Annotated in this window: 50 protein-coding genes, 2 tRNA genes, 1 other RNA gene and 2 pseudogenes (2 of these 55 cut by a window edge); 14 read left to right on the top strand and 41 right to left on the bottom strand. The window is 64.3% G+C overall.

Going from position 1 to position 57,671, the window contains the following annotated elements:
* The 3 genes in view from AR540_RS21275 to AR540_RS21265 are tightly spaced (at most 29 nt apart) and all read left to right on the top strand, a layout consistent with a single transcriptional unit that may run on beyond the window.
* A protein-coding gene (locus AR540_RS21275; RefSeq protein WP_059231879.1) for an urease accessory protein UreF crosses the window boundary here: on the top strand, positions 1-116 show its final stretch. Its footprint begins 556 nt before the window's first position; only the last 116 of its 672 coding nucleotides appear in the window; its start codon lies off the left edge, out of view; the stop codon is at positions 114-116.
* A gap of 11 nt (positions 117-127) precedes the next feature.
* The gene (ureG, locus tag AR540_RS21270) at positions 128-742 is read left to right on the top strand and encodes an urease accessory protein UreG (protein ID WP_059231877.1); all 615 of its coding nucleotides are present in this window, start codon (positions 128-130) and stop codon (positions 740-742) included.
* Positions 743-771: 29 nt separating this feature from the next.
* On the top strand, positions 772-1,344 hold the full coding sequence (locus AR540_RS21265; protein ID WP_059231875.1) for a HupE/UreJ family protein: 573 nt from the start codon (positions 772-774) through the stop codon (positions 1,342-1,344).
* Positions 1,345-1,361: 17 nt separating this feature from the next.
* On the opposite strand, the gene AR540_RS21260 is transcribed toward AR540_RS21265, so the two are convergent.
* A complete protein-coding gene (locus tag AR540_RS21260; RefSeq protein WP_059231873.1) occupies positions 1,362-2,618 on the bottom strand; it encodes a hypothetical protein in 1,257 nt (418 codons plus the stop codon).
* Between the two features lie 10 nt (positions 2,619-2,628).
* Positions 2,629-4,257 carry an ArnT family glycosyltransferase gene (locus tag AR540_RS21255; RefSeq protein WP_059231871.1) on the bottom strand — a complete coding sequence of 543 codons (1,629 nt, stop codon included), beginning with the start codon at positions 4,255-4,257 and terminating at the stop codon, positions 2,629-2,631.
* A 401-nt stretch (positions 4,258-4,658) separates the two neighbouring features.
* On the opposite strand from AR540_RS21255, the gene AR540_RS21250 reads away from it, so the two are divergent.
* The 3 genes from AR540_RS21250 (at position 4,659) to AR540_RS21240 (ending at position 6,750) form a co-directional block, all read left to right on the top strand.
* A complete protein-coding gene (locus tag AR540_RS21250; protein ID WP_059231870.1) occupies positions 4,659-5,186 on the top strand; it encodes a DUF3455 domain-containing protein in 528 nt (175 codons plus the stop codon).
* A 329-nt stretch (positions 5,187-5,515) separates the two neighbouring features.
* Entirely contained in the window at positions 5,516-6,043 is a 528-nt protein-coding gene (locus AR540_RS21245; protein WP_059231868.1) for a sigma-70 family RNA polymerase sigma factor, read from the top strand.
* The gene (locus tag AR540_RS21240; RefSeq protein WP_059231866.1) at positions 6,040-6,750 is read left to right on the top strand and encodes an anti-sigma factor; all 711 of its coding nucleotides are present in this window, start codon (positions 6,040-6,042) and stop codon (positions 6,748-6,750) included. Before AR540_RS21245 ends, AR540_RS21240 begins: the two co-directional genes overlap by 4 nt.
* On the opposite strand, the gene AR540_RS21235 is transcribed toward AR540_RS21240, so the two are convergent.
* The 9 genes from AR540_RS21235 to amaB form a co-directional block, all read right to left on the bottom strand.
* Positions 6,747-7,505, bottom strand: a complete 759-nt coding sequence (locus tag AR540_RS21235) for an SDR family oxidoreductase (RefSeq protein WP_059231864.1) — start codon at positions 7,503-7,505, stop codon at positions 6,747-6,749. The two genes, AR540_RS21240 and AR540_RS21235, sit on opposite strands and share 4 nt — an antisense overlap.
* Positions 7,506-7,755: 250 nt before the next feature.
* Positions 7,756-9,477, bottom strand: a complete 1,722-nt coding sequence (lhpI, locus tag AR540_RS21230) for a cis-3-hydroxy-L-proline dehydratase (RefSeq protein WP_059231862.1) — start codon at positions 9,475-9,477, stop codon at positions 7,756-7,758.
* Positions 9,478-9,479: 2 nt separating this feature from the next.
* On the bottom strand, positions 9,480-10,196 hold the full coding sequence (locus AR540_RS21225; RefSeq protein WP_059231860.1) for an ABC transporter ATP-binding protein: 717 nt from the start codon (positions 10,194-10,196) through the stop codon (positions 9,480-9,482).
* Entirely contained in the window at positions 10,193-11,068 is an 876-nt protein-coding gene (locus AR540_RS21220) for an ABC transporter ATP-binding protein (RefSeq protein ID WP_059231858.1), read from the bottom strand. The genes AR540_RS21225 and AR540_RS21220 overlap by 4 nt, the downstream gene beginning before the upstream one ends.
* Positions 11,065-12,345: a high-affinity branched-chain amino acid ABC transporter permease LivM gene (livM, locus tag AR540_RS21215; RefSeq protein WP_059231856.1), complete on the bottom strand. Its 1,281-nt coding sequence runs from the start codon at positions 12,343-12,345 to the stop codon at positions 11,065-11,067. The genes AR540_RS21220 and livM overlap by 4 nt, the downstream gene beginning before the upstream one ends.
* 3 nt (positions 12,346-12,348) lie before the next feature.
* The gene (locus tag AR540_RS21210) at positions 12,349-13,263 is read right to left on the bottom strand and encodes an ABC transporter permease subunit (RefSeq protein ID WP_059231854.1); all 915 of its coding nucleotides are present in this window, start codon (positions 13,261-13,263) and stop codon (positions 12,349-12,351) included.
* A 96-nt stretch (positions 13,264-13,359) separates the two neighbouring features.
* Entirely contained in the window at positions 13,360-14,481 is a 1,122-nt protein-coding gene (locus tag AR540_RS21205; RefSeq protein WP_059231852.1) for a branched-chain amino acid ABC transporter substrate-binding protein, read from the bottom strand.
* A 474-nt stretch (positions 14,482-14,955) separates the two neighbouring features.
* Positions 14,956-16,233, bottom strand: coding sequence for an L-pipecolate oxidase (gene amaA, locus AR540_RS21200; protein WP_059231850.1), 1,278 nt, complete (start codon positions 16,231-16,233; stop codon positions 14,956-14,958).
* Between the two features lie 25 nt (positions 16,234-16,258).
* The gene (gene amaB / locus AR540_RS21195) at positions 16,259-17,749 is read right to left on the bottom strand and encodes an L-piperidine-6-carboxylate dehydrogenase (RefSeq protein WP_059231848.1); all 1,491 of its coding nucleotides are present in this window, start codon (positions 17,747-17,749) and stop codon (positions 16,259-16,261) included.
* Positions 17,750-17,866: 117 nt separating this feature from the next.
* Between amaB and AR540_RS21190 the strand changes: the two genes are divergently transcribed.
* Positions 17,867-18,751 (top strand): LysR substrate-binding domain-containing protein, encoded by an 885-nt coding sequence (locus AR540_RS21190; protein WP_059231847.1) that lies wholly within the window; start codon positions 17,867-17,869, stop codon positions 18,749-18,751.
* A 160-nt stretch (positions 18,752-18,911) separates the two neighbouring features.
* Here the strand turns inward: AR540_RS21190 and pnp are convergent, their stop codons facing one another.
* The 14 genes from pnp to ftsH form a co-directional block, all read right to left on the bottom strand.
* Complete coding sequence (pnp, locus tag AR540_RS21185) at positions 18,912-21,014, bottom strand: polyribonucleotide nucleotidyltransferase (protein WP_059231845.1); 2,103 nt, start codon at positions 21,012-21,014, stop codon at positions 18,912-18,914.
* A gap of 175 nt (positions 21,015-21,189) precedes the next feature.
* On the bottom strand, positions 21,190-21,459 hold the full coding sequence (gene rpsO / locus AR540_RS21180) for a 30S ribosomal protein S15 (RefSeq protein WP_058764308.1): 270 nt from the start codon (positions 21,457-21,459) through the stop codon (positions 21,190-21,192).
* 93 nt (positions 21,460-21,552) lie between these two features.
* The gene (gene truB / locus AR540_RS21175; RefSeq protein WP_059231843.1) at positions 21,553-22,467 is read right to left on the bottom strand and encodes a tRNA pseudouridine(55) synthase TruB; all 915 of its coding nucleotides are present in this window, start codon (positions 22,465-22,467) and stop codon (positions 21,553-21,555) included.
* A gap of 2 nt (positions 22,468-22,469) precedes the next feature.
* Complete coding sequence (gene rbfA / locus AR540_RS21170) at positions 22,470-22,853, bottom strand: 30S ribosome-binding factor RbfA (RefSeq protein WP_059231841.1); 384 nt, start codon at positions 22,851-22,853, stop codon at positions 22,470-22,472.
* A 132-nt stretch (positions 22,854-22,985) separates the two neighbouring features.
* The gene (infB, locus tag AR540_RS21165) at positions 22,986-25,544 is read right to left on the bottom strand and encodes a translation initiation factor IF-2 (protein ID WP_059231839.1); all 2,559 of its coding nucleotides are present in this window, start codon (positions 25,542-25,544) and stop codon (positions 22,986-22,988) included.
* Positions 25,545-25,570: 26 nt separating this feature from the next.
* Positions 25,571-27,043 carry a transcription termination factor NusA gene (gene nusA / locus AR540_RS21160; RefSeq protein WP_059231838.1) on the bottom strand — a complete coding sequence of 491 codons (1,473 nt, stop codon included), beginning with the start codon at positions 27,041-27,043 and terminating at the stop codon, positions 25,571-25,573.
* Positions 27,044-27,092: 49 nt separating this feature from the next.
* Positions 27,093-27,551, bottom strand: a complete 459-nt coding sequence (rimP, locus tag AR540_RS21155; protein WP_059231836.1) for a ribosome maturation factor RimP — start codon at positions 27,549-27,551, stop codon at positions 27,093-27,095.
* 127 nt (positions 27,552-27,678) lie between these two features.
* Positions 27,679-27,755, bottom strand: a tRNA-Met gene (locus tag AR540_RS21150).
* A gap of 85 nt (positions 27,756-27,840) precedes the next feature.
* A tRNA-Leu gene (locus AR540_RS21145) sits at positions 27,841-27,926 on the bottom strand.
* A gap of 16 nt (positions 27,927-27,942) precedes the next feature.
* Positions 27,943-28,323 (bottom strand): preprotein translocase subunit SecG, encoded by a 381-nt coding sequence (gene secG / locus AR540_RS21140; RefSeq protein WP_059231834.1) that lies wholly within the window; start codon positions 28,321-28,323, stop codon positions 27,943-27,945.
* Complete coding sequence (tpiA, locus tag AR540_RS21135) at positions 28,323-29,081, bottom strand: triose-phosphate isomerase (protein WP_082707078.1); 759 nt, start codon at positions 29,079-29,081, stop codon at positions 28,323-28,325. Before tpiA ends, secG begins: the two co-directional genes overlap by 1 nt.
* A gap of 66 nt (positions 29,082-29,147) precedes the next feature.
* On the bottom strand, positions 29,148-30,485 hold the full coding sequence (gene glmM, locus AR540_RS21130; protein WP_059231830.1) for a phosphoglucosamine mutase: 1,338 nt from the start codon (positions 30,483-30,485) through the stop codon (positions 29,148-29,150).
* On the bottom strand, positions 30,485-31,348 hold the full coding sequence (gene folP / locus AR540_RS21125) for a dihydropteroate synthase (RefSeq protein ID WP_065242558.1): 864 nt from the start codon (positions 31,346-31,348) through the stop codon (positions 30,485-30,487). Before folP ends, glmM begins: the two co-directional genes overlap by 1 nt.
* A 7-nt stretch (positions 31,349-31,355) precedes the next feature.
* A complete protein-coding gene (gene ftsH, locus AR540_RS21120; protein WP_059231827.1) occupies positions 31,356-33,275 on the bottom strand; it encodes an ATP-dependent zinc metalloprotease FtsH in 1,920 nt (639 codons plus the stop codon).
* 662 nt (positions 33,276-33,937) lie between these two features.
* Between ftsH and yhbY the strand changes: the two genes are divergently transcribed.
* On the top strand, positions 33,938-34,249 hold the full coding sequence (gene yhbY / locus AR540_RS21115; RefSeq protein WP_059231826.1) for a ribosome assembly RNA-binding protein YhbY: 312 nt from the start codon (positions 33,938-33,940) through the stop codon (positions 34,247-34,249).
* Here the strand turns inward: yhbY and AR540_RS21110 are convergent.
* From AR540_RS21110 to grpE, 9 genes and pseudogenes are all read right to left on the bottom strand, one after another.
* Positions 34,237-34,689, bottom strand: coding sequence for a hypothetical protein (locus tag AR540_RS21110; protein WP_059231824.1), 453 nt, complete (start codon positions 34,687-34,689; stop codon positions 34,237-34,239). The genes yhbY and AR540_RS21110 overlap by 13 nt on opposite strands.
* Entirely contained in the window at positions 34,667-35,143 is a 477-nt protein-coding gene (gene greA / locus AR540_RS21105; protein WP_059231822.1) for a transcription elongation factor GreA, read from the bottom strand. The genes AR540_RS21110 and greA overlap by 23 nt, the downstream gene beginning before the upstream one ends.
* The gene (carB, locus tag AR540_RS21100; protein WP_059231819.1) at positions 35,140-38,361 is read right to left on the bottom strand and encodes a carbamoyl-phosphate synthase large subunit; all 3,222 of its coding nucleotides are present in this window, start codon (positions 38,359-38,361) and stop codon (positions 35,140-35,142) included. The genes greA and carB overlap by 4 nt, the downstream gene beginning before the upstream one ends.
* Before the next feature lie 21 nt (positions 38,362-38,382).
* Positions 38,383-39,010: pseudogene (gene leuE, locus AR540_RS21095) on the bottom strand (leucine efflux protein LeuE).
* 21 nt (positions 39,011-39,031) lie between these two features.
* Positions 39,032-40,168 (bottom strand): glutamine-hydrolyzing carbamoyl-phosphate synthase small subunit, encoded by a 1,137-nt coding sequence (gene carA, locus AR540_RS21090; protein ID WP_059231817.1) that lies wholly within the window; start codon positions 40,166-40,168, stop codon positions 39,032-39,034.
* A 176-nt stretch (positions 40,169-40,344) separates the two neighbouring features.
* Positions 40,345-41,151 (bottom strand): 4-hydroxy-tetrahydrodipicolinate reductase, encoded by an 807-nt coding sequence (gene dapB / locus AR540_RS21085; RefSeq protein ID WP_059231815.1) that lies wholly within the window; start codon positions 41,149-41,151, stop codon positions 40,345-40,347.
* Positions 41,152-41,204: 53 nt separating this feature from the next.
* On the bottom strand, positions 41,205-42,338 hold the full coding sequence (dnaJ, locus tag AR540_RS21080; RefSeq protein WP_058764348.1) for a molecular chaperone DnaJ: 1,134 nt from the start codon (positions 42,336-42,338) through the stop codon (positions 41,205-41,207).
* A 112-nt stretch (positions 42,339-42,450) separates the two neighbouring features.
* Positions 42,451-44,376 (bottom strand): molecular chaperone DnaK, encoded by a 1,926-nt coding sequence (gene dnaK / locus AR540_RS21075; protein WP_059231813.1) that lies wholly within the window; start codon positions 44,374-44,376, stop codon positions 42,451-42,453.
* A 93-nt stretch (positions 44,377-44,469) separates the two neighbouring features.
* Entirely contained in the window at positions 44,470-45,036 is a 567-nt protein-coding gene (grpE, locus tag AR540_RS21070) for a nucleotide exchange factor GrpE (RefSeq protein WP_059231811.1), read from the bottom strand.
* Positions 45,037-45,201: 165 nt separating this feature from the next.
* Between grpE and recN the strand changes: the two genes are divergently transcribed.
* A complete protein-coding gene (recN, locus tag AR540_RS21065; protein ID WP_059231810.1) occupies positions 45,202-46,869 on the top strand; it encodes a DNA repair protein RecN in 1,668 nt (555 codons plus the stop codon).
* 62 nt (positions 46,870-46,931) lie between these two features.
* Here recN and fur read toward each other — a convergent pair whose 3' ends face one another.
* Positions 46,932-47,336: a ferric iron uptake transcriptional regulator gene (gene fur, locus AR540_RS21060; protein ID WP_007162667.1), complete on the bottom strand. Its 405-nt coding sequence runs from the start codon at positions 47,334-47,336 to the stop codon at positions 46,932-46,934.
* A gap of 94 nt (positions 47,337-47,430) precedes the next feature.
* On the opposite strand from fur, the gene AR540_RS21055 reads away from it, so the two are divergent.
* Positions 47,431-47,970 (top strand): outer membrane protein assembly factor BamE, encoded by a 540-nt coding sequence (locus AR540_RS21055; RefSeq protein ID WP_059231807.1) that lies wholly within the window; start codon positions 47,431-47,433, stop codon positions 47,968-47,970.
* A gap of 8 nt (positions 47,971-47,978) precedes the next feature.
* Here AR540_RS21055 and AR540_RS21050 read toward each other — a convergent pair whose 3' ends face one another.
* Both AR540_RS21050 and AR540_RS21045 read right to left on the bottom strand, forming a co-directional pair.
* Positions 47,979-48,284, bottom strand: coding sequence for an RnfH family protein (locus AR540_RS21050; protein ID WP_059231805.1), 306 nt, complete (start codon positions 48,282-48,284; stop codon positions 47,979-47,981).
* A complete protein-coding gene (locus AR540_RS21045) occupies positions 48,277-48,711 on the bottom strand; it encodes a type II toxin-antitoxin system RatA family toxin (protein WP_059231803.1) in 435 nt (144 codons plus the stop codon). The genes AR540_RS21050 and AR540_RS21045 overlap by 8 nt, the downstream gene beginning before the upstream one ends.
* Positions 48,712-48,883: 172 nt before the next feature.
* Between AR540_RS21045 and smpB the strand changes: the two genes are divergently transcribed.
* Positions 48,884-49,360, top strand: a complete 477-nt coding sequence (gene smpB / locus AR540_RS21040; RefSeq protein WP_007162671.1) for an SsrA-binding protein SmpB — start codon at positions 48,884-48,886, stop codon at positions 49,358-49,360.
* A gap of 82 nt (positions 49,361-49,442) precedes the next feature.
* Positions 49,443-49,795: a transfer-messenger RNA gene (gene ssrA / locus AR540_RS21035) on the top strand.
* Between the two features lie 45 nt (positions 49,796-49,840).
* On the opposite strand, the gene ssb is transcribed toward ssrA, so the two are convergent.
* Positions 49,841-50,392, bottom strand: a complete 552-nt coding sequence (ssb, locus tag AR540_RS21030) for a single-stranded DNA-binding protein (protein ID WP_059231800.1) — start codon at positions 50,390-50,392, stop codon at positions 49,841-49,843.
* 25 nt (positions 50,393-50,417) lie between these two features.
* On the bottom strand, positions 50,418-51,806 hold the full coding sequence (locus AR540_RS21025; protein ID WP_059231798.1) for an MFS transporter: 1,389 nt from the start codon (positions 51,804-51,806) through the stop codon (positions 50,418-50,420).
* 269 nt (positions 51,807-52,075) lie between these two features.
* On the opposite strand from AR540_RS21025, the gene uvrA reads away from it, so the two are divergent.
* On the top strand, positions 52,076-54,910 hold the full coding sequence (gene uvrA, locus AR540_RS21020) for an excinuclease ABC subunit UvrA (protein ID WP_059231796.1): 2,835 nt from the start codon (positions 52,076-52,078) through the stop codon (positions 54,908-54,910).
* 447 nt (positions 54,911-55,357) lie between these two features.
* Here the strand turns inward: uvrA and AR540_RS25045 are convergent.
* Positions 55,358-55,516, bottom strand: a pseudogene (locus AR540_RS25045) (pyridoxal-phosphate dependent enzyme); the annotation flags it as partial.
* 127 nt (positions 55,517-55,643) lie between these two features.
* Between AR540_RS25045 and rpiA the strand changes: the two are divergent.
* Positions 55,644-56,318, top strand: coding sequence for a ribose-5-phosphate isomerase RpiA (gene rpiA / locus AR540_RS21015; RefSeq protein ID WP_059231794.1), 675 nt, complete (start codon positions 55,644-55,646; stop codon positions 56,316-56,318).
* A 235-nt stretch (positions 56,319-56,553) separates the two neighbouring features.
* Here the strand turns inward: rpiA and serA are convergent, their stop codons facing one another.
* A protein-coding gene (gene serA / locus AR540_RS21010) for a phosphoglycerate dehydrogenase (protein WP_059231792.1) crosses the window boundary here: on the bottom strand, positions 56,554-57,671 show its 3' portion. Its footprint extends 112 nt past the window's final position; only the last 1,118 of its 1,230 coding nucleotides appear in the window; the start codon falls outside the window, past its right edge; it ends in the stop codon at positions 56,554-56,556.

Below are 57,671 nucleotides of genomic sequence, written 5' to 3'. Positions count from 1 at the left end.
CCGCCGCCGAGCAGGCCGCTGATCTGCCCGAAGCGGCCTGGGGCGGTGCCCCCTTCGGCCTCGCGCTCACCAGCATGGCCCACGAGCGGCAGTACAGCCGCCTGTTCCGTTCCTAGGAGATCTGCAGATGACTACCCAACCCCTGCGCGTCGGTATCGGCGGTCCGGTCGGCTCCGGCAAGACCGCCCTCACCCTGGCCCTCTGCCGCGCCCTGCGCGAACGCTACAACCTGGCGGTGGTGACCAACGACATCTACACCCGCGAAGATGCCGACTTCCTGGTGCGCAATGAGGCCCTGGCGCCCGAGCGCATCCTCGGCGTGGAGACCGGTGGCTGCCCGCATACCGCCATCCGCGAAGACGCCTCCATCAACCTGGAGGCCGTGGACCAGCTCAACCGGCGCTTTCCCGGCCTGGACCTGATCCTGGTGGAATCCGGTGGCGACAACCTCTCCGCCACCTTCAGCCCGGAGCTGTCCGACCTGACCCTCTATGTCATCGACGTTTCGGCCGGCGACAAGCTGCCGCGCAAGGGTGGCCCCGGCATCTGCAAGTCGGATCTGCTGGTGATCAACAAGGTCGACCTGGCCGAGATGGTCGGCGCCTCCCTGGACGTCATGGATCGCGACACCCGCAAGATGCGCGGCGACAAGCCCTTCGTCTTCAGTAACCAGAAGACCGGCATGGGCCTGGAGGAGATCATCGCCTTCATCGAAAAGCAGGGTCTGCTGACCGCCGCCTGAGTCCGGGATTTCACTCTCAAGGAGCCACCATGAAACACGCCAAGATCCTCGCCACCGCCGCCCTGCTGCTCGCTCCGGCGCTGGCCTTCGCCCACCCCGGTCATGCCGAGAACGGCCTGGCCGCCGGGGTGCTGCATCCGCTGACCGGTCTCGACCATCTGCTGGCCATGCTCGCCGTGGGCCTCTGGGCCGCCCAGCAGCAGGGCAAGGCGCGCCTGGCACTACCCTGCACCTTCGTCGGCACCATGCTGATCGGTGGCCTGCTGGGCTTCACCGGCATGGAGATGCCCTTCCTGGAGACCGGCATCGCCGCCTCGGTGCTGGCCCTGGGGCTACTGGTAGCCCTGGCTGCCCGTCCGCCGGTGGCCGCTGCGGCCGGCCTCACCGCCGCCTTCGCGCTGTTCCACGGCGTGGCCCATGGCCTGGAGCTGCCGGAAATGGGCAATCCCTGGGCCTATGCCGCCGGTTTCGTCGCCGCCACCGCCGCCCTGCATGGCCTGGGCTATGCCATGGTGCGCTACCTGCCCCAGGCGGCAGCGCCGCTGGTACGACTCGCCGGCGTCGCCACGGCCGTGGCCGGGGGCTGGCTGTTAGCCGCCTAAGCCTTTTAAACAGGCTCTCAGGCGATCCCCAGCTGCTGGCGCAACCGCGCCAGCACGCTCTCGTCCGCCACCGTCGGCAACAGCGCGGTATAGCCGCCAAAGCCGGCGAAGCGCGTGGCGAAGTCCATTTCCAAGACGAATCGGTTATCGAACTGCGGCGACGCCAGGGGCGCCAGCACCTCGGCGGAATAGGTGTCGCGCGGGTCGCTGCCCAGGCGCACGGGCAGGTCGCCGCTCTGCTGGCGATAGGCGACCCACGGCGAATAGGTGAAGGCTTCCAGCCGCCCCCGCGCCAGGTCCAGCTCCAGCAGGCGCAGCAGGCCGTTACCGCCGGCGTACTCGGTCTGGTAGTTGATCAGCAGGAGATCCACCGGATGGCCGAAGTCGTTGGCCAAACGCAGGTGACCGCTGCCGTGGTTGTGTCCATTGAGCGTGAGGAAGATCTGGTCGTTGCGCCGGATCAAGCGATTCCACAGCCGCACGCCCGTGTCGTTGCGCCGGTTCGAGAGTACTGCCTGGCCGTTCACCAGGTCGACGATGTTGTGCGAGGCCAGGATGGTGGGCAGGTGCGGATAACGATCCAGCACCGACTGGGCCCAGGCCAGTGACTGCTCCGACGGGAACCAGTCCAGGGTCAGCAGCAGGAAGCCCTGGCCGAGGGCCACGAAGCGATGGGCTTCGTTGAGACCGGTGGCGTCGCGTTCGAGGAAGGTGCTCTGCCGCGCCGCCCGCTCCGGACTGAAGTATTGGGTGAACAGCTCGCTGCCGTCACGCAGGCGATCCTCGGTGTAGAGTGCGATGACATCGTGATCGCCGGTCATGACACTGTAGGGCAGACCGGCTCGCTCCAGACGTGCCATGGCCTGGCTGGCCAGGCGCCATTCACCGTGTTGCTCGGCATCCTCGACCAGGTCACCCAGGTGCACCACGAAGGGCATGTTCAGCGCCCCGGCGTTCTTCGCCAACCAGTGGGTCTGGGCGTGAAAGGCCAGCGCGGGTGGATAGCCGAGTCCTGGATAACGGTCCACCCGCTTGCCGGTGCGCGTCATCTCGAAGTTGTTCTCGCTGTAGTACTGGGTATCGGGCAGCACCCCGAGGACGAAGCTGCTGGCCGAAGCCATGGGCTTCACCGGAGTGAACCTATGGTCCTCGAACCAGAGGGACCGGCGCTCTGCCAGGCCATAGCCCTGGGTCGGCTTGCAGGCGGCCAGCAGCGGCAGACCGGCCAGGGCCAGGCACAGCCGGCGACGATGAAAATCGGGCGAGTCGGTCATGGCGCGGGCCTCAAGGCAGGTAGTAGGCCTGCCAGCGATTGTCATTGAAGCGGCCATCCAGCACCGGCTGGCGGCGGCCCAGCGGGGTACCGGCCAAGGCCGCCTGGCTGTCGGCGTCGAGCAACACGTAGGCGGGCCGGGCGACCTGCGCCAGTTGCCCGGGCTGGCCAACGTCGACGAACACCGGCATGGGCACGTCGTAGTCGAGATTCATCAGGTAGCGGAAGGCCTTGGTGTCCTGGCCCAGGCCGAAGAACACCAGTTGGCCCGGCTCGCCTTGACGCAGGCTCTCCAGGCGAGTGACGAAGGCGCGGGTGTCGTAGCGCAGCGCCTGCATCGGGTCCAGCGCCAGCACCACCAGCAGCCATTGCGCCAGGGCAGCGGCGGCCAGCGGCATGCCCAGCTGGAAGGCGCCGCGCTCGCGCCAGGCCGCCAGCAGGGCGAACAGCGCGAGGATGCCGAAGCCTCCCAGCAACAGGCGCAGGTCCAGTGGCGGCCACCAGCCGGCGGCCTGGAGCTTCGGTTGCTGCAATTTGACCAGCACTCCGAGCACCACTGGGAAGATCACCAGCAGGGGCAGGAACAGTCGCCGTACCCAGGCCAGCACCCCCTGGCCCTGCAACAGCACCCAGGCACCGAGGGCAGCGCAGGCCGGGATCGCCGGCAGGATGTAATAGGGTTTCTTGAACGTGGGGATCGACAACGCCACCACGATGAGCACGGCGAAACCGGCCAGTTGCACCAGCAGGCGACTCTCCACCTGCTGCTGGCGCAAGAGCCAATGGCGCCTCAGGGTCGGCAAGGCGAGCAGCGCCAGGGGAAAGGCCGGGGCGTAGCGATAGAGGCCCAGTTGCAGGAAGTACCACCAGGGATAGCCCGCGCCGTCGGTGTCGTCCAGCCGACCGGACACCTGCATGCGGATCACGTCCTCGACGAAGGGCAGCCCCCCGGTATGCCAGGCCAGGCCGAACAGCACGGCACAGCACAGCGCCAGCAACAGCGCCCCGGTCAGCCCGTAGCCGAAGCTGCGCCGCCAGTCGCCCTGCAGCAGCCAGTAGACGCAGACCACGCCACAGGGCTCGATCAGCCCCAGTGGCCCGCGCACGGCGAAGCCCGCCGCCAGGTACAGGAAGACCAGCGCCCGCCGCCGGGGCAGGCCGCGCTGGTCGGCGCTCCACAGCAGGTAGAAACAGCCCAATGCCGCCAGGGTGACGAACTGGTCGAGACAGATGGAGCGGGCCTTGGCGAGAAAGCCGTTGGTGAGCAACAGCACCAGCACCGCCAGCAGCGCCCACCGCCGCGAATGGCTGGCCAGCAGCCGATAGAGCAGGCCGACGATAGCGGCCGAGGCCAGAGCGGTGGGGATCACCGTGGCCAGCCGATTGACCTCGCCGAAGAGGTGGGCGATGACGTTGATGAACAGTGTCGAGGTGGCGGGATAGTCGGGATAGGGCTGCCCGTAGCTGGTCGGGAAGGCACTGACCCCATGGCGGAACATCTCCTGGGCGAACAGCGCGAAGCGGCCGTCGAAACCGATGAAGGGTTGCTCCCAGAGGCCCAGGGTGAACAGGGGTACCGCCAGCAGACACAGCGCCAGACTTTCGAGGCGCAGACGCGCCGGGCTCGGGATGGACGACACGCGGCAGGACTCCGGCTGGCTGGGGAAGAGGGCGCAAGACCCGGCGCCACTATCACCGAATAACCTTAGGGATCGCTGAAACCAGCCTGACGGCGGGCTGACAGGAGCCGCATGACAGAGCGGTTCAGCAGTGAGGCGGTCGCGACTATGCCGATGGATTGAAAATTTTTGATGACAGCTGCATCCAAAGCGCCGGCTGCCGGGTATAGCCCCTACAGTCCAGCCGACTGTGCCCCTCTCTGAGCCTGTTCAAAGTCTCGCGAGCTAGAGCCAAACAAGGCGAAAAGGCCTGAGGAAGCGGAGTTTACGAGTGGTAAATGAGCATTCCGAAGGCCTTTTCAACGCCGTTTGGCCGACGCGCAGCAGACTTTGAACAGGCTCTCTCAATCCGGAGCAAGCGCATGAACAACATCTCCAGCCGTTGCAGCATCCTGGTCCTGACCGCCTGCCTGAGTGCCCCGCTACTGGCACAAAGCGAATTGCCCGAGGCCGTTCGAGTCCCCGCCGGCAACAGCCAGATGCTGGAAACCGTGGGCAAGGGCACCATCGTCTACGAGTGCCGCGACAAGAAGGACATGCCTGGCCAGACCGAATGGTTCTTCGTCGGCCCCAAGGCCGACCTGCATGACCGCCAGGGCAACCTGGTCGGCCGCTACTACGGACCGCCCGCCACCTGGGAGGCCACCGATGGTTCCAAGGTGGTCGGCAAGCAACTGGCCATCGCCCCCGCTGGCGCAGGCAACCTCCCCTATCAACTGGTGGAAGCCGCCCCCGCCGACGGCAAGGGCGCCTTCCAGGGCACGACCTACATCCAGCGCACCGCGCTCAAGGGCGGCGTCGCGCCGGCCAAGGCCTGCACCGCGGCCAACAAGGGCGAGCGCGAGACCGTGAATTACCAGGCCGACTATCTGTTCTGGAAGAAGGGCTGAGATCCTGTTCATGATCTGCTGCGCGTCGGCCAAACCGCGTTGAAAAGGCCCTGGAAGGCCAGCCCCGCCTGGGCGGCCCCGTCGCCATGCTCATTTACCACTCGTAAACTCGCGCGCGAGGCCGGTCCGCTTCCTCAGGCATTTGATTCGCTGGCGCACACCCTGCGGGCCAGCCGTTAGTTGTTACTCCCGATGGTCGTTGCGCTTGCTTGGCTATAGCTCGCGAGATCGTGAACAGGCGCTGAGGTCCAGGGGGACAGCCGGGGGCGGATCGGCTAGGCTCGGCTGATCCGGTCGCCACCCTGGCGTCCCCAGCCTGGCGCGCCCTCGTGACCGACCGCCCCTACGACCCTGCCGCCCTGCTCGCCGCCTGTGCCCGGGGCGAGCGCGCCGCTCTGCAGCGGCTTTACCAGAACGAGGCGCCCCTGTTGCTGGGCGTCGTCCTGCGCCTGGTGCGCGATCATGGTCTGGCCGAGGACATCCTCCACGATGCCTTTCTGCGCATCTGGCGCGGCGCCGTCGGTTTCACCCCGGAGCGCGGTTCGGCGCGGGGCTGGATGTGCAGCGTGGCACGCAACCTGGCGCTCAACACCCTGCGTGATCGCCAGCGCCTGGTGCCCCTGGCCGAGGAATGGGACCCCCTGGCCGAACACGCCGACCCGCTGCGACAGGCCGAGGGCAGCCGCCTGGAAGGCTGCCTGCAGAACCTGGAAACGCCGCGTCGCGAGGCCATCCTGGCGGCCTACCTGGACGGCTGCTCCCATGGCGAGATCGCCCAGCGCCTGCAGGCGCCGCTGGGTACGGTGAAGAGCTGGATCACTCGCGGTCTCAAGGCGCTGAGGGAGTGCATGACATGAACGGCGACGCCACCCTGCCCCCTGACGATGACCGCGAGCGCCTGGCCGGCGAATACGTGCTCGGTACCCTGGACGCCGAGCAGCGCCGTCGCGTGGAGGTTGCGCTGGCGACGGACGCCCTGCTGGCCGCCGCCGTGGCGCGCTGGGAGGCGCGGCTGCAGCCGCTGGCCGAGCGGGTGCCACCCGTCGAGCCCGGCGCGAATCTGTGGCCGCGCATCGAGCGCAGTCTGGATGAGGCCGACACGCGGGTCATCATCCGGCGCGAGTCGCTGTGGCAACGGCTGGCGCTCTGGCAGGGCCTGAGTGCGGCAGGACTGGCCGCCAGCCTGGTGCTCACGTCGCTGTTGCTGATGCGTCCGGTCCCCACGCCAAGCTACCTGGTGGTGCTGGCAGCGCCCAGCGATCGGACGCCGGGCTGGGTGATCCAGACCGCCAGTGCCCATGACCTGCAGCTGATTCCCCTTGGGCGCGATGCCGTGCCGAGCGGCAAGACCCTGCAATTCTGGACCAAGGCCGATGCCTGGCAGGGCCCGGTGTCTCTGGGTCTGGTCCAGCCCGGGCGTACCCTGCAGGTGCCGCTGGACCGGCTGCCGCCGCTGGAAGCCAACCAGCTGTTCGAACTCACCCTGGAAGACCAGGGCGGCTCGCCCACCGGTCGACCCACCGGGCCGATCCAGTTCATCGGCCGGGCGGTCAAGGTGCTCTAGCCCTGGCGGTGGATGTTGAAGTTGCTGAACGCCTGGCAGGTCGCCATCAGCTGGATGCGATTGATGTTGACATGCCTGGGCTGGTTCAGCGTCCAGTGGATGGACTCGGCGATGTCGTCCGGCGTCAGGGGTTCGGTGCCGGCATAGACGGCATCGGCCTTGGCCTTGTCGCCCCCGAAACGCACCACAGAGAACTCGCTTTCCGACAGGCCCGGCTCGATGTTGGTCACCCGTACCCCGGTGCCCAGGAGGTCGGATCTCAGGCTCAGGCTGAATTGCTTGAGGAAGGCCTTGGTAGCGCCATAGACGTGACTGCCCGGATAGGGATAGTCGCCTGCGACCGAGCCCAGGTTGACGATACCGGCACCGGCGCCATGGGCGATCAGTCGCGGCAACAGCAGGCGGGTGCAATAGAGCATGCCCTTGATGTTGGTATCGACCATGGTGTCCCAGTCGTCCAGGTCGCAGCTCTGGGCGGGCGTGTTGCCCAGCGCCAGACCGGCGTTGTTGACCAGGGCGCGCAGCTGGTTGAATTCCTCCGGCAGGCCGGCGACCGCGGCTTCCACGGCCGCGCGATCCTGGACGTCCAGCACCAGCGGCAGCACCTTGGCCTGCCCGGACAGTTCCTCGGCCAGGGCGTGCAGGCGATCCTCACGGCGGCCGGTGATGACGATCGACCAGCCGTCCTTGGCGAAGCGGCGAGCGGTGGCGGCGCCGAAGCCGGAGGTGGCGCCGGTGATGAAGATCGAAGACATGAAAGATTCCTTCTGCGAGGGAGTTTGGCCGAGGCCCACGATAGCTCAGGGTCATGGGTCAGGCGAATACTCAGATCGCCGGGAATCCAGCGGATCAGTTATAACGCCTTGGTATTGCACGGTTTTCCGCGCCCTGGCGATTTTTTGAGCAGTTCCCGCCAGGCCAGGTGCCCTGGGCCTCACGACCGGCTATGCCAAGCTTATCCACAGGACGATCCACGGAATTCCTGTACAGAACTCGGACCGGGCTTCAGGTGGATAAGTCCGCGCGGATCAGCCAGGCGGGCAGCTCGGCCGGCGCTAGTCCGGTGCAGGCCGCTTCGACACAGGCAGCCAGTCCGGCGAAGCGCAGATCGCGACCAGTGAGGCCTGGTCCGTAATGAGCGAACTTGCCGGAATTGGTCAGCAGGGTACGCGCCTGGGGCGGCACCAGGGGCTCACCGAGCATGCACCAGCAGGTGTCACCCACCAGTTGGACGCCAAAGGCCTCCAACTCCGCCAAGGTGCCGTTGCGTTCGGCCTTGGCGCGTACTTCACGGCCGAGGGTAATTACCACGGCTACCCCGGGATGCCGGTGCCGTCCCCGGCACAGCTCGGCCAGGCGCTGGCATTCCTCGGCGGAAAAATGTGGATTGCCCAAAGCGATCAGCTGCACGTCGCGAGCGGTGGCGCTGTCCAGTTCGGCCCAGGCCTGGCGCAACGCCACCAGATCTATGTCTTCGATCGCCAGTTCAGGTGCGGCGACCGCGGCCAGGGTCGGCGCCTCGGGCGTCACCCCGACCAGATGGAACAGCGGTGCCGCCGAGGTAGTGGCGAAGGCGGCACCGAAGGCCTTGAGATCGTCGCGACTGGGCTGGCTGTTTTCCAGACCCAGTACCGCAGGGATCCGTGTGGGCGAACGCAGGCCGATCCAGTAGCCGAGCAGTGGATAGAAGGCGTCGTCATGCCCCTCGGGCACTCTGACCCGGAAGACCTTGGCCGCGCGCCGACCACTGTCCAGATGGCAGCCGGCCAAGGGTGCGCGACCCGTCAGGGCGGTGCAGATGTCGAGGAAGTCGGCGTATTTCTGGGTACGCGCACCGAGCACGCTGTTGGCGAAGACCACGGCATTGGATTCGGCCCAGACCACCTGCTCGCCCAAGGCTGGAGCGCTGTCCAGCAGATAGGGCGCGCAGGTAAAGGTAGGCCGGCAGCCCAGGGCCACATAGGCCTCGGCCAGGGCACTGGCCGGCTCGCCCAGCACCGGATCGACGCCCTGCTCGCGCCAGCGGCGCTGATCCACCGATACCGCGTTGAGACTGGTAGGTACCTGTACCCGACCGCCCCACGCTACCAGCCGCTGGGCGAACGCGAGGCTGGCCGGACCGGTGTAGATGCAGCCGTCGATGTGCGCCTGGGTGATGTCGAGCAATTCGCGGGCGCCTTGCAGACGCGCCATGCGCACCAGGATCTTCATGGCCGCCTGGACGGCCTGACCCTGGGCACCGGCCAGCTTGGCCTGGTCGGTCGCGCTGAGCTGGAGTTCAGCGCTGTCATCCGGGTGACTTCCGGGAAAGACACGCCCCGGCACGCCGATCCAGCCGTCGCTCACGGCGATTTCATCGTGCTCGGCTAGCGTCGCGAAGGCCTCGGCACCCAGGCTGACCACCGGCAACGAAAGACCGAAGAGCTCTTCCGCGACGATGGCCCCCAGGCTGAGGATCTCGTCGGGCTCGGCCAACACCAGCGCTGCCGGTCCGCGTCCCGCCAGCAACAGCTCCAGCAGCACGGCGCTGCCGGTGCAGGAGCCGCGACCGCTGGGAATGGCCAGGATACGCCCGGCCAGTTCCAGGCCGTGCAGCGGGTGATGGCGATCGATCACCCGGCCACTGCCCGGATCGACGCCACCCCAGAAGCTCAGGCCCAGGGGCGCCCAGGCCAGGCGGCCCTGGGCCCGGCCCGCGACCAGGGATCGACCGCGGATCGCGTCCACCGCTAGTGGCCGCCCAGGTAGGCTTCGCGCACCTGGGGATTGGCCAGCAGTTCCTGGCCACTGCCGGTCATGCGGATCTCGCCGGTGACCATCACATAGGCGCGGTCGGACAGGCGCAGGGCATGGTTGGCGTTCTGCTCCACCAGGAAGATGGTCATGCCGCTCTGCGCCAGCTCGCGGAGGATCTGGAAGATCTGCTTCACCACGATGGGCGCCAGGCCCAGGCTGGGTTCGTCGAGCAGCAGCAGCTTGGGTCGCGCCATCAGCGCCCGGGCGATGGCCAGCATCTGCTGCTCGCCGCCGGACATGGTCATGGCGCGCTGGTTGCGACGCTCCTTGAGGCGCGGGAAGAGGTCGAACATGCGCTGCATGTCCTCGTCCACCCAGCGGGTGCCGATGGGGATGGTCCCCATCAGCAGATTCTCCTCGACCGTCATGTCGGGAAACACGTGGCGCCCCTCCGGCGACTGGGCGATGCCGTTGGAGGCCACGTAGTGGGCGTTCTTGCGGGTGATGTCCTCGCCGCGGTAGAGGATCTGTCCGTTGCGCGCCTGGGGCTGGCTGAAGATGGACATCAGCAGGGTGGACTTGCCGGCGCCATTGGAGCCGATCAGGCTCACCGTCTCGCCTTCGTTGATGGTCAGGGAGACGCTCTTCAGCGCCTGGATCGGCCCGTAGAAGACGTCGACGTTGCGGAATTCCAGGATCGGCGTGGTCATGCCACCTCCTCTTCTTCGGCACCCAGGTAGGCGGCGATGACCTTGGGATCGTTGCGGATGTCGGCCGGCAGGCCGCGGGCGATGACCTGGCCATGGTCCAGCACCACGATGTGGTCGGAGATGTTCATCACCATGCCCATGTCGTGCTCGATCAGCACCACGGTGATGCGGTGCTGGTCGCGCAGCAGGCTGATCATCCCCGCCAGGGCTTCGGTCTCGGCCGGATTGAGACCGGCGGCGGGTTCGTCCAGGCAGACGATCTCCGGACGGGTGCACATGGCGCGGGCGATTTCCAGGCGACGCTGCTGGCCGTAGGAGAGCTCGCCGGCCAGGCGGTTGGCGTGATCGACCAGGTCCACCACTTCGAGCCAGTAGAAGGCCGTGTCCAGGGCCTTTTCCTCGGCGCGGCGATAGCCAGGGGTGTTGATAATGCCGGTGATCAGGTTGCGGTTGCACTGCATGTGCTGCGCCACCAGCAGGTTCTCCACCACCGACATCTCCTTGAACAGGCGGATGTTCTGGAAGGTACGGGCGAGACCGGCGCGGTTCACCAGGTGGGTGCCGCCGAACATCTTGTACCAGAGCCGGCTGCCGAACTGCACCGGATTGACGAAGTCGGCGGCCCGGAAGCGCTCGCCCATGATCTTGCCGACGCGGGTCGAACGACCATCGGCGGTATCCAGGCGAATCTCGCCATCGGTGGCCTTGTAGAAACCGGTCAGGCAGTTGAACACCGTGGTCTTGCCGGCGCCGTTGGGACCGATCAGGGCGGTGATGGAGTGCCGTTTGATATCGAAGGACACGTCCGACAGCGCCTTGATGCCACCGAATCTCATGCCCAGACCGCTCACGGTCAGAATGTTGTCGCTCACGGCGCCACTCCCTTGCGAATCGCGAAGCCACTACGGGCGATACGGATCAGGCCACGCGGCCGCCACATCATCATCACCACCATCAGCACGCCGAACACCAGCATGCGGATGTCGCCGAATTCACGCAGCAGTTCGAACAGCAGGGTCATGACGAAGGCCGAGACCACCACCCCGACGGTGGAGCCCAGGCCGCCCAGCACCACGATGGCCAGCACCAGCACCGACTCGAAGAAGTTGAACGAGGCCGGGTTGATGAAGCCCTGGTAGGTGGCGAAGAACACCCCGGCCAGGCCCGCGGTGGAGGCGCCGATCATGAAGGCCGAGAGCTTGACCAGCACGTGGTTCAGACCCATGGCGCGGCAGGCGATCTCGTCTTCGCGCAGGGCTTCCCAGGCGCGACCGACCGGCATGCGGGTCAGGCGGTGCTTGATGTAGAGCACCAGCAGCACCACCAGGAACAGCACGGTGTAGATGAAGATCATCGTCGCGTTGGGGTTGTAGCTGATGCCCAGCAGCTCATGGATGGGCACCCCGCCCTCCTTCGCCCGGCGTCCGAACTCGATGCCGAAGAAGGTCGGCGAAGGCGCGGCGATGCCGTTGGGGCCCTTGGTCACTTCCAGCCAGTTGTTGAGCACCAGGCGGATGATCTCGCCGAAGCCGAGGGTGACGATGGCGAGATAATCCCCGTGCATTCGCAAGACCGGGAAGCCCAGTATCGCCCCCGCCACCGCGGCCATTACCGCCGCCAGCGGCAGCATGGTCCAGAAGCCCAGCCCCAGGTACTGGTAACCCAACGCCAGGCCGTAGGCGCCGATGGCATAGAAGCCGACGTAGCCGAGGTCGAGCAGACCGGCCAGGCCCACCACGATGTTCAGGCCCAGGCCCAGCAGCACGTAGATCAGGCAGAGGATGATCACCGTCAGCCAGTACTTGGTGGCAAGGAAGGGAAAGGCGATGGCCACCAGGATGATGATGGGCAAAATGAATCTGAGGTTGGACTTGTGTCCCGGCGGCAGCACGTGGACGCCACCGTCGTTGCGCTTGAAGGACTCGATCCAGTCGCGCCCCTTGGTGGTCTGGCCGAACAGGCTGAGCAGGAAGCGGCCGGCCATGACCACGGCGACCATGACGCCGACCCGGCCGGGCTCGAGGTTGTAGCCGTAGCCATCGAGCACGATGCCGACGATGGGGCCGAACAGGATCAGCGAGACCAGGCCCACCATGAGGGTGTCACGCAGCACGACCTTGAGGTCGAAGGAGGAAGACGTCTGACTCATGGATTACACCTTCGTGACCTGGGGTTTGCCGAGCAGCCCCTGGGGCCGGAAGATCAGGATCGCCACCAACAGCGAGAAGCTGAAGACGTCCTTGTAGTCCGAGTTCACCAGGCTGGCGAACTGGGCTTCGGAGATGCCGAGGATGATGCCGCCGAGCATGGCGCCGGGCAGCGAGCCGATCCCGCCGAGCACCGCCGCGGTGAAGGCCTTGATGCCGATGATGAAGCCGGCATAGAAGTCGAAGGTGCCGTAGTTGAGGGTGATGAGCACCCCGGCCAGCGCCGCCATGGCCGCGCCGATGATGAAGACGTAGGAAATCACCCGGTCGGTGTTGATGCCGAGGATCTGCGCCATCTTGCGATCCTGCTGGGTGGCCCGGCACATGCGGCCGAGGGTGGTCTTCTGGATCACGTAGGTGAGCAGGCCCATGCCGATGATGGACGCCAGGATGATGAAGATCTTGGTGTAGGTGATGATCACGAAGCCATCACCGATGTGCAGGCGCAGCGCACCGTCGAGCAGCGTCGGTACCCCCTGCTGGCGCGCGCCCTGGGCGAGCTGCACGTAGTTCTGCAGGATCAGCGACATGCCGATGGCGGAGATCAGCGGGGCCAGGCGCGTGGAGTTGCGCAGCGGCTTGTAGGCGATCCGTTCGATGGCCCAGCCGTACACGGAGGTGACCACCACGGTGAAGATCAGGGTGCCGAGGATCAGCACCGGGAAGGAATGCAGGCCGAAGACGCTCAGCACGGCGATGCCGATGGCGGCGAGATAGGCCGACACCATGTACACGTCGCCATGGGCGAAGTTGATCATGCCGATGATGCCATAGACCATGGTGTAGCCGATGGCGATGAGTCCGTAGACCGAGCCCAGGGTCAGGCCGTTGACCAGTTGTTGCAGGAAGATACCGTCCACGTTTGCAGTCTCGCGCTGGATGGATGACGAGGGCCGCCACCCGCCGCCTCGTCCTGGGGCGGAGACGAGACGGCGGCTGGCGGATTCACGCGAGGATCAGGGCAGCTGGTGGTACTTGCCCTTGTCGTCCCATTCGTACATCACGTAGTCGGAGACCTTGAGGTCGCCCTTGCTGTCCCAGCTCTTCTCACCCAGGACGGTGTTGACGCTGTGGGACTTCAGCCATTCGGCGGCCTTGGCGCCGTCGGTGCCCTTGATGCCGTTGAAGGCAGCGGCCACGGCTTGCAGGGAGGCGTAGGAGTAGAGGGTGTAGCCCTCGGGCTCGTAGCCGGCCTTGCGCAGGGTTTCCACCACGGTCTTGCCCGCCGGGTTCTGCAGCGGATCGGCGCCAAAGGTCATCAGCACGCCCTTGGTGTACTGGGGACCACCGGCGGTGGTGACCAGGTCGGCGGAGACGATGCCGTCGCCGGAGACGAACTTGGCGGTCACGCCCTGCTCCCGCATCTGGCGGACCAGCGGGCCGGCCTCGGGGTGCAGGCCGCCGAAGTAGACCACGTCGGCGCCGGAGGCACGGATCTTGGTGACCAGGGAGTTGAAGTCCTTCTCGCCGCGGGTCAGGCCCTCGTAGAGCACCTCTTTCACGCCGCGCTTGTTGAGCTGCGCCTTGGTGGCATCGGCCAGGCCCTGACCGTAGGTGTCCTTGTCGTGGATGATGGCGACCTTCTTGGCCTTGAGCACGTCGACGATGTAGTCGCCGGCGACGATGCCCTGCTGGTCGTCACGACCGCACATGCGGAACACGCCCGCCAGGCCACGCTCGGTGATCTTGGGGTTGGTGGACGCCGGGGTGATGGAGATGATGCCGGCTTCGTCGTAGATCTCCGAGGCGGGCATGGTGTTGGACGAGCAGAAGTGACCGATCACGGCCTTGACCTTCTCGGAGTCCACCAGGCGGTTGGCCACGGCCACGGCCTGCTTGGGCTCGCAGGCGTCATCGCCCTGCACCAGCTTGATCTTCTCACCATTGATGCCACCGGCGGCGTTGATGTCCTCCGCGGCCTGGGTAGCACCCTTCCAGAACTGCTCGCCGTAGGCGGCGCTGGCCCCGGTGTAGGGACCCGCCACACCGATCACGATGTCGGCATGCGCCAGGGAGGAGAGAGTGAACGCAGAACCGATAGCGAGAGCCAGAATGCCTTTTCTGTAAATCTTCGACATGGGAGGTTTGCTCCAGAGGGTGGTTGGCCTTTTCGCCGGAGCAAAGCCTGTGCCATCACCCATCTGTGTGCACCGTGCACAGGCGATTTGCCACCGATGCAGCGAGCGAAGGGCCCTGTCGGCTGCGGCTGAGGCCGCAGCCAGTGCACCCTGGGCGCTCTTGAGACTTTGGTCGTAGGCCACTGATAAGTCAGAGTAAAGCGCCCTGTCGATGACGACCCCCACCGAAAGGCAGCAACGTTTGTTACCTGATCGCAACCCGGTTGCACCTGTTTCGCACCAAAACGTAACACCCTGCGCTCGTCGTGCCACCAAAGTAACCATTGGACACGAGGCGCCGCCGGCGCCGTTGCGCTGCCCGGTCCGCGGGAAAGGCGCGCCAAGCAAAACGGCCGATTTGCGCAGGGTTGAATGCGCAAATCGGCCGCTCCGGAAATCATCGCCCGCAGGCGCCGCGCGGGATGGCCAGCCTGGCTAGAGCACCACCCGCAGGCACTGCCCGGCGTGATAGAGGGTGAAGCCCGCCTCATACATCAGGCTGCGCCACTGCCCGACCGGATTGGCATCCAGACCCGCTAGCGGCATGGGCAAGTCTTGGCGATCGCCGCTGCACAGATAACGGGCGAAAGCCTGCCCCACGACCGTGCCGGTAGTCACCCCGCGACCGTTGTAGCCCGTCACCGCGAGCAGTCCCGGCGCCGGTTCGAACAGGCGCATCAGATGATCCGGGGTGAAGGCGATCCGACCGGTCCAGGTGCACTCCCAGTCCACCTGCCCGAGCGCGGGAAAATAGTGGCGCTGGATGCGATCCGCCCAGGCCCGGATGAAGCTGGCGGGGCGCCCGGCCATGTTGCCGAGGCTGCCCAGCAGCAGCCGACCGTCGGCATCGCGACGGATGCTGCTCAGCACCGTACGGGTATCCCACGAGCCTCGTCCCTGGGGCAGGATGAAATCCGCCTCGGGTCCCAACGGGCGCGAGGCCACCTGATAGTAATAGCCGGCGAAGAACTGCTTGCGCAGGGTGGTCCACTCGCCTTCGGTATAGGCATTGGAGGCGATCACCACCTGGTCGGCGCTGACCCGGCCCTGATCGGTCTCCACCTGCCAGCGCGCGCCGACCCGTTGCAATTGCCGCACCGCGGTCTGCTCGAACAGCTCCCCGCCTTCCTGGCGCAGCGCCTTGGCCAGCCCCTGGGCGTAACCCATGGGTACCAGGGTGCCAGCACGATGATCGAGCAGGGCACCGCTGATGTCGCGGGTACCGCACGCCGTATAGCAGGCCTCGCCTTCCAGCAGTTCGACCCGGGCGCCGCGCCGCTGCCATTGCTCGGCACGCCGCCCCAGATCGGCCAGGCCCTTGGCGCTGTGCGCCATGTGCAGGGTGCCGGCCCGGTGCGGCTGGCAGTCGATGCCATAGCGCTCGACGAGGGCGAACACCTGGCTCGGCGCATCGCCCATCACCGCCAGCAGGCGCTCGCCTACCTCCTGGCCGAGCGTAGCCACCGCCTCGTCCGGTGGAATCCACATGCCGGCATTGACCAGTCCGACATTGCGGCCGGAGCCGCCATGACCGACGCCATGGGCCTCCAGCACCACCACTCGACGCCCGGCCTGCGCCAGGTGCAGGCCGGTAGAGAGACCGGTGAAGCCAGCGCCGATGACGCACACCTCGACGTCGATATCAGCCCGCAATGGCGTCCCCGGCATTGCCGGATAGAGCCGCTCCCACAGGCATTCCTCACGCAACTGCATTCCCGTGCGCTCCTGGCTGGGCGACTCAGTCGAACACGATGCCCTGGGCCAGCGGCAGCTCGCGCGAATAGTTGACGGTATTGGTCTGCCGGCGCATGTAGGCCTTCCAGGCATCCGAGCCGGACTCGCGACCGCCGCCGGTCTCCTTCTCGCCGCCGAAGGCGCCACCGATCTCGGCGCCGCTCGGGCCGATATTGACGTTGGCGATGCCGCAGTCACTGCCGGTCGCCGAGATGAAGGCTTCGGCCTCGCGCACGTCGGTGGTGAAGATGCAGGACGACAGCCCCTGGGGCACGGCGTTGTTCAGCGCCACCGCTTCGTCGAAGTCGTCATAGGTCAGCACATAGAGAATGGGCGCGAAGGTCTCGTGGCGCACCGCCTCGCTCTGCTCCGGCATCTCGACAATGGCTGGTGCCACGTAATAGGCGTTGGGGTACTGCTCAGCCAGCTGGCGTTCGCCGCCGAAGACCACTCCACCCTCGCCACGGGCCTGCTCCAGCGCCCCCTGCATGGCCTGGAAGCTGGCGGCATCGATCAAGGGGCCGATCAGATTGCCCTGCAGCGGATGGCCGATGCGGACTTTGGCATAGGCGGTCTTGAGTCGCTCGACGATCTCGGCCTTCACCGAACGGTGGGCAATCAGCCGGCGCAGGGTGGTACAACGCTGCCCGGCGGTACCGACGGCGCTGAACAGGATGGCACGCACGGCCATGTCCAGATCGGCGCTCGGCGCGAGCACCATGGCGTTGTTGCCGCCCAGCTCCAGAATACTGCGCCCGAAGCGCGCCGCAACCCGAGGTCCAACCTCACGTCCCATGCGGGTGCTACCCGTGGCACTTACCAGTGCTACCCGCGGATCGTCCACCAGGGCTTCGCCTGCGGCGCGATCACCGATGACCACCTGGCTCAGGTCCGCCGGGGCCTCGCCGAAGCGGGCCAGGGCCTTCTCGAACAACGCCTGGCAGGCCAGCGCGGTCAGCGGAGTCTTCTCCGACGGCTTCCAGATCACCGGATTGCCGCAGACCAGCGCCAGGGCGGCGTTCCAGGACCAGACCGCCACCGGGAAGTTGAAGGCGCTGATGATTCCGACCACGCCCAACGGTTGCCAGGTCTCACGCATATGGTGGCCGGGGCGCTCGGAAGCAATAGTCAGACCATAAAGCTGACGTGACAGGCCCACGGCGAAATCGCAGATATCGATCATCTCCTGGACTTCGCCCAGGCCTTCCTGGGTGATCTTGCCGGCCTCCCAGGACACCAGCTCGCCGAGGTCGGCCTTGTGTGCCCGCAACTCCTCGCCCAGCAGACGCACCAGCTCGCCGCGCCGCGGCGCCGGCACCGCGCGCCAGGCCTGGAAGGCACGCTCGGCACGGGAGATCTTCTGCTCCACCTCGGCGGCGCTTTCCAGGGCGACACTACCCAGCTGGCTGCCATCGATGGGGGAATGCACCAGATGGTCGCCGTGGGTGTAATGCTGGGCAGGAACGCCGAGGCGTTCCAACAGGGCCTTGCTCATGCTGAGGTCTCCGCGAGGATCAAAGGAATCGACCTTGAGTATGGTCAGCGCGACGGTCCCGGACAACCGACCTTTGCTCGGCATATCATTCCCTTTTTTCATGTCACGAGTTCGGCCATGCAACGTCGCCACCTGCCGTCCATCACCGCCATGCAGTGCTTCGAAGCCGTCGCCCGCCACCTGAGCTTCACCCGCGCGGCAGACGAGCTGGCCCTGACCCAGAGCGCCGTCAGCAAGCAGGTCGCCCAGCTCGAGGAGCTCCTGCAGCACAGCCTGTTCCGCCGCGTCCGTCGCCGTCTGCAACTGACGCCTGCCGGCGCGCTGTACCTGGCCGAAGTGGACAAGATCCTCAACCAGTTGGAGATGTCGGCGCGCTACCTGAGATCCTACGGCGGCGAAACCGAGGTGCTGCGCGTGGCCACACCCCCGACCTTCGGCGAGCGCTGGCTGGTGCCGCGACTGAAAGGCTGGCGCCTGCGCCATCCCAGCATCCATCTGGACGTCTCCAGCGCCCTGGAGCCGGTGGACTTCCGCGATCCGCGCCATGACGTGGCGCTGTTCTATGGCCACGGCAGCTGGCCGGGCGCCGAGTGCGAACTGCTGCTGCACGAACACATGGTCGCGGTCTGTGCGCCGGATCTGCTCCCTGCCGAGGGCATCGCCGGCCCGGAATTGCTGGTGGACTTCGTCCTGCTGCAGAACACCACTCGCCCGGAATCCTGGCACGATTGGTACGCCAGCCTGGGGCGCGAGGAGGTACACAGCCACCACGGCCCGCGCTTCGACACCTTCACCCTCTGCGCCCGCGCCGCCCGGGAAGGTTGTGGCGTAGCCCTGCTACCGGAATTCCTGGTCGCCGAAGAACTGGCGTCCGGCCACCTGGTGCTCGCCTGGCCGCATCGCCTGGCCAGCCCCCATGCCTATTGGCTGGCCTATCCGGAACAGATGGCGGAAGTGCCCAAGGTGCGCAGCTTCATCGAGTGGATACGCGAGAAGGCGTGATGCCTGGGGCTATCGCGGCCATGGGCCGCTCCTACGGTTAACTCGAAGTCTGTAGGAGCGGCCCATGGCCGCGATGAAAACTATCCGGCGAACACCGCGTCATCCGCCTAGAAACAAAAAAACCCGGCCAAGGCCGGGTTTTCTCTTACGCGAGGTCGTCTCAGACGCCGGAGGCTTCCGCCGCCGCCACGTCCTTGATCGACAGCTTGATGCGGCCGCGGTTGTCCACGTCCAGCACCAGCACCTTCACTTCCTGGCCTTCCTTGAGGACGTCGGTGACCTTCTCGATGCGCTGATCGCTCAGCTGCGAGATGTGCACCAGGCCATCCTTGCCGGGCAGGATGTTGACGAAGGCGCCGAAGTCGACGATGCGCTCCACCTTGCCGACGTAGATCTTGCCGATCTCGGCCTCGGCAGTGATGCCCAGCACGCGCTGCTTGGCAGCCTCGGCAGCTTCGCGGGTCTCGCCGTAGATCTTGATGGTGCCGTCGTCTTCGATGTCGATCGACGCCTTGGTCTCTTCGCAGATACCGCGGATGGTGGCGCCACCCTTGCCGATCACGTCGCGGATCTTGTCCTGGTCGATCTTCATCGCCAGCATGGTCGGGGCGTTTTCCGAAAGCTCGGCACGCGACTCGGAGATCACCTGGTTCATCTGGCCGAGGATGTTCAGACGCGCTTCCAGCGCCTGCTCCAGGGCGATCTCCATGATCTCTTCGGTGATGCCGTTGATCTTGATGTCCATCTGCAGGGCGGTCACGCCCTTGGCGGTACCGGCCACCTTGAAGTCCATGTCGCCCAGGTGATCTTCGTCACCCAGGATGTCGGTCAGGACGGCGAATTTCTCACCTTCCTTCACCAGGCCCATGGCGATACCGGCTACCGGCGCCTTGACCGGCACACCGGCGTCCATCAGCGCCAGGGAAGCACCGCACACCGACGCCATGGAGCTGGAGCCGTTGGATTCGGTGATCTCGGAGACCACGCGGATGCTGTAGGGGAAGGCTTCCTGGGTCGGCAGCATGGCCTGGATGCCACGGCGGGCCAGACGGCCATGGCCGATTTCGCGACGGCCCGGGCTGCCCATGCGGCCGCACTCGCCGACCGAGAAGGGCGGGAAGTTGTAGTGCAGCATGAAGCTGTCACGACGCTCGCCTTCCAGGGTATCCAGCAGTTGGGCGTCACGGGCGGTGCCCAGGGTCGCGCTGACCAGGGCCTGGGTTTCGCCACGGGTGAACAGTGCCGAACCGTGGGTCTTTTTCAGGGTACCGACTTCGATCTGCAGCGGGCGGACGGTACGGGTGTCGCGGCCGTCGATACGCGGCTTGCCGTCGACGATGTTCTGGCGCACGGTGCGGTATTCCAGCAGGCCGAAGGTCTCCTTGACCTCGGCTTCGCTGTACTGACCGTTCTCGCCGGCCAGCTTGGCGATGGCCTGGTCACGCAGGGCACCCAGGGCCGCGTAGCGATCCTGCTTGACGGTGATGGTGTAGGCGCGGGACACGGCCTCGCCGACCTCAGCCTTGACGGCTTCGATCAGGGCGGTGTTCTCGGCAGGCGCCTGCCAGTTCCAGGTCGGCTTGCCGGCTTCGGCAGCGAACTGGCTGATGGCCTCGATGGCCACCTGGAATTCTTCGTGGGCGAACAGCACGCCACCCAGCATCTGGTCTTCGGTCAGCTCGTCGGCCTCGGATTCCACCATCAGCACGGCGTCACGGGTACCGGCCACGACCATGTCCAGGCTGGAGCTCTGCAGCTGCTCGTAGCTGGGGTTCAGCAGGTAGCCGAGCTCGCTGTGGTAACCGACACGGGCGGCGGCGATGGGACCGGCGAAGGGGATGCCGGAAATGGCCAGGGCAGCGGAGGTGCCGATCATGGCGGCGATGTCCGGATCGGACTTCTTGTTGGTGCTGACCACGGTGCAAACCACCTGGACTTCGTTGAGGAAGCCTTCGGGGAACAGCGGACGGATCGGGCGATCGATCAGGCGCGAGGTCAGGGTTTCCTTCTCGGAGGGACGACCTTCACGCTTGAAGTAGCCACCGGGGATACGGCCAGCGGCGTAGGTCTTCTCCTGGTAGTGCACGGACAGCGGGAAGAAGTCCTTGCCAGCGGCGGGCTGCTTGGCGCCGACCACGGTGACCAGCACGCTGACGTCATCGGTGGAGACCAGCACCGCACCGGAAGCCTGACGCGCGATGCGGCCGGTTTCCAGGGTGAAGGTCTGCTCACCGAACTTGAATTGCTTGATTACTGGATTCACAGTCTTTCCTTCTCGTTATTGCCTTGGGGGAAACGGTGGCGATCAGAGGGATTCGGACCCTCGCTGATCTCCGGGGTGACGCAAGCCGATTTCGTCGGCCTCTCAAGCAAAAAAGCCGGAGGCCGGCGCGAGCCAACCTCCAGCTTCAGACTGCTTGCAGCAGGTCTGCATCGTATTAACGACGCAGGCCCAGGCGAGCGATCAGTGCGCTGTAACGAGTGGTGTCCTTGGACTTCAGGTAGTCCAGCAGCTTACGACGCTGGTTGACCATGCGGATCAGACCACGACGGCTGTGGTGATCTTTGCCGTTGGCCTTGAAGTGACCTTGCAGCTTGTCGATGTTGGCGGACAGCAGGGCAACCTGCACTTCCGGCGAACCGGTGTCGCCTTCGGCGCGCTTGAACTCGTTTACGATCTGGGCTTTGTCTTCAACGCTCAGTGCCATGATAGGGCTCCTCTGAGGAACAGGCCGGGATGGATCCCGTGCTTAAGGAAAGAGGTGTGACCGTGCCTGCTGACAGCCACCCTCGGTATCGGTCTAGGACCGAATCAGTCTACGAGGAGCAACCTGCCCCTCGTCATCAATCTCGCCGATGCCGATGAAACGACCCTGGTCGTCCTGCACCCGCATCAAGCCGAATTTCGGCGCATTGGCCGCCCGAACGGGCTGACCGTGCAACCAGTAGTAGGCGCTGTGCTGCGTCAGCTGCACCAGCGGCCAGTGCTCCAAACCGCTGTCGACCGGCAGCAGGAAGCGATCCAGCGCCTCGGAACCGCCTTCGGCGTGCGCTGCCTCCAGCTCGTCCAGGCTGATCGCCTGCATCAGGCCAAAGGGACCGGCCTGGGTACGCCGCAGCTCCGCGACATGGGCACCACAGCCGAGACGGGCGCCGAGGTCTTCGACCAGGGTGCGCACATAGGTCCCCTTGCTGCAGGCCACTTCCAACGTGGCACGATCTTCCTGCAACGCCAGAAGTTCCAGCCGGGCAATAGTAACAGAACGCGGCTCGCGCTCCACTACTTCGCCGGCACGGGCCAGCTTGTAGAGGGGCTGACCGTCGCGTTTCAGCGCCGAGTACATCGGTGGAATCTGCTCTATCTCGCCGCGAAATACCGGCAAGGCCGCCAGAATGGCCGCCTCCTCGACAGCGACCGCCCGTCGCTCCAGCACTTCACCCTCGGCATCGCCGGTGGTGGTGGTGACGCCGAGTTGCGCCACGGTGCGGTAGCCCTTGTCGGCATCCAGCAAGTATTGGGAAAACTTGGTCGCCTCGCCGAAGCACAGCGGCAGCACGCCAGTGGCCAGCGGATCAAGGCTGCCGGTATGCCCGGCCTTCTCGGCGTTAAGCAGCCAGCGGACCTTCTGCAGCGCGGCATTGGAGGAAAAGCCGCGGGGCTTGTCCAGCACCAGCACGCCATGCACCTGCCGACGAATACGCTTGACCTGGGCCACCCTCACTCCTCCCCGTCGTGGCGACGGTCTTCGGCGACCGCCCGCTCGATCAGGGCCGACAGCTGGGCGCCACGCCGGATGCTCTCGTCGTACTGGAAGCTCAGTTGGGGGATGGTCCGCAGCTTCATTACCCGGCCCAGCTGCTGACGCAGGAAACCGGCGGCATCCTTGAGGATGCCGATATTCTGCTTGATCGCCTCGGCGTCATCGTCCTTGCCCAGGACCGTGATGTGTACCTTGGCATGGGACAGGTCGCGAGCGACGTCCACACCGGTGATGGTCACCATGCCCAGTCGCGGATCCTTGATCTCGCGCTGGATCAGCAGTGCCAGTTCACGCTGCATCTGATCGCCGATGCGCTGGGTACGGCTGAATTCTTTGGCCATGTCGAAACTCTCGTACGAAAGGCCGCAGACACTCGGCCTGCCAGCCATGAATCTTGGAAACGCGAACGGCAAGTCCGGACCTGGCAGGGTTCTGCCAGGTCCGTGACCTGCCGTCCTGGGGCGGAGTCGCCGTTACAACGAACGGGCGACCTGGACTTTCTCGAATACCTCGATCTTGTCCCCGACGCGCACGTCGTTGTAGCTCTTCACGCCGATACCGCACTCCATGCCGGCACGTACTTCGGCGACGTCGTCCTTGAAGCGACGCAGGGATTCCAGCTCGCCTTCGAAGATGACCACGTCCTCGCGCAGTACGCGGATCGGACGGTTGCGGTGCACCATGCCCTCGGTGACCATGCAGCCGGCAACGGCACCGAACTTCGGCGAACGGAAGACGTCGCGTACTTCGGCGATACCCAGGATGTTCTCCCGGACGTCGCTGCCCAGCATACCGGTCAGCGCCTTCTTCACGTCCTCGATGATGTCGTAGATGACGTTGTAGTAGCGCATGTCGAGGCCTTCCTGCTCGACGATCTTCCGCGCCCCGGCATCGGCCCGGACGTTGAAGCCGAACAGCACGGCATTGGAGGCCAGCGCCAGGTTGGCATCGCTCTCGGTGATACCACCGACGCCACCGCCGACCACCCGCACCTGGACCTCGTCGTTGCCCAGGCCCGACAGCGAGCCCTGCAGCGCCTCGAGCGAACCGCGCACGTCGGCCTTGAGCACGATGTTGAGGGTCTTCTTCTCGTCCTGGCCCATGTTCTCGAAGATGTTCTCGAGCTTGCCAGCGTGGGCACGCGCAAGCTTGACCTCGCGGAACTTGCCTTGACGGAACAGTGCGACTTCGCGAGCCTTCTTCTCGTCGGTCAGCACGGTGAGTTCATCACCGGCATCCGGGGTGCCGTCCAGGCCGAGGATCTCGACCGGGATGGACGGACCGGCTTCCTTGATCGGCTTGCCGTTCTCGTCGAGCATGGCGCGGACGCGGCCATAGTTGACGCCGACCAGGGCCATGTCGCCCTGACGCAGGGTACCGTTCTGCACCAGTACGGTGGCGACCGGGCCACGGCCCTTGTCCAGGCGGGATTCGATGACCACACCACGACCGGGCGCTTCCGGCGTAGCGGTCAGTTCGAGCACCTCGGCCTGCAGCAGGATGGCTTCGAGCAGTTCGTCCACACCGGTACCGGCCTTGGCCGAGACGTGCACGAACTGGGTGTCGCCACCCCACTCTTCCGGGATGACCTGCCGGCCAGCCAGATCGTGCTTGACGCGATCCGGATCGGCGTCGGGCTTGTCGACCTTGTTGACCGCCACGACGATGGGCACACCCGCCGCCTTGGCGTGCTGGATGGCTTCTTCGGTCTGGGGCATCACGCCGTCGTCGGCCGCCACCACCAGGATGACGATGTCGGTGGCCTGGGCACCACGGGCACGCATGGCGGTGAACGCCGCGTGACCGGGGGTATCCAGGAAGGTGACCATGCCACGCTCGGTTTCCACATGGTAGGCACCGATGTGCTGGGTGATGCCGCCGGCTTCGCCCGAGGCGACCTTGGCGCGACGGATGTAGTCCAGCAGCGAGGTCTTGCCATGGTCGACGTGACCCATGACGGTCACCACCGGCGCGCGGTGGGTCGCCTTGCCACCCTCGAACTTGAGGGATTCGGCCAGTTGGTCTTCCAGCGCGTTCTCGTTGACCAGCTTGACCTTGTGGCCCAGCTCTTCGGCCACCAGCTGCGCCGTTTCACGGTCGAGCACCTGGTTGATGGTGGCGGGAGACCCCATCTTGAACATGAACTTGATGACTTCAGCGGCCTTCACCGACATCTGCTGAGCAAGCTCAGAGACGGTGATGGTCTCGCCTAGATTGACTTCGCGCACTACAGGTCCTGTCGGGCTCTGGAACCCGTGTTGATTTCGCTTCTTGAGTCGCGACTTGCCACCGCGACCGCCGCGCCGGCCAAAGCCTTCTTCCTCGTCGTCGCCACTGCGCACGGTACGGGGAGCTGCGACCTTGTCCTTGATCGACGGGCGATGCTGGGCGTTCTTGCGCTCACGACGCTCGTCTTCATCGCGCTTGCTGCTCGGCGCAGGATGCACGGGACGACGTGGCTCTTCGCGCTTGCGCTCGCCAGCGGGATCCGCTTTCGGCGACTCGGCGACAGGCTCGGCAGCGACAGGCTGCTCGACCACCGGGGCAGACGCTGCGGCCGATGCAGCCGGGGCCGCAGCTTCGGCGGCGACCACTTGCGGCTCGGCCTGGGCCGCGACTTCGGCCTGCTGCTGCGCAGCCGCTTCGGCGGCGCGCTGGGCTTCTTCCTCGGCACGCGCCTGGGCAGCCGCCTCTTCGGCGGCCCGCTGGGCTTCCTGCTCGCGGCGCTGCTCGGCCTCGAGCTCGGCGGGGCTGCGCTTGACGAAGGTTTTCTTCTTGCGCACCTCGACACTTACCGTCTTGCTGCCAGCCACTTTCAGCGTGGTCTGGGTCTTGCGCTGCAGGGTGATCTTGCTCGGTTCATCGAGCTTGGCCGTCCCCTTCAGGTGGGTCAGCAGCGCCTGCTTCTCCGCATCGCTCACCAGCTGCTCCGCGCTGTCATGCGTCAGGCCTGCCTCGCGCATCTGCTGCAGCAGACGTTCCACCGGCGTATTGACCGTCTGGGCCAGTTCTTTCACCGTGACTTGCGTCATGCACTTCTCTCCTCAGACTGCGCCGCTTACTCGAACCAATGGGCACGGGCAGCCATGATCAGCTTGCCGGCACGCTCTTCGCTCATGCCGTTGATGTCGAGCAAGTCGTCGATCGACTGCTCGGCGAGCTCTTCGCGATTCACTACACCACGCTGGGCCAGCGCGCTGGCGAGCTGGGGGTCCATGCCGTCGAGGGTCAGCAGATCTTCGCTGGGGCTCTTCTGTTCTTCCGTCGCGATGGCTCGGGTCAGCAAACGATCCTTGGCCCGGGTACGCAGCTCGTTGACGATGTCTTCGTCGAAGCCATCGATGTTGAGCATCTCTTCCATGGGCACGTAGGCGACTTCCTCGAGGGAGGTGAAACCTTCCTCCACCAGCACCTGCGCCAGTTCCTCGTCGACATCCAGCTCATCGATGAAGCGCTGGATGATGTCGCCGGTCTCGGCCTGTTGCTTGGCGTTGATGTCCGCCTCGGTCATCACGTTGAGCGTCCAGCCGGTCAGTTGACTGGCCAGGCGTACGTTCTGACCGCCACGACCGATGGCCTGAGCCAGGTTGTCCTCGGCGACCGCGATATCCATGGTCCGGCTGTCTTCATCGACGATGATCGACGCGACCTCGGCCGGCGACATGGCGTTGATGACGAACTGCGCGGGGTTGTCGTCCCAGAGGACGATGTCGACCCGCTCGCCACCCAATTCACCGGACACCGCCTGGACACGCGAACCACGCATGCCAATGCAGGCACCCTGGGGATCGATGCGCTTGTCCTTGGAGCGTACGGCGATCTTGGCGCGCGAACCCGGGTCCCGGGCCGCGGCCATGACGTCGATCAGTTGCTCGGAAATCTCCGGCACCTCGATGCGGAACAGCTCGATCAGCATCTGCGGATCGGTGCGCGACAGCATCAGCTGCGGACCGCGGTTCTCGGTACGAATCTCCTTGAGCAGCGCACGCAGACGCACGCCCATGCGGAAGGTTTCGCGCGGAATGATGTGCTCGCGCGGCAGCAGCGCCTCGGCATTGTTGCCCAGGTCGACGATCACGCTGTCACGGGTGACCTTCTTGACGGTACCCGAGATGATCTCACCGACCTTCTCGCGATAGGCATCCACCACCTGGGCCCGCTCGGCCTCGCGCACCTTCTGCACGATCACCTGCTTGGCGGTCTGGGCGGCGATGCGACCGAATTCGATGGACTCGATCTTCTCTTCGATCACGTCACCGGCCTTGGCGCCGGGATGTTCTTCCTGCGCGTCTTCCACCGTCAGGTGCGAATCGGGCAGTTGATAGTCCTGGTCCTCCACCACGGTCCAGCGGCGGAAGGTTTCGTAGCTGCCGTTATGTCTGTTGATCGACACCCGCAGATCCACATCTTCTTCGTAGCGCTTCTTGGTCGCCGTGGCGAGTGCCAATTCCAGTGCCTCGAAGATGACGCCGGGTGGAACACCCTTCTCGTTCGAAACAGATTCCACTACCAGCAGAACTTCTTTGCTCATCTTACGCCTCGTATTCGCAATCCTTGGGATCCGCGGTCTCGCGCTCAAATCACTCGAAACGGGGAACGACGTTGGCCTTGTCGATCATCTCGATGGGCAGCAGGTACTCATGCTCGTCCACCTGCACCACGACGTCCTGGTCTTCCACACCGCGCAGCAAACCCTGGAAATTACGTCGCCCCTCGAAGGGCGACCGAAGTTTGACCTTCACCTGCTCACCGGCATGGGCAGCGAATTGCTCCAGGGTGAACAGGGGTCTATCCATACCGGGGGAAGACACCTCGAGGGTGTATTCATTGGTGATGGGGTCTTCCACATCGAGTACGCCGCTGACTTGGCGACTGACCTTCTCGCAATCCTCGACGAGGATGCCGTTGGGATGATCGATGTAGACGCGCAATAGCGAATGCCGGCCCTGGGAAATGTACTCGACACCCCAGCAGACGTAGCCAAGCGCCTCGACGACGGGGGCCAGCAAGGCCTGCAACTGTTCTAGCTTGCTCGACACCTGGTTGCCTCGCGTTTTTTGAGAATAAAAAATGGGCATTACGCCCATCCCTAAGAGGTCTGCGCAAGAAAGCGCGACCCGAACTGTCCAGCCAACAAAAAGCCCCTATAAAGGGGCTTTAAAAAACTGGTTGCGGGGGCTGGATTTGAACCAACGACCTTCGGGTTATGAGCCCGACGAGCTACCAGACTGCTCCACCCCGCGTCAAAGCTGGAGCGAGAGTATATTCAACTGAACTCCAGGAGTCAACCAACTCTCTCGCCGCGTCCTGCTGGACGTCTTTGCTATTTGGTGCCGAAGATGGGACTCGAACCCATACAGCCTGTGGCCACTACCCCCTCAAGATAGCGTGTCTACCAATTCCACCACTTCGGCATGAAACCTGTGAAACCTACTTGGACTCCTGGGGCACGTCCCCGGAAGTACTGCCCTGCGAAGCCTTCGGCTGCGTCAGGGGCACATCGTTACCATCCTGCTTCGGCTGAGGAGCCTGCTGGACCGGCTGAGCGGGCAACCCTACCTCACGCAGACCCAGCGCACGGTCTTTGGCGTAATACCCAAGGCCCAGGCTAGTCGCGAAAAAAACCGCGGCTAGTATAGCAGTAAAACGACTCAGAAAGGTAGCGGAACCTTGACTACCGAAGACGGTACCCGAGGCACCCGCACCAAAGGACGCACCCGCTTCGGCGCCCTTGCCCTGCTGCATCAGCACCAGCACGATCAAGCCCAGCGCCATCAGCAGGTGGATCACTACAACTGCAGTTTCCAACATTATCCACGTCCCGCAGCGCGGCAAATCGCACTGAACTCTTCAGCATTCAGGGAGGCACCACCAACCAGCCCCCCATCGATATCCGGCATACCGAACAATTCGGCAGCATTGGCAGCCTTGACACTACCGCCATACAACAACTGAAGCCCGTCAGCGACTCCAGCATCGGCTCCGCGCACCAGGGCGCGAATCGCCGCATGAACCTCTTGCGCCTGCTCAGGCGTTGCCGTGAGGCCCGTACCTATCGCCCAAACCGGCTCGTAGGCCACGACGGCATTGGCGAAGGCTGCCACTCCGACGGCATCGATAACCGCCTTCAGCTGGCCGCCCACCACCTCCAGGGTACGCCCGGCTTCCCGCTCTTCGCGAGTTTCGCCGACGCAGAGCACGGGAAGCATCCCGCCTTCCTGGATAGCCGCGAATTTCTTCGCCACCACCTCGTCATCTTCGCCCAGCAGGGCACGCCGTTCGGAGTGCCCCACCAGCACGTAACGGCAACCGAACTCCGCCAACTGGGTAGAGGAAACCTCACCCGTCAGGGCCTTCTCGCCCGCGACGGGAGCACAGGTCTGAGCCCCCACCGCCAGCGACGTCGCCGTCAACTCTTCGACTACCTTCGGCAGATGCACCAATGTCGGGATCACCACGACGTCGACACCCGCAACACCATCCAACCCTTTCAAGCCTGCGACCAATGCCGAAACGCTCTGCAGCGAGCCGTGCATTTTCCAGTTACCGGCAACCAGGGGACGACGCATGCGTTTTGCCTCAGGGAGCGAAGTGGGCGCAGATGTTACTCAATCGAAAACAGGCATGCAAGCAAATCAAGCACATACCTCGGTTATCAGTTGCGCCAGGGCCTCGGCATGGGCACGCACCTCACGCTCGTTCTCGCCTTCGACCATGACCCGCAGCAACGGCTCGGTACCTGACTTGCGTAGCAGGACCCGCCCCTTGCCGGCCATCTTCTCGGTCACCTCGGCACTGGCCTGCTTGACCCGCGGATTGTCCAGCGGGTCCTGGCCACCCCCGAAGCGCACGTTGATCAGCACCTGCGGGCACTTGCGCAGGGCCATGCGCGCCTGTGCCAGGGTCTGGCCGGCATTGCGCAAGGCGATCAGCACCTGCAGGGCCGCGATGGTGGCATCGCCAGTAGTGGTGTACTGGCAGCACACCACGTGCCCGGAGTTCTCGCCGCCCAGCACCCAGCCACGCTCCAGCAGCTCGGCCATGACATAGCGATCCCCGACCTTGGCGCGCACGAAGGGGATGTCCAGCTCGGCCAAGCCCAGCTCGAGTCCCAGATTGCTCATCAAGGTACCCACTACCCCACCTTCGAGACGGCCACGGCGCTTGAGGTCGCGAGCGATCAGGTAGAGCAACTCGTCGCCGTCCACCGCGGCGCCCGTATGGTCCACCATCAGCACCCGGTCGCCGTCGCCGTCGAAGGCGATACCTATGTCGGCATGCTGGTCGAGCACCGCCTGCTGCAGCCCTTCCAGATGGGTGGAGCCGCAGTCCTTGTTGATATTGAGCCCGTCCGGCTGGACGCCCAGCACACTGACGTCCGCACCCAGCTCGCGGAAGACGCTAGGGGCGATCTTGTAGGTAGCGCCATTGGCGCAGTCCAGTACGATCTTCATGCCGGCGAAACTGGTCCCGGTGGGCACGCTGCTCTTGCAGAACTCGATATAGCGACCCGCGGCATCGTTGATGCGCGACACCTTGCCGATACGGGCCGAGTCGACCACGGTCATCGGCGTATCGAGCAGTTCCTCGATCATGGTCTCGAGCTCATCGGGCAGCTTGGTACCGGCGCCGGAAAAGAACTTGATGCCATTGTCGTAGTAGGGATTGTGCGAAGCACTGATGACGATGCCGGCGCTGGCCTGGAAGGTCCGCGTCAGGTAGGCGATACCCGGCGTCGGCATCGGACCGAGCAGCATGACGTCAGCGCCCGCAGCGGACAGACCGGCTTCCAGTGCCGATTCGAACATGTAGCCCGAGTTGCGCGTGTCCTTGCCCACCAGCACCCGGCAGCCGCCGCGACTACGAAAGGCGATGCCTGCCGCCCAGCCCAGCTTGAGCATGAAGTCCGGGGTAATGGGGTACTGTCCGACCTTGCCGCGAATGCCATCGGTTCCGAAATACTTTCTTGCCATCAGTTCTGTTCCTGCCTGAAGCCTTCGACCGCGGCGATCATCTTCACCACGTCCACCGTTTCCGCCACATCATGCACCCTGAGGATCTGGGCACCCTTGGCCAACGCCAGGGCCGCCAGAGCCAGTCCGCCCGCCAGGCGCTCGGCGACAGGCCGTCCGGTGACAGCACCGATCATGCTCTTGCGCGAAACACCTACCAGCAAGGGTAGCCCAAAGCCGAGCAACTCGGACTGTCGCTGGAACAGCTCGAGGTTGTGCGCCAGGGTCTTGGCGAAACCGTAGCCGGGATCCAGCACCAGGCGTTCGCGGGCGATGCCTGCCACTTCGCAACGAGCGATCTGCTCGGCGAGGAAATCGCCGACCTCGCCCGCCACGTCGCCATAGGCCGGGGCCTGCTGCATGGTGCTCGGCTCACCGCGCATGTGCATCAGACAGACCGCCAGATCGGTCGCAGCCGCCGACTCGAGGGCGCCCGGCCGGCGCAGCGAGCGGACGTCATTGATCAAGCCTGCACCCGCCAGAGCCCCTTCGCGCATGACCGCAGGCGTGGAGGTATCCATGGAGATGACCACATCCAACTCTCCGGCGATTGCCTCGATCACCGGTATGACGCGATCGAGTTCTTCCGCCTCGGATACCGGCGGCGCCCCAGGCCGCGTGGACTCCCCGCCCACATCGATGATATCCGCACCGGCCGCCACCATTCCCTCGGCATGGCGCAGGGCGCTTTCGACCGCCGTGTAGCGACCGCCGTCGGAGAAGGAGTCGGGAGTGACATTGAGGATGCCCATTACCTTGGGCACGTCAAAAACAAGAACCCGATTGCCGCAAGGCAATCGGGTCGAAGGAAACGGATTGAACATGGGTGTTTCAGTGTTCTCCAGCCGGACCGCCGATGGGGGCTTCTGGACGATCGCTACCACTCTGGGGAGACGCGGGTGCGTCCCCGGTCGGGCCGCCACGGTCGTGCCAGTCACGCGGCTCTCGTGGGACCTTGCCGGCCATGATGTCGTCGATCTGATCGGAATCGATGGTCTCGTACTTCATCAGCGCATCGGCCATGAGTTCGAGCTTGTCGCGATTCTCGTCCAGCAGGCGCTTGGCGGTGTTGTAGCAGTCATCAATGATCCGGCGAATTTCCAGGTCGATCAGCTTGGCGGTCTCGCCGGACATGTTGCCGTTACCACCCCCACCGGAACGACCCAGATAGCCTTCGTTCTCTTCCTCGCCATACAGCAGCGGACCGAGTTTTTCCGAGAGCCCCCACTTGGTCACCATGTTCCGCGCCAGGGAGGTAGCTCTCATGATGTCGTTGGAAGCGCCGGTGGTCACTCCTTCGAAACCCAGCGTCATCTCTTCGGCGATCCGGCCACCGAACAGCGAGCAGATCTGACTCTCCAGCGCCCGCTTGGACAAGCTGTAGCGATCTTCCTCGGGAAGGAACATCGTCACGCCCAGGGCGCGGCCGCGGGGAATGATGGAGACCTTGTAGACCGGATCGTGCTCCGGCACCAGGCGACCGACGATGGCATGGCCGGCCTCGTGGTAGGCGGTATTGCGCTTTTCCTTCTCGGACATGACCATGGTCTTGCGCTCGGCGCCCATCATGATCTTGTCCTTGGCAAGCTCGAACTCGCGCATGTCGACGATGCGCTTGTTGGCGCGCGCGGCGAACAGCGAGGCCTCGTTGACCAGGTTGGCCAGGTCGGCACCGGAGAAGCCAGGGGTACCCCGGGCGATGACACTCGCATCGACGCGCTCGCCGACTGGCACCTTGCGCATGTGCACCTTGAGGATCTGCTCGCGGCCACGGATATCCGGCAGGCCGACCACGACCTGGCGATCGAAACGACCGGGGCGCAGTAGTGCAGGGTCGAGGACGTCGGGACGGTTGGTAGCGGCGATGACGATGATGCCATCGTTCATCTCGAAGCCATCCATCTCGACCAGCAACTGGTTCAGGGTCTGCTCGCGCTCGTCGTGACCGCCACCCATGCCATTGCCACGATGGCGACCGACCGCATCGATCTCATCGATGAAGATGATGCAGGGCGCATGTTTCTTGGCCTGGTCGAACATGTCACGAACCCGGCTGGCGCCGACACCGACGAACATCTCGACGAAGTCCGAACCGGAAATGGTGAAGAACGGCACCTTGGCTTCACCGGCCACGGCCTTGGCCAGCAGCGTCTTGCCGGTACCGGGCGAGCCGACCATCAGGACGCCGCGAGGAATGCGGCCGCCCAGGCGCTGGAACTTGCCTGGATCGCGGAGGAATTCCACCAGCTCGGTGACCTCTTCCTTGGCCTCGTCGCAACCGGCGACGTCGGCGAAGGTGGTCTTGACCTGATCTTCCGACAGCAGGCGCGCCTTGCTCTTGCCAAAGCTCATCGGGCCGCCGCGACCGCCGGCGCCCCCCTGCATCTGGCGCATGAAGAACATGAAGACGGCGATGATCACCAGGATCGGGAAGCTGGCGACCAATAGCTGAGTCCAGATGCTCTGCTGCTCGGGCTGCTTGCCGGTGATGGTGACGCTGTTGTTGACCAGGTCGCCGATCAGGCCATTGTCCTGGATCGCCGGGCGGATGGTCTTGAAGGGATCGCCATCCCGGTGCTTGCCGGTGATGACATAGCCATCCACGGTGACGCTCTCGATCTGCCCGTCCTTCACCTGCTGGATGAAGTCGGAGTAGTTGAGCGTCTGGGGTTCATTGGGGCTGGAGAAGTTGTTCATCACGGTGACGAGCACCGCGGCGATGATCAGCCACAGGATCAGATTCTTTGCCATGTCGTTCAATTGACTACCCTCTGCGCCGGTTTCGTGGGTAAACCGTTCGAAGCGAAACCGGCAGTGACCGGTAAGTTACTACACAAAGCCTGGCCCACGGCAGACATCGTCTGTAACGCTATATGAGTCTTCTGCCTTTGACTCTAGGGCAAGGCAGACGTTGCGGCCATCAATTCTCTCAATTGGCCATTGAAACCGCGACCCAATAGATACTGCACACGCGATCCGTCCCGCGAAGCGAACGGCTTGCGCATCAACCCCAGTCGAACTCATCGTGCGCCCGCTTTGAGGTAGGCGCCTAGAATTTCGCCACGGAATATCTTGATGGGAGGCCCTACCGGAGGAAGCGTACGTGCACCAGCATCCTGGCCGGCCCGCACGAGAGGCAGGCCCCTGGCTGGTCCACCGCGTTCAGGCGAATCATATGGGGGGCCAGCCCGTAAAAAACAAGGCCTGCGGACCAGGCGCCAATCGCTCGAGCAGCGCGTAGCGGGCCCGGGAGAGCCGGCCGTCCCTCCGCACCGGCTTGACGCAGGGCGCTTCGAGGTGTTCCTTGAGCCAGCGATGGCTGGCTTTTGCAGTTGCCACGGGAAGTTTTCTCGTATCGCTGGGCGGCATCGGACGGCTGCGATAAACTGTTCGGCTTTTATCCGGGGTGAATTATGGCGCTCAACAACGAGCATAAAAAGCGGTTCAAGGCGATCGGTCATCAACTCAAGCCGGTGGTCACCATCAGCGAGAATGGTTTGAGCGAGGGCGTGCTGGGTGAGCTCGATCGTGCGCTGAACGATCACGAACTGATCAAGATCAAGCTGGCCGTCACCGAGCGGGAAGACCGCCGTGCGTTGATCGAGGAGCTGTGCGCTTCGAGCAAGGCCGAGCTGGTGCAGGTGATCGGCAAGATGGCGCTGATCTACCGCAAGGCCCGCGAGCAGAATCGCAACCTGTCCAACGTGGTGCGCTATACCGCCTGATTCGGGCGCGGGCGCCCCGGGACGGGTTGCAGCACCAGGATCAGTCCGCAGAGCAGCAATACCACGTAGCCGGCCAGGGCGGTCGGCCCGCTCCACAGGCGCGCGAGTTCGTTCTGCAATAGTACGGCCGCCGCACTCGCCAGCAGCAGCTGGCCACGCAGGTCGCGCCACAGGGCGCCAACGCCTGCCCACCAGACCAGCACCACGATCTGAGTGAAGACGCCGCCGGCCGCGGCGCTGAGCATCATGCGCAGCAACTCCTCGCGACCGGACTGGATCAGCAGCGGCGCCCAGCCCGCCTGGGCGAGCGCCACGGGAATGCACAGATGCAGGGCGACCAAGGGGCCGACCCAGAACACCTGAGCCAGCTGCCAGGCTGCAGCGAGCAGCGTGGCGAGCCAGCCGCGGACACGGCGATCAGACGTGACGGACGGCGACAATTTCGTATTCGACATCGCCGCCCGGGGTCTTCACCAGCACCACGTCCCCTTCTTCCTTGCCGATCAGGGCGCGGGCGATGGGCGAACCCACCGACAGCTTGCCCTGTTTGATGTCCGCCTCGTCGTCGCCGACGATCTGGTAGGTCACCGTCTCGTCGGTCTCGGTGTTGGCGATCTCCACGGTGGTGCCGAAGATCACCTTGCCGGTATGCGGCAAGGCGGCCACGTCGATCACCTGAGCATTCTGCAGTCGACCCTCGATATCGCGGATGCGCGCCTCGACCATTCCCTGCTGTTCACGGGCGGCGTGGTATTCGGCGTTTTCCTTGAGGTCACCCAGCTCGCGCGCTTCGGCGATGGCCTGGGTAATCTTCGGACGCAGCTCGGTCTTGAGGTGCTTGAGCTCCTCTTCCAGGGCACGAGCGCCCTGGACGGTCATGGGGTACTTGGTCATGCCTTAACTCCTGCATGCAGATCTTGCAGCCGGCGCACGGTCTTTTCGGCGCCGAATTTCAAAGCTTCGCAAATGGCCTGGCCGCCCGCAATGGTCGTGGTGCAGCAGAGCTTGTGCTGCAGGGCATTACGGCGGATCGAATAGGAATCGGCGATGGACTGCCGGCCTTCGGTGGTGTTGATGATCAGGGTGACTTCATCATTTTTGATCATGTCGACCACGTGCGGGCGACCCTCGGTCACCTTGTTCACGCGACGCACCGGCAGACCGGCCGCCTCTATCACTCGCGCGGTACCAGCGGTGGCGACCACTTCGAAGCCGAGGCCGACCAGATCGCGGGCGACCTGCACGGCTTCGGGCTTGTCGTCGTCACGCACGCTGATGAAGGCGCAGCCGGAGTTCGGCAGGATCTCGTTGGCGCCCAGCTGGGCCTTGGCGAAGGCTTCGCCGAAGCTGTCGCCGACACCCATCACCTCGCCGGTGGACTTCATTTCCGGGCCGAGGATGGGGTCCACGCCGGGGAATTTGTTGAAGGGGAACACCGCTTCCTTGACGCTGAAGAACGGCGGGATGATCTCTTCGGTGAAGCCCACTTCGGCCAGCGTCTTGCCGGCCATGACGCGGGCAGCCACCTTGGCCAGGGACTCGCCGATGCACTTGGAGACGAAAGGCACGGTACGGGAGGCCCGCGGGTTGACCTCGATGACGTAGATGTCCTCGCCCTGCACGGCCATCTGCACGTTCATCAGACCGATCACGCCGAGCTCCAGGGCCATCTTCTTGACCTGCTCGCGGATTTCGTCCTGGATGTGCTTGGGCAGCGAATAGGGCGGCAGCGAGCAGGCGGAGTCACCGGAGTGCACGCCGGCCTGTTCGATGTGCTGCATGATGGCGCCGATCACCACGGTCTGGCCGTCGCACACCGCGTCCACGTCCACCTCGATGGCGCAGTTGAGAAAGTGGTCGAGCAGTACCGGGCTGTCGTTGGACACCTTCACCGCTTCGCGCATGTAGCGCTTGAGTTCTTCTTCCTGGTAGACGATTTCCATCGCCCGACCGCCCAGCACGTAGGACGGACGTACCACCATCGGGTAGCCGATGTTCTTGGACAGGGCCAGGGCCTCGTCCTCGCTACGCGCGGTGGAGTTGGCCGGCTGGCGCAGATTCAGACGCTGCACCATCTGCTGGAAGCGCTCGCGGTCTTCGGCGCGGTCGATGGCATCGGGGCTGGTGCCGATGATGGGCACGCCGGCTTCTTCCAGCGCGCGGCACAGCTTGAGCGGGGTCTGGCCGCCGTACTGGACGATGACACCCTTGGGCTGCTCGACGCGGACGATCTCCAGCACGTCCTCCAAGGTAACCGGCTCGAAGAACAGGCGGTCGGAGGTGTCGTAGTCGGTGGAGACGGTTTCCGGGTTGCAGTTGACCATGATGGTCTCGTAGCCGTCTTCACGCATGGCCAGGGCCGCGTGCACGCAGCAGTAGTCGAACTCGATGCCCTGGCCGATACGGTTGGGACCGCCGCCGAGGATCATGATCTTGTCGCGACCGCTGGGCTTGGCCTCGCACTCTTCCTCGTAGGTGGAGTAGAGGTAGGCGGTGTCGGTGGCGAATTCGGCGGCGCAGGTGTCCACCCGCTTGTACACCGGCAGCACCTTGAGCTTGTGGCGATGGGCCCGCAGGTTCTTCTCGGTGACGCCGAGCAGCTTGGCCAGGCGCGCATCGGAGAAGCCCTTGCGCTTGAGCTTGCGCATCAGGTCGTAGTCGAGGTCGGTCAGCCCCAGGGTCTTGATGCGCTCTTCGTCCTTGATCAGGTCCTCGATCTGCACCAGGAACCAGGGATCGATGCGGGTCAACTCGAAGACCTTGTCCAGGCCGTAGCCCTGGCGGAAGGCGTCACCGATGTACCAGATGCGATCGGCACCCGGCACGGTCAGCTCGCGCTTGAGGGTGCCGTCGGCCTCGGGATCGGCCGGATCCAGCTTGGGATCGAAGCCGACCACGCCGACTTCCAGGCCCCGCAGGGCTTTTTGCAGGGATTCCTGGAAGGTACGGCCGATGGACATAACCTCGCCCACGGATTTCATCTGGGTCGTCAGGCGGGCGTCGGCCTTGGGGAATTTCTCGAAGGCGAAGCGCGGGATCTTGGTGACCACGTAGTCGATGGCCGGCTCGAAGGACGCCGGGGTACGACCGCCGGTGATGTCGTTCTGCAGCTCGTCCAGGGTGTAGCCGACGGCCAGCTTGGCGGCGATCTTGGCGATGGGGAAGCCGGTGGCCTTGGAGGCCAGCGCCGAGGACCGCGACACCCGCGGGTTCATCTCGATCACCACCATGCGCCCGGTATTCGGGCAGATGCCGAACTGGACGTTGGAGCCGCCGGTCTCGACGCCGATCTCGCGCAGCACCGCCAGGGAGGCGTTGCGCATGATCTGGTATTCCTTGTCGGTCAGCGTCTGGGCCGGGGCCACGGTGATGGAGTCACCGGTGTGCACGCCCATGGGATCGAAGTTCTCGATGGAGCAGACGATGATGCAGTTGTCCTTCTTGTCGCGGACCACCTCCATCTCGTATTCCTTCCAGCCGATCAGGGATTCGTCGATCAGCAGCTCGTTGGTCGGCGACAGATCCAGACCACGGGTGCAGATCTCTTCGAATTCTTCGCGGTTGTAGGCGATGCCGCCACCGGTACCGCCCATGGTGAAGGATGGACGGATGATGCAGGGGAAGCCGACCTTCTCCAATACGCCGTAGGCTTCTTCCATGCTGTGGGCGATGCCCGAGACCGGGCAGGCCAGGCCGATGTCCTTCATGGCCTTGTCGAAGCGCGAACGATCCTCGGCCTTGTCGATGGTGTCGGCGTTGGCACCGATCATCTCGACGCCGAACTTCGCCAGCACGCCATGACGCTCCAGATCCAGGGCACAGTTCAGCGCGGTCTGGCCGCCCATGGTCGGCAGCAGGGCGTCGGGGCGCTCCTTCTCGATGATCTTGGCCACCGTGGCCCACTTGATCGGTTCGATGTAGGTGGCATCGGCCATGGACGGATCGGTCATGATGGTGGCCGGGTTGGAGTTCACCAGGATGACGCGGAAGCCTTCCTCGCGCAGGGCCTTGCAGGCCTGGGCGCCGGAATAGTCGAACTCGCAGGCCTGGCCGATGACGATGGGGCCGGCCCCGAGGATCAGGATGCTCTTGATGTCTGTACGCTTAGGCATGGGCTTCTCGAATGCAGGTAATCAGGTCAGGGTCGCGGTGGCCAACTTCACACCGAACCCCACGAACAGGGCGCCGACGCCGCTGACGGAACCAGGCCGCCAGGCGAACGCCACAGAAAATCAGGAACGACAGGTAGCAGAAGCTGATGGCTTCCAGTACCGCGCCCAGCACCAGGAAGGACAGCGCCGGATGGGCGTAACCGGGGTCCACGAACTGGATGAAGAAGGAGACGAAGAACAGGATCGCCTTCGGGTTCGACAGACTCAGCAGCAGCGCCTTGCGGAACGGCTGCTGGACGTCTTCGCGCAGGGTTGCCTCGGCCTGGCCCTGGGCCGGACTGCGCCAGGACTTGAGTCCACCACGCAGCATGCCCCAGCCGAGGTAGAACAGATAGGCCGCGCCCAGGTACTTGAGGATCTGGAAGAACAGCGGCTCGGCCTTGAGCAGCGAGGCGACGCCCAAGGCCGAGAGCAGCATCAGTACGGCGTCACCGAGGAACACGGCCGAGGCCGCCTGGTAGCCGCTGCGAATGCCGCGCTGGGCACTGGTGGCGAGCACGAAGAAGGAATTGGGGCCAGGCAACAGGATGACGAACAGGGTCCCGACCACGTAGGTCCAGAAGTCGATGACGCCCAGATTCGCCAGCATGAGCTCTACCCTCCTCCCGTCTTAGCGGCGTGCCGCCATGGCCTGGATGAACTTGTCGAACAGCGGCGCTACGTCGTGCGGGCCGGGGCTCGCCTCGGGGTGCCCCTGGAAGCTGAAGGCGACCTTGTCGGTGCGCTCGATGCCCTGCAGGGTGCCGTCGAACAACGACTTGTGGGTGGCACGCACGTTGGCCGGCAGGCTGGCCTCGTCCACGGCGAAACCGTGGTTCTGGCTGGTGATCATCACCACGCCGCTGTCCAGATCCTGCACCGGATGGTTGGCGCCGTGGTGACCGTTAGGCATCTTCACCGTCCTGGCGCCGGAGGCCAGGGCCAGCAACTGGTGCCCCAGGCAGATGCCGAAGACCGGAATTTCGGTTTCCAGTACATCCTGGATGGCCTTGATGGCGTAGTCGCAAGGCTCGGGATCGCCCGGGCCGTTGGCCAGGAAGATGCCGTCGGGCTGCAGTGCCAAGGCTTCGCTGGCCGGGGTCTGGGCCGGCAGCACGGTGATGCGGCAGCCACGGGCCACCAGCATGCGCAGGATGTTCAGCTTGACGCCGTAGTCGAAGGCCACCACGTGGTAGGGCAACTGCTCGGCCGGAATCTCGGCGTGGCTGTCGGTCTCCAGCGACCAGACGCTGGAGCGCCACTCGTAGCGCTCCTTGACGCTGACTTCCTTGGCCAGGTCCATGCCCTTGAGGCCGGGGAAGGCACGAGCCAGTTCCAGGGCGCGCTCTTCGGTGGCGTCTGCGCCAGTGAGGATGCAGCCATCCTGAGCGCCCTTCTCGCGGAGGATGCGGGTCAGGCGACGGGTGTCGATGCCAGCGATGGCGATGGTGCCGTTTTCCTCGAGGTACTCCGGCAGCGATTGCTTGTTGCGCCAGTTGCTGGCCAACAGCGGCAGGTCACGGATGATCAGCCCGGCGGCCCATACCTGGGCGGCCTCGCCATCCTGCGGCGTGGTACCGGTATTGCCAATATGCGGATAGGTCAGGGTGACGATCTGCTTCGCATAGGAAGGATCGGTCAGGATTTCCTGGTAGCCGGTCATGGCGGTGTTGAACACCACTTCGCCGGCCGTGTGGCCGTCGGCACCGATGGATTCACCGCGAAAGATGCTGCCATCGGCAAGTGCGAGTATGGCTGGCTTAGTCAAGAAGACCTCCGAAAATCAAGCCTTGGCGGGCAAACGCAGGGTGCAAAAAAACGGGATGACATCTCGAAGAGTCATCCCGTTTTAATGTTGTGATTTCATTCTGCGCTAGCTTTTAGTGGATACACTAAAGCTGCATTGTACACGAATTGAGCGCTGCTGGCACCCTCGCGCGCGCATCAGCGCAACTCCAGTACGTCCTGCATGTCATATAGCGCCGGCTGTTTATCCTTCAACCACAGCGCCGCGCGCACCGCGCCCTTGGCAAAAGTCATGCGACTGGACGCCTTGTGGGTGATCTCCACGCGCTCGCCTTCGCTGGCGAACAACACCGTGTGGTCGCCCACCACGTCACCAGCACGTACGGTAGCGAAGCCAATGGTCTGACGATCACGGGCACCGGTCTGGCCTTCGCGACCGTAGACGGCGACCTCTTCCAGATCACGACCCAGCGCCTGGGCGACGACCTCACCCATGCGCAGTGCGGTACCGGAGGGGGCGTCCACCTTATGTCTGTGGTGCGCCTCGATGATCTCGATGTCGACCTCGTCGCCCAGCACGCGGGCAGCTGTGTCCAGCAGCTTGAGGCAAAGATTGACGCCGACGCTGAAGTTGGCAGCGAAGACGATGGGGATTTCCCTGCTCGCCTCCAGCAGGGTCAGCTTCTGCTCGGCGGTGAAACCGGTGGTACCGATCACCATGGCCTTGCCGGCTCTGCGGCACAGCGCCAGATTCTGCAGGGTGACGCTGGGATGGGTAAAGTCGATGAGGACATCGAAATCGTCCAGCACCCGACTCAACTCCCCCGAGAGCATCACGCCATTACGCCCGATACCGGCGAGCTCACCCGCATCGGCCCCGACCAGGCTGCTCTCCGGCCGATCCACCGCGGCGGTCAGGCCGGCTGCACCCTGGGTCTGCTGGACCGCCTCGATCAGGATCTTGCCCATGCGCCCCGCGGCGCCCATTACAGCTATACGTCGCATCATCAGCTCCAGGCTGCTAGCCAGGCGCCGCCTCGCGACGACGCCCGGCTGGTTTAGAGGTCGTCGAAGAAGCGCTTCATGCCGTCGAACCAGCCGCTGGCCCGGGGCGAATGGGAGCTGTCGCTCTGCAGGGTGTTGCGGAATTCCTCGAGCAGCTCGCGCTGGCGCCGGCTCAGGTTGACCGGGGTCTCCACCACCACCTTGCACATCAGGTCACCAGCACCGCCGCCCCGCACGGGCGTCACACCCTTGCCGCGCAGGCGGAACATCTTGCCGGTCTGGGTGCCCTCGGGGATCTTCAGCTTGACGCGACCATCCAGGGTCGGCACTTCCAACTCCCCACCCAGGGCGGCATCGGTGAAGTTGATCGGCACCTCGCAATAGAGGTGCTTGCCGTCGCGCTGGAAGATTGAGTGTTCGCGCACGTTGACCACGACGTACAGGTCACCGCTGGGCCCGCCCAGGGTGCCGGCTTCGCCCTCGCCGCTCAGGCGGATGCGGTCACCGGTGTCGACGCCCGCCGGTACCTTCACCGACAGGGTCTTCTGCTCCTCCACGCGACCCTGGCCATGGCAGGCCGTGCAGGGCTCGGGAATGATCTTGCCGCTGCCATGGCAGCGCGGGCAGGTCTGCTGCACCGAGAAGAAGCCTTGCTGCATGCGTACCTGGCCGATGCCACCGCAAGTGGGGCAGGTGGAGGCCGAGGTGCCCGGCTTGGCGCCGTTGCCGTCGCAGACCTTGCACTCGACCAGGGTCGGCACGCGAATGGTGACCGTGGTCCCACGTACCGCCTCTTCCAGGTCCAGATCCAGGGTGTAGCGCAGGTCGGCGCCGCGCTGCGGACCGCCTCGGCCACCGGCACCACCGCGCCCGCCGAAGAAGTCGCTGAAGACGTCGCCGAAGATGTCGGAGAAGCTCGCGCCACCGGCCGCGCCACCGAAACCGCCGCCACCCATGCTCGGATCGACGCCAGCATGGCCGTACTGGTCGTAGGCCGAGCGCTTGCCCGCATCGGACAGCACTTCGTAGGCCTCGGCGGCCTCCTTGAACTGCTCTTCGGCAGCCGCATCACCCGGATTGCGATCCGGATGGTACTTCATCGCCAGGCGTCGGTAGGCCTTCTTGAGCTCGGCTTCACTGGCGCCGCGCTCGACCCCGAGCACCTCATAGTAATCACGTTTGGCCATAGACTTTTTGCACCTTAAATTTTCTCACCCTCCAGACACGCCAACGCGGGAGCAGGCTCCCGCGCGGCGGATCCGACGGGCCGAAGCCCGCCAGGTGCGGTAAGCACGGGGCTTACTTGTTGTCCTTCACTTCCTCGAACTCGGCATCGACCACGTCGTCGCCGGGTTTCTTGGCATCGCCGTCCGCCTTGGCCGAAGCGCCTTCGGCACCGGCAGCGCCCTGCTCGGAGTAGAGCTTCTGGGCCAGCGGCGCGGAAGCCTGGGACAAGGCGTTCATCTTGGCTTCGATGGCGTCCTTGTCATCGCCGCGAACGGCTGTTTCCAGTTCGCCGATGGCCTTCTCGATGGTGCTCTTCTCTTCGGCCGTGGCCTTGTCGCCCGCTTCGGTCAGCATCTTGCGGGTACCGTGCACCAGGGCATCACCCTGGTTGCGGGCCGCCGCCAGCTCTTCGAACTTGCGATCCTCGTCGGCATTGGCCTCGGCGTCACGCACCATCTGCTGAATCTCTTCCTCGGACAGACCGGAGGACGCCTTGATGACGATGGACTGCTGCTTGCCGGTGGCCTTGTCCTTGGCGGACACGTTGAGGATACCGTTGGCATCGATGTCGAAGGTCACCTCGATCTGCGGTACTCCACGCGGCGCCGGCGGGATCTCGGCCAAGTCGAACTTGCCCAGCGACTTGTTCTGCGCGGCCTGCTTGCGCTCACCCTGCAGCACATGGATGGTCACGGCGCCCTGGTTGTCGTCGGCAGTGGAGAACACCTGCGACTTCTTGGTCGGGATGGTGGTATTCTTCTCGATCAGCGCGGTCATCACGCCACCCATGGTCTCGATACCCAGGGTCAGCGGGGTGACATCCAGCAGCAGGACGTCCTTGACGTCACCGGCCAGCACGGCGCCCTGGATGGCGGCACCGATGGCGACGGCTTCGTCCGGGTTGACGTCCTTGCGCGCTTCCTTGCCGAAGAAATCGGCCACACGCTTCTGCACCAGCGGCATGCGGGTCTGACCGCCCACCAGGATGACTTCGTGGATGTCGGAGACGTCCAGACCGGAGTCCTTCAACGCAGTACGGCACGGCTCGATGGTACGCTCGACCAGCTCTTCCACCAGCGACTCCAGCTTGGCGCGGGAGACCTTGACGTTCAGGTGCTTGGGACCGCTGGCATCGGCAGTGATGTACGGCAGGTTGACGTCGGTCTGGGTAGCCGAGGACAACTCGATCTTGGCCTTCTCGGCAGCTTCCTTCAGGCGCTGCATGGCCAGCGGGTCACCCTTGAGGTTCATGCCGCTTTCTTTCTTGAATTCGTCGACGAGGTAGTCGATCAGGCGGATGTCGAAGTCTTCACCACCCAGGAAGGTGTCGCCATTGGTGGCCAGCACCTCGAACTGATGCTCACCATCGACCTCGGCGATCTCGATGACCGAGACGTCGAAGGTACCGCCGCCCAGGTCATAGACGATCACGGTGTGGTCGCCCTTGGCCTTGTCCAGGCCATAGGCCAGGGCCGCGGCGGTCGGCTCGTTGATGATGCGCTTGACGTCCAGACCGGCGATGCGGCCGGCGTCCTTGGTAGCCTGACGCTGGCTGTCGTTGAAGTAGGCCGGCACGGTGATGACCGCTTCGGTCACGGGCTCGCCCAGGTAGTCCTCGGCGGTCTTCTTCATCTTCTTCAGGACTTCAGCGGAGACCTGCGGCGGCGCCATCTTCTGGCCCTTGGCCTCGACCCAGGCGTCACCGTTGTCCGCCTTGACGATCTTGTAGGGGACCATCTGGATGTCTTTCTGCACGACGTTTTCTTCGTAACGCCGGCCGATCAGTCGCTTGACCGCATAGAGGGTGTTCTGCGGATTGGTCACCGCCTGGCGCTTGGCCGGCTGGCCGACCAGGGTCTCGCCATCGTTGGTGTAGGCGATGATGGACGGCGTGGTACGAGTGCCTTCGGCGTTTTCCAGTACTTTGACATTGCCGTTTTCGAGGATCGCGACACAGGAGTTGGTGGTCCCCAGGTCGATACCGATGATCTTGCCCATGTAATCTTCTCCAGAAATCTCAGATTCCGCGCGGCCCACTCAGGGGGCCTTTGATGTTCGCTTGCCTACCAGATGGGGCCGAGCGAAAGAATTTCAAGCCTTTTCGTCGATGCTCGGCTGCTGTGCCGCGGGCGCCTTGCTCACCACCACCATCGCCGGCCGCAGCAGGCGGCCATTGAGCAGATAGCCTTTCTGAAACACCTTGAGCACGCTGCCCGGCTCGGCGGTGGCGCTCTCCTCCATGGCCATGGCCTGATGGTGTTCGGGATTGAAAGGGGCGCCATGGGGATCGACGGCCTCGACCTGATAGCGCTTGAGGGTGTCCTGCAGCATCTTCAAGGTCAGCTCCATGCCTTCGCGCATGGGCTTCAAGGTTTCGTCGGCAGCGTTGGACAGCTCCAGGCCACGCTCCAGGCTATCCAGCACCGGCAGTAGATCGCCCGCGAATTTCTCCAGGGCGAACTTGTGCGCCTTCTCGACATCCTGCTCGGCGCGACGACGCACGTTCTGCAGTTCGGCGACGCTGCGCAGCGATTGATCCTGGGCGGCAGCGAGCTGCTCTTCGAGCGTGGCGACCCGTGCGGTGAGATCCTCGTGCTGGACGTCGCCCTGGGCCGCGGCCTCGTGCTCGGGAGTCGGGGAGTTCTGTTCGTCGGCCATGGAGTCCTCCTGTGATAATGCCGGTGGGCGCGTCCCCTGATGGACGACGCCTTGATCGATGGCGCCTATATGGGGCCGCCGACCGGCGCTTCAAGAGCTGTATGGATTGCCAGTACCGAAGAGGCACTGTATAAACAACCAGAAATCGCTTTCGGAGATCGTCGCATGTTGGTGCACCTGTCCGTCCGCAACTACGCCATCGTTGAACACCTCGACCTCGACCTCGAGCGCGGCATGACCGTGATCACCGGCGAAACCGGCGCCGGCAAATCCATCATGCTCGACGCCCTCGGCCTAACCCTGGGCGACCGCGCCGACAGCGATGCCGTGCGCCCTGGCGCCGACAAAGCCGATGTCCTGGCCAGCTTCGACATCACCGATATCCCAGAGGCCCGCCAGTGGCTGGCCGAGCGCGACCTGGAACAGGATGGTCCCTGCCTGCTGCGCCGCGTCATCACCCGTGAAGGCCGTTCGCGTGGCTACATCAATGGCTCGCCCTGTCCGCTGGCGGATCTCAAGACCCTCGGCGGCCTGCTGATCGACATCCACAGCCAGCACGAACACCAATCCTTGCTCGGCCTCGATACGCACCGGCGCCTACTGGACGAATACGCCGGTGCGGGCGAACTGGTACGCCAGGTGCAGCTCGCGGCTCAGCGCTGGCGCCAGGTACGCCAGACCCTGGAGCGCCTGACCCGTAACGGCGACGAGCAACGCGCTCGTCATCAGTTGCTCAGCTATCAGCTCGAAGAGCTCGACAATCTCGCCCTGGCCGAGGGTGAGCTGCAGGCACTGGAGCAGGAGCAGAGCGATCTGGCGAGCGCCGAGCACATCCTGCTGGCGTGCCGCCAGGCCATGGACCTCTGTACCGAGAACGAGCAGGGCAATGCGCTCTCCGCCCTCAACGCCAGCGTGGCCCGACTGACCGCCTTCGATCGACCGCCAGCGCAGATCGAGGAGGCCAGCAACCTGCTCGCCTCGGCCCAGATCCAGATCGAGGAGGCGATGAACGAACTCAATCGCTTCGTCGATCATTTCGAGGCCGACCCGGAGCGCCAGCAAGCCGTGCAGGAACGCCTCGACAGCGTCTACAGCCTCGCCCGCAAGCATCGGGTCCAGCCCGAGGGACTGCTTGAGCTGCACGAGCAGTTGCGTAATGAATTGCAGTCCCTGGATGCCGACGACGTCGCCCTGGAGCGCCTGCAGGAAGAGTTGGCCGCTTTCGAGCGCCACTACCAGGAGAAGGCCGGCGAACTGAGCCGCCTACGCGAGCAGCGCGCCCCGGAACTCGCCGCCGCGGTGGAAACCGAAATGCAGCGTCTGGGCATGCCGGGTGGCCGCTTCAGCATTACCCTGACCCCCGGTGCCAGCGGTGAGCCCCAGCCGCTGGGCAACGAAGGCATCGAGTTTCGTGTCAGCGCCAACCCTGGCCAGCCGTTACGCCCGCTGGCCAAGGTGACATCCGGCGGAGAGCTGTCGCGTATCAGCCTGGCGATACAGGTCATCACGGCCCAGACCTCGCGCACCCCGACCCTGGTGTTCGACGAGGTGGACGTCGGCATTGGCGGCCCGACTGCCGAGGTGGTCGGCCAGCTGCTGCGGCAACTGGGCGAGCGCGGCCAGGTATTGACCGTCACCCACCTGCCCCAGGTCGCCGCCCAAGGACACCAGCATCTCTTCGTGCACAAGGAGCGCGGCACCGACGAGACCCGCACTGCGGTCGCCAAGCTGGATCGCGCACGCCGCGTGGAAGAAGTGGCGCGCATGCTGGGCGGTGTCGACCTCACCCGAGAATCCCTCGCCCATGCGCGCAAGCTGGTGGTCAGCCGCTAGTCATGGCAACGACCGGACATGAAAAAGGCGACCCGCGGGTCGCCTTTTTCATGAGTGGCTCATCATTTGCGCTGGCGGATGTACAGCACCAGGTTGTGATCGACCAGCTCGAAACCATGCTCTTCAACGATCTCGCGTTGGCGCTTTTCAATGGACGCATCGGTGAACTCGATGACCTCGCCGGTATCCACATCCACCATATGATCGTGGTGGCCGGTGTCGGCCAGCTCGAACACAGCGTGGCCGCCATCGAAATTGTGGCGCACCACAAGACCAGCGGCCTCGAACTGGGTGAGGACCCGATAGACTGTCGCCAGACCCACGTCCTCGCCGGCCTCCATCAGCGCCTTGTAAACGTCTTCGGCGCTCATGTGGCGCTGCTCTGTAGTGTCCAGCATCTGCAATATCTTGACGCGCGGCAGGGTCACTTTCAGACCCGCTTTGCGGAGTTCGTTGTTCTCTACCATGCTCTTTCTCGGTGCCGAGTGCTTTCGCAGCTCTCGGGAATACGGGTATGATCGGTGCCTCGTTGCCCAGCAAGATAGTGGAAGTCTCCCACCGATGCAAAACCTCAAGCAAACGCTGACCGGGCTCTCTCTGCTGAGCCTAGCCATGCTCGCCGGCTGCTCTCTGCCGGGGGTTTACAAGATCGACATCCAGCAGGGCAACGTCGTCACCCAGGACATGATAGACCAGTTGCGTCCTGGAATGACCCGACAGCAAGTCCGGTTTATCATGGGCACGCCGCTGATTCAGGATACCTTCCATCCTAATCGCTGGGATTACCTCTACAGCCTGCAGGCCGCCGGTGGTCAGCGGAAGCAGGAGCGGGTCAGCCTGGTGTTCAATGGCAACAATCAGCTGAGTGGACTGTCCGGCGACTTCATGCCCGGCACCAGTCGTGAACAGCAGATCATGGGTACCGATAGCGGCACCAGCGTGGACTCCACCGCACCTGCCCAACCCACCACGACGCCTGCGGCAGCCCCGGAGACGCCGGCCGCTCCCGGCTCGACCGAAGACACCATCCAGAAAGAGATCGACAGCGCCCGCCCAGCTGCCGTACCGACCCCCGAGCGCATCCGTACCGACGGCCAATAAGCAGTCGGTCAGCGGCTGGTTTTGAGCCTGGCCTGTTCGGCGCGCCGCTTGCGACTCTCCTTCGGGTCCGCGAGCAGCGGCCGATAGATCTCCACCCGATCCCCTGCCCTCAGCACGCGCTCGGACGGCCGAGTCAGCAGCTTGCCGAAGATGCCGACCTTAACGTGCTCTCGCTGCAAGGGCGGCAATTGATCGAGCAGTCCTGATGCGAGTACCGCCTGTTCGGCGGTGACGCCCTCCTCCAGTTGCAGAGTCAACAACCACTGTCGCTCCGGCAGGGCCAGAGCCACTTCGATGACAAGGCACTCAGCCATAGAGGGCCCGCGCGCGCTGGCAGAAGGCATCCACCATCGTATTGGCCGCCTGATTGAACAGTGGGCCGAGGGTCGCCCGGACGATGGCACTGTCGTACTCGAAGGAGAGATCCAGCGAAATCTTGCAGGCCTTGTCACCCAGTGCCTTGAACGTCCAGACGCCATGCAACTGCTTGAAGGGTCCCTTCTCCAGATCCATGGTGATGGATTCGTTGGGCACCAGAGTGTTGCGCGTCGTGAATTGCTGGCTGAGCCCCCCCTTGGCCACGGTGAGGCAGGCGCGCATCTGCCCTTCGTCCTGCTCCAGGATCTGCGCGGACGAGCACCACGGCAGGAATTCCGGATAACGGGCCACGTCGTTGACCAGTGCATAGAGCGCCGAAGCGGGATAGGGCAGCAACGCCGAACGTTGGATGTGCGTGCTCATCGGAACCTCGTAGAATAGCGAATTCGGTGTCGGACCTTGAATTTGAGGGCGGCGCACGCAATTTACTCCCGCACCAGCCTGCCGCGGCCCAGAACCGCGGTATTGTCCGTGTTTGCTCATACCCGCTCAAGCGCGTGGCGACATTTCCCCCGACTCGCTGTACCCTGGAACCATGGCCAAGCAAAAGAAAGTTTCCCCCGGCAGCATCGCGCAGAACAAAAAGGCGCTCCACGAATACTTCGTCGACACCCGTTTCGAAGCGGGTGTTTCCCTGGCAGGCTGGGAGGTGAAGAGCCTAAGAGCCGGCAAGGCGCAGTTGACCGACAGTTACGTGCTGCTCAAGGATGGTGAGGCTTGGCTGCTCGGTAGCCACATCACCCCGCTGCAAACTGCCAGTACCCACGTCATCGCAGATCCGACCCGCACCCGTAAGCTTCTGCTGAACAAGCGCGAGCTGGGCAAGCTGTTCGGCGCTGTGCAACAGAAAGGCTATGCGTGCGTTGCCTTGTCGCTCTACTGGAAGAAGCACCTGGTCAAGTGCGAGATCGCCCTGGCCAAGGGCAAGAAGGAATTCGACAAGCGCGCCACCGAGCGCGAGCGCGATTCCGACCGCGAGATCCAGCGCGCCATCCGCAAGGACGCCAAATAGCCAAGCGGCCGAAAAAACGTTTCGTCGACAATGACTTGCGTAGGACGGCCAGAGTTTCTATAGTGAACGACCAGCAAGTTTTGGGGGCGATTAGGATTCGACGCCGGTAACGAAACTTGAGGGGCATGCCGAGCTGGTAGCAGAACTCGTAAATTCGCTGCTGCAAACTTATAGTTGCCAACGACGACAACTACGCTCTAGCTGCTTAATGCGGCTAGCAGTCGCTAGGGGATGCCTGTAAACCCGAAACGACTGTCAGATAGAACAGGATCGCCGCCAAGTTCGCTGTAGACGTAACGGCTAAAACTTATACAGCTCGCCCAAAGCACCCTGCCCGTCGGGCCGCAATGGGTTAACTCAGTAGACAGGGCTAAGCATGTAGAACCGATAGCGGAGAGCTGGCGGACGGGGGTTCAAATCCCCCCGCCTCCACCAAAAAGAAAGGGCAGCCATTGGCTGCCCTTTTTCTTTGCCCGTCGTTTAGAAGGGAATGTCGTCGTCGAAGCTGTCGTAGTCCTGCTGAGCGGGTTGTTGCTGCGGACGGGACTGCGGTTGCTGCTGCGGACGATTGTCGTATTGCTGGCCGCCACCCTGGGGTGCTGCAGCCTGCTGCGGACGCGGTGCGCGTTGCTGCTGGGGCGCAGGTGCGCTCTGGTTGTACTCGTCGTTACCACCGGCATTGCCACCCCGACCACCCAGCAACTGCATGTTGCCGTTGATGTCGACCACGATTTCCGTGGTGTAGCGATCCTGACCGTCTTGGCCCTGCCACTTGCGGGTGCGCAACGAGCCCTCGACATAGACCTGGGAGCCCTTGCGGATGTACTCGCCAGCGATCTCGGCCAGGCGGCCGAAGAACACCACGCGGTGCCATTCGGTACGGTCTTGCTGCTGGCCGGTCTGCTTGTCCTTCCAGCTCTCGCTGGTGGCCAGGGTGACGTTGGTCACCGCGTTGCCGTTGGGCATGTAACGGGTTTCGGGATCGGCGCCGGCATTGCCGACGAGAATGACTTTATTGACGCCACGGGCCATATGAATCTCCTGATGAGGCTGTCGATCAAGCGGCGACTGGCGTATGGCTTACCAGTCGCTCCAATTGCGCTCGATCAACGACTTTAGTGTCGATCTTGATGTAGACGGCTTGCTCTTCTGCCACCACCACCGCGTCGGTCACCCCGGCCAGGGCCAACAGGCGCCCGACCAATCCCTGGTCGTTGACTAGCTCAGGGGCGACGGACAAACGCAGGCTGGTGACATAGGGCGGTTCACGCATCGTACCAGCAATCACCGCCCAACCCAGGCAAAGCGCAGCACAGCCCAGGAAGACGATGGACAGGCCACCATGCTGGAACAGCCAGCCACCGAGGATACCGCCGAGCGCCGAGCCAAGAAACTGGCTGGTGGAATAGATCCCCATGGCCGTACCCTTGCCCCCCGCCGGCGCCACCTTGCTTACGAGCGAAGGCAGCGAGGCCTCCAGCAGGTTGAAGGCGGTGAAGAACACCACGATGCCGATGACCAGGGCCACAAGACTGTTGCTGAAGAAAAAGAAGTACAGCTCGCACAGCACCAGCACACTGATGGCCCCCACCAGCACGCGCTTCATACGCCGCTTCTTTTCACCATAGATGATGAAAGGAACCATCGCGAAGAAGCCGACCACCAGTGCCGTCAGGTAAACCCACCAGTGCTCCTCCTTCGGCAGACCGGCATGTTCGGCAAGGGCCAGCGGCAAGACGACAAAACTGGCCATCAGCACGGCATGGAGCGTGAGGATGCCGAAGTCCAGGCGCAGCAGATCGCGGTTGCGCAGGGTAGTCCCCAGCGCCTGGCGGGCCAGATTGGATTCACGGTGAGCGAAAGGCGACGCGTTCCTGGGGACCACCAACAGTACGATGAGCAGGCCGACCAGCGCCAGCCCACAAGTCGCCCAGAACAGCCCCGACAGACCATAGGCACGCGTGAGCAGCGGCCCGGCGACCATGGCTACGGCGAAGGACACGCCGATGCTCATGCCGATGGTGGCCATGGCCTTGGTGCGGTGCTGCTCCCGGGTCAGATCCGACAGCAACGCCATGATGGCGGCCGAAATGGCACCACCACCCTGTACGATGCGACCAGCGATCACGCCCCAGATGGAATGGGCGTTGGCGGCAATGGCGGCGCCCAGGGCGAACACCAGCAGCCCCCCGATGATGATGGGGCGCCGGCCGATACGATCCGATAAGGTCCCCAGGGGAATTTGCAGGACCGCTTGGGTCAAACCATAGGCACCTATGGCGAGGCCGATGAGTGCCGGAGTGGCATCCGCCAGCTCCTGACCATAGGTTGCCAGGACCGGGAGCACCATGAACATACCGAGCATACGAAAGGCGAAGACCAGGGCCAGCCCCAGGGCAGCACGGCGTTCGACGCCGCTCATGGCTTCGCTGCGCTTGTCGAGCATTGATAACCCTCTCGTCGGCGACAGACTTTTACGTCGCCACACAGCTTTAAAACAGTCGTGACAATGACCATTTAGGGAGGAAGCGGTGAAGATAGCCGAGCGCTCGTCCGAACGTTCCCGACCGCCAGCATCACGAACGCCCGATCACCGCTGTCGGGCCATTAATTTTACCAGCCTTGACTCCTCTCTCACAGGCGCGGCAGATAGCCGCAGCCCGGGACGAGATCTCTTTTCTATTGACGCGCCGCCAACACGAGGCAGAAGTTTACGTGGATAAGATCCTCATCCGTGGGGCCCGTACCCATAACCTGAAGAACATCGACCTGACCCTTCCCCGGGACAAGCTCATCGTCATCACCGGGCTGTCCGGCTCCGGCAAATCCTCCCTAGCCTTCGACACCCTTTATGCCGAAGGTCAGCGTCGCTACGTGGAATCCCTGTCGGCCTACGCTCGTCAGTTCCTGTCGATGATGGAAAAGCCCGATGTGGACACCATCGAAGGCCTGTCTCCGGCCATTTCCATCGAGCAGAAGTCCACCTCGCACAACCCACGCTCGACGGTCGGTACCATCACCGAGATCTACGACTACCTGCGTCTGCTCTATGCGCGGGTCGGTACGCCCCGCTGCCCCGAGCACGACGTCCCCCTCGAAGCCCAGACGGTCAGCCAGATGGTCGATCAGGTGCTGGCCATGCCGGAAGGCCAGCGCCTGATGCTGCTCGCCCCCATCGTGCGCGAGCGCAAGGGCGAGCATCTGTCGGTGTTCGAGGAGTTGCGGGCCCAGGGTTTCGTCCGCGTACGCGTAAATGGTCGCCTGCACGAAATGGATGAGCTACCCAAGCTCGACAAGCAGAAGAAGCACACCATCGAAGTGGTGGTGGATAGATTCAAGGTGCGCGAGGACCTCCAGCAGCGCCTGGCGGAATCCTTCGAGACGGCACTGAAGCTGGCCGACGACATCGCCATCATCGCCCCCATGGAGGGCGAGAGCGGCGAAGAGATCGTCTTCTCCGCGCGTTTCGCCTGCCCGATCTGTGGCTTCTCCATCGGCGAGCTGGAGCCCAAGCTGTTCTCCTTCAACAACCCAGCCGGCGCCTGCCCTACATGCGATGGCCTGGGCGTGAAGCAATTCTTCGACGCCCGGCGGGTGGTCAACGAAGAGCTCAGCCTCAGCGAGGGCGCCATCCGCGGCTGGGATCGGCGCAACGTCTATTACTTCCAGATGCTGGGCTCACTCGCGAGCCACTATGGCTTCAGCCTGGACGAGCCCTTCAAGAGCCTCGACGACAAGCATCGCAAGGCCGTGCTGAGTGGCTCGGGACGCGAGAGCGTCAACTTCCGCTACCTCAACGACCGGGGTGACATCGTCAAACGCGCCCACCCGTTCGAGGGCATCCTGCCCAACCTCGAGCGCCGCTACCGCGAGACCGAATCCCAGAGCGTGCGCGAAGAGCTCGCCAAGTACCTGAGCACCCAGCACTGCCCCGACTGCAATGGCACCCGCCTGCGTCGCGAGGCCCGCCATGTCTGGGTCGGTGACAAGACCCTGCCAGCGGTCACCCGGCTGCCAGTGGGTGATGCGACCCAATACTTCCAGGACCTCACTCTGAAGGGCCAGCGGCAACAGATCGCCGACAAGATCCTCAAGGAGATCCGTGAACGCCTGCAGTTCCTGGTCAACGTCGGCCTGGACTACCTGACCTTGGATCGCAGCGCCGATACACTCTCCGGCGGCGAGGCCCAGCGCATCCGCTTGGCCAGCCAGATAGGCGCGGGCCTGGTGGGCGTCATGTACATCCTCGACGAGCCTTCCATCGGCCTGCACCAGCGCGACAATGAGCGACTGCTGGGCACCCTGACTCACCTGCGCGACCTGGGCAATACCGTGATCGTCGTCGAGCACGATGAGGATGCCATCCGCCTGGCAGACTACGTCATCGACATCGGCCCCGGCGCGGGCGTGCATGGTGGCCAGATCATCGCGGAAGGCACCCCGGATCAGGTCATGAAGCATCCGGACTCGGTCACTGGCCAGTACCTGTCGGGTCGCAAAAAGATCGTGGTACCCGCCAAGCGCACTCCACGCGATAAGAAAAAGCTGCTCAAGCTGAAAGGTGCGCGCGGCAACAACCTGCAGAACGTGAACCTGGAGATTCCGGTGGGCTTGCTGACCTGCGTGACCGGCGTGTCCGGATCAGGCAAGTCGACACTGATCAACAACACCCTCTTCCCGCTTACCGCCACGGCCCTCAATGGCGCGACGACTCTGGAAGTCGCTGCCCATGACAGCTTCGACGGCATGCAACACCTGGACAAGGTCGTGGACATCGACCAGAGCCCTATCGGTCGCACACCACGCTCCAATCCGGCGACCTACACAGGCCTCTTCACCCCTATCCGCGAACTGTTCTCCGGCGTCCCGGAATCTCGTTCCCGCGGCTACACGCCAGGACGCTTCTCCTTCAACGTCAAAGGCGGTCGTTGCGAGGCCTGCCAGGGCGACGGGGTGATAAAGGTGGAGATGCACTTCCTGCCGGACGTCTATGTCGCCTGCGATGTGTGCAAGGGCAAGAGATACAACCGCGAGACCCTGGAGGTGAAGTACAAGGGCAAGACCATCACCGAGGTGCTGGACATGACCATCGAAGAGGCCCACGCCTTCTTCGAGTCCATCCCGGCACTGGCGCGCAAACTGCAGACGCTGATGGATGTCGGTCTCTCCTACATCCGCCTGGGCCAGAGCGCGACGACTCTTTCAGGGGGTGAGGCCCAGCGCGTGAAACTGGCACGGGAGCTGTCCAAGCGGGATACCGGCAAGACGCTCTACATCCTGGACGAGCCCACTACGGGCCTGCACTTTGCCGACATCCAGCAGTTGCTGGATGTACTGCATCGACTGCGAGATCACGGCAACACCGTCGTGGTGATCGAGCACAACCTGGATGTCATCAAGACCGCCGACTGGCTGGTGGACCTAGGCCCGGAGGGCGGCTCCAAGGGCGGCCAGATCATCGCTACGGGGACACCCGAAGAGGTAGCGGCCAACTCTAAGTCTTACACTGGCCACTTCCTCAAACCCTTGCTGGAACGTGACCGGGAGTAATCCCAAGCACTGACCTGAACGCAAAAGCCCGGCACATGCCGGGCTTTTTTGTAGGTCACACAATGACTCGGGGCCATTGGTAGCGGCTATTGCCCTATCGCGGCCTGTGGCCGCGATAGCCCGGCGCAGCCGGACTGCCTTCTCTTCGAGCTCCAGGCAGCCCTTGTCCAAACAGGCACCACTCAAGCCTCCGCCGCTCTTAGTCCCCTCTCCCACGGGAGAGAGCCAGGGTGAGGTCAACCCCAGGCACGCGGCTCACCTTCGCCCCCTGACGTGACTATCCGCCCAAGCGTCTTGGCGCTCGACTGAATTTTCCCCGCCCAAAGACAACACCCCCGCCAGAGTGAACTGAGCGGGGGTGCTGGGTATTAGGCGCTTGACGATGACCTACTCTCACATGGGGAAACCCCACACTACCATCGGCGATGCATCGTTTCACTTCTGAGCACGGATCTTGAAGGAGAACACCGGCTGCAGGTCTTCGCGCTTGAGCAGCACCTGGCAGCCCAGCCGCTCGGACAGCGCCCGCGCCGGTTGCAGGGGCGTTTCGATCGCCACGTCGTAGACGGGGGCGAGCAGGGTCTTCTTCACGTACTGTTCGAGCATCGACGGGGCGATCCGGTGGGTGCGGCGGGGGCGAAAAGTCTACTACGGGCGTCCCCGGGTGGGTTAGCCGGGCCGTCCGAGCGGCTATAATCGGCGACCCTTCACCCGTTTCTCTGCGGATACCCCCATGAATCAGGACCAGCTCAAGCAGGCCGTCGCCCAGGCCGCGGTCGACCTCATCCTTCCCCAGCTCTCCCGCGACATCGTGGTCGGCGTGGGCACCGGCTCGACCGCCAACTTCTTCATCGACCTGCTGGCCAAGCACAAGCTGGAATTCGACGGCGCCGTGGCCAGCTCCCAGGCCACCGCCGACCGGCTGAAGCGCCATGGCATCACCGTCTATGACCTCAACGGCGTCAGCGATCTGGAGTTCTACGTGGACGGCGCCGACGAAGCCGACGGCCACCTCAACCTGATCAAGGGCGGCGGCGCGGCCCTGACCCGCGAGAAGATCGTCGCCGCCGTGGCGCGCACCTTCATCTGCATCGCCGATGCCAGCAAGCGCGTCGACGTCCTCGGCGAATTCCCGCTGCCGGTGGAAGTCATCCCCATGGCCCGCAGCCACGTGGCCCGCGAGCTGGTCAAGCTGGGCGGCGACCCGGAATACCGCGACGGCGTGGTGACCGACAACGGCAACGTCATCCTCGACGTGCACAATATGCACATCGTCGATCCAGTGGGCCTGGAAGCCAAGATCAACAACATCGTCGGCGTGGTCGCCAACGGCCTCTTCGCCGCCCGCCCGGCGGACGTGCTGCTGCTGGGCACCTCCCAGGGCGTGGAGCGCCTGGAGCGCAGCTGAATCCGTGGTGTGGAAAACCGCGTCAGCGTTTTCCACAGGTGAGCGCGGGCGAGACCAGTGGATAAGGCTGCGCCGTTCTCCACGCTACACGACTGATCGCGGCCACGGGCCGCTCCTACGAGAGCATCACTCCCTGTAGGAGCGGCCCATGGCCGCGATAAAGACTCCACCAGCACGCAAGCAAAAGCCCCGGTCAGACGAACCCGACCGGGGCTTTTTCATGCAGCCTCGAGGCTTAGAACAGCACGCGGCAGCGGATGGTGCCCTTGATGTTCTGCAGCTTCTCCTGGGCCAGGTCGGAGTACTCGGCGTCGACGTCGATCACCACGTAGCCGACCTTCTCGTCGGTCTGCAGGTACTGGCCGGAGATGTTGATGCCGCTCTCGGAGAAGACGCGGTTGATCTCCGACAGCACGCCCGGGACGTTCTGGTGGATATGCAGCAGGCGATGCTTGCCCGGGTGCGACGGCAGGGCCACTTCGGGGAAGTTGACCGAGGACACCGAGGTACCGTTGTCGCTGTACTTGACCAGCTTCTCGGCCACTTCCAGGCCGATGTTGGCCTGGGCCTCGGCGGTGGAGCCACCGATGTGCGGGGTCAGGATGACGTTGTCCAGGCCCCGCAGCGGCGAGACGAATTCGTCGTTGTTGGAGCGCGGCTCCACCGGGAAGACGTCGATGGCGGCGCCGATCAGGTGCTCGTCCTTGATGGCGGCGGCCAGGGCATCGAGATCGACCACGGTGCCGCGGGCAGCGTTGATCAGGATGCCGCCCTTCTTGATGGAACGGATCTCGCGCTCACCCATCATCAGCTGGGTAGCGGGGGTTTCCGGCACGTGCAAGGTGACGATGTCGCTCATGCCGAGCAGTTCGGTCAGGGAGCCGACCTGCTGGGCATTGCCCAGGGGCAGCTTGGTGACCACGTCGTAGAAGAACACCTGCATGCCCAGGCCCTCGGCCAGCACCGACAGCTGGGTGCCGATGGAACCGTAGCCGATGATGCCCAGCTTCTTGCCGCGGATCTCGAAGGAGTTGGCCGCACTCTTGATCCAGCCACCGCGGTGGCAGGAGGCGTTCTTGGCCGGAATGCCACGCAGCAGCAGGATGGCCTCGGCCAGCACCAGTTCGGCCACCGAGCGGGTATTGGAATAAGGGGCGTTGAACACGGCGATGCCGCGCTCACGAGCGGCCTGCAGGTCGACCTGGTTGGTGCCGATGCAGAAGCAGCCGACCGCGACCAGCTTCTTGGCGCAGTCGAACACCTCTTCGGTGAGCTGGGTGCGGGAGCGGATGCCGATGAAGTGGGCGTCGGCGATCTTCTCCTTGAGCTGGGCTTCCGGCAGGGAGCTTACGA

The organism is Pseudomonas sp. EpS/L25, from assembly GCF_001512295.1.
Classification (GTDB): domain Bacteria; phylum Pseudomonadota; class Gammaproteobacteria; order Pseudomonadales; family Pseudomonadaceae; genus Chryseomonas.
The sequence above is the reverse complement of the archived record's forward strand: the minus strand, read 5'-3'. Positions and strand labels throughout refer to the sequence as shown.

Bases quoted from the DNA above. Each gene is read 5' to 3' on its own strand.
- livM (WP_059231856.1), bottom strand. From the start codon at position 12,345: ATGAGTCAGACGTCTTCCTCCTTCGACCTCAAGGTCGTGCTGCGTGAC.
- AR540_RS21045 (WP_059231803.1), bottom strand. From the start codon at position 48,711: ATGAGCACGCACATCCAACGTTCGGCGTTGCTGCCCTATCCCGCTTCG.
- dnaK (WP_059231813.1), bottom strand. From the start codon at position 44,376: ATGGGCAAGATCATCGGTATCGACCTGGGGACCACCAACTCCTGTGTC.
- fur (WP_007162667.1), bottom strand. From the start codon at position 47,336: ATGGTAGAGAACAACGAACTCCGCAAAGCGGGTCTGAAAGTGACCCTG.
- carB (WP_059231819.1), bottom strand. From the start codon at position 38,361: ATGCCTAAGCGTACAGACATCAAGAGCATCCTGATCCTCGGGGCCGGC.
- AR540_RS21225 (WP_059231860.1), bottom strand. From the start codon at position 10,196: ATGACCACGCCGATCCTGGAATTCCGCAACGTCGACGTCTTCTACGGG.
- AR540_RS21265 (WP_059231875.1), top strand. From the start codon at position 772: ATGAAACACGCCAAGATCCTCGCCACCGCCGCCCTGCTGCTCGCTCCG.
- dapB (WP_059231815.1), bottom strand. From the start codon at position 41,151: ATGCGACGTATAGCTGTAATGGGCGCCGCGGGGCGCATGGGCAAGATC.
- grpE (WP_059231811.1), bottom strand. From the start codon at position 45,036: ATGGCCGACGAACAGAACTCCCCGACTCCCGAGCACGAGGCCGCGGCC.
- ssb (WP_059231800.1), bottom strand. From the start codon at position 50,392: ATGGCCCGTGGCGTCAATAAAGTCATTCTCGTCGGCAATGCCGGCGCC.
- folP (WP_065242558.1), bottom strand. From the start codon at position 31,348: ATGTTCAATCCGTTTCCTTCGACCCGATTGCCTTGCGGCAATCGGGTT.
- rpiA (WP_059231794.1), top strand. From the start codon at position 55,644: ATGAATCAGGACCAGCTCAAGCAGGCCGTCGCCCAGGCCGCGGTCGAC.
- yhbY (WP_059231826.1), top strand. From the start codon at position 33,938: ATGGCGCTCAACAACGAGCATAAAAAGCGGTTCAAGGCGATCGGTCAT.
- AR540_RS21025 (WP_059231798.1), bottom strand. From the start codon at position 51,806: ATGCTCGACAAGCGCAGCGAAGCCATGAGCGGCGTCGAACGCCGTGCT.
- AR540_RS21205 (WP_059231852.1), bottom strand. From the start codon at position 14,481: ATGTCGAAGATTTACAGAAAAGGCATTCTGGCTCTCGCTATCGGTTCT.
- AR540_RS21190 (WP_059231847.1), top strand. From the start codon at position 17,867: ATGCAACGTCGCCACCTGCCGTCCATCACCGCCATGCAGTGCTTCGAA.
- rbfA (WP_059231841.1), bottom strand. From the start codon at position 22,853: ATGGCCAAAGAATTCAGCCGTACCCAGCGCATCGGCGATCAGATGCAG.
- greA (WP_059231822.1), bottom strand. From the start codon at position 35,143: ATGACCAAGTACCCCATGACCGTCCAGGGCGCTCGTGCCCTGGAAGAG.
- AR540_RS21250 (WP_059231870.1), top strand. From the start codon at position 4,659: ATGAACAACATCTCCAGCCGTTGCAGCATCCTGGTCCTGACCGCCTGC.
- recN (WP_059231810.1), top strand. From the start codon at position 45,202: ATGTTGGTGCACCTGTCCGTCCGCAACTACGCCATCGTTGAACACCTC.
- smpB (WP_007162671.1), top strand. From the start codon at position 48,884: ATGGCCAAGCAAAAGAAAGTTTCCCCCGGCAGCATCGCGCAGAACAAA.
- amaB (WP_059231848.1), bottom strand. From the start codon at position 17,749: ATGAGCAAGGCCCTGTTGGAACGCCTCGGCGTTCCTGCCCAGCATTAC.
- ftsH (WP_059231827.1), bottom strand. From the start codon at position 33,275: ATGGCAAAGAATCTGATCCTGTGGCTGATCATCGCCGCGGTGCTCGTC.
- dnaJ (WP_058764348.1), bottom strand. From the start codon at position 42,338: ATGGCCAAACGTGATTACTATGAGGTGCTCGGGGTCGAGCGCGGCGCC.
- amaA (WP_059231850.1), bottom strand. From the start codon at position 16,233: ATGCAGTTGCGTGAGGAATGCCTGTGGGAGCGGCTCTATCCGGCAATG.
- glmM (WP_059231830.1), bottom strand. From the start codon at position 30,485: ATGGCAAGAAAGTATTTCGGAACCGATGGCATTCGCGGCAAGGTCGGA.
- nusA (WP_059231838.1), bottom strand. From the start codon at position 27,043: ATGAGCAAAGAAGTTCTGCTGGTAGTGGAATCTGTTTCGAACGAGAAG.
- AR540_RS21055 (WP_059231807.1), top strand. From the start codon at position 47,431: ATGCAAAACCTCAAGCAAACGCTGACCGGGCTCTCTCTGCTGAGCCTA.
- AR540_RS21235 (WP_059231864.1), bottom strand. From the start codon at position 7,505: ATGTCTTCGATCTTCATCACCGGCGCCACCTCCGGCTTCGGCGCCGCC.
- secG (WP_059231834.1), bottom strand. From the start codon at position 28,323: ATGTTGGAAACTGCAGTTGTAGTGATCCACCTGCTGATGGCGCTGGGC.
- ureG (WP_059231877.1), top strand. From the start codon at position 128: ATGACTACCCAACCCCTGCGCGTCGGTATCGGCGGTCCGGTCGGCTCC.
- tpiA (WP_082707078.1), bottom strand. From the start codon at position 29,081: ATGCGTCGTCCCCTGGTTGCCGGTAACTGGAAAATGCACGGCTCGCTG.
- AR540_RS21260 (WP_059231873.1), bottom strand. From the start codon at position 2,618: ATGACCGACTCGCCCGATTTTCATCGTCGCCGGCTGTGCCTGGCCCTG.
- AR540_RS21050 (WP_059231805.1), bottom strand. From the start codon at position 48,284: ATGGCTGAGTGCCTTGTCATCGAAGTGGCTCTGGCCCTGCCGGAGCGA.
- infB (WP_059231839.1), bottom strand. From the start codon at position 25,544: ATGACGCAAGTCACGGTGAAAGAACTGGCCCAGACGGTCAATACGCCG.
- rpsO (WP_058764308.1), bottom strand. From the start codon at position 21,459: ATGGCACTGAGCGTTGAAGACAAAGCCCAGATCGTAAACGAGTTCAAG.
- AR540_RS21240 (WP_059231866.1), top strand. From the start codon at position 6,040: ATGAACGGCGACGCCACCCTGCCCCCTGACGATGACCGCGAGCGCCTG.